The organism is Pseudomonas sp. NPDC008258, from assembly GCF_042956345.1.
In the GTDB taxonomy this organism is placed as follows: domain Bacteria; phylum Pseudomonadota; class Gammaproteobacteria; order Pseudomonadales; family Pseudomonadaceae; genus Aquipseudomonas.
In genome coordinates, this window is record NZ_JBIBGE010000018.1 from 1 (window position 1) to 55002 (window position 55002).

A 55002-nucleotide genomic window follows, 5' to 3' on the forward strand; every position below is an offset into this window, starting at 1 on the left:
TTTGTTGATGTGTTTGCTCGCACGAACATCATCCATCAAACCGGCGTTCTTGTTTCTGTCTTTCCCGGGATTCCGTGAAGAACCAAAAAAAAGCCGCTCCCGAAGGAGCGGCTATTGGTTTTGCCTGGTTGTGGATTACTTGCCGATGCAGAAGCTGGAGAAAATCCGCCCCAGCAGGTCGTCCGAGCTGAATGCTCCAGTGATTTCCCCAAGCGCATGTTGTGCCTGGCGCAAATCCTCTGCCAGCAACTCCCCTGCGCCCGCCAAGGTCAATTGAGCACGGCCGTGCTCCAGATGCTCGCTGGCCTGGCGCAAGGCATCCAGATGGCGCCTGCGGGCACTGAAACCACTCTCTGCAGTCTGTTCGTAACCCATGCAGGCCTTCAGATGGTCGCGCAGCAATTGCAGCCCTGTATCGTCGCCCTTGGCGCTGAGGGTAATGGTCACATGCCCGTCATCGCAGAGTTCCAACCCCACCCGCTCCCCACTCAGGTCGGCCTTGTTGCGAATCAGCGTAACCTTGGCCGGGTCAGGCCGCTGGTCGAGAAACTCCGGCCACAGCGCGAACGGGTCGCTGGCTTCGGGTGCAGTTGAGTCGACCACCAGCAACACACGGTCAGCCTCGCCAATGGCCTTCAGGGCGCGTTCCACGCCAATCTTTTCCACATGGTCGTCGGTGTCACGCAAACCAGCAGTATCGACCACATGCAGCGGCATCCCGTCGATGTGGATATGTTCGCGCAGGATGTCCCGGGTGGTGCCGGCGATATCGGTGACAATTGCCGCTTCCCGGCCGGCCAGCTGGTTCAGCAGGCTCGACTTGCCGGCATTCGGCCGGCCGGCGATGACCACAGTCATGCCGTCACGCAGCAAGGCACCCTGCCCGGCCTCACGCTGCACGGTGGATAACTCGCCGCGCACTGCATCGAGCATCGACAGCACGTGGCCATCGGCGAGGAAGTCGATCTCTTCCTCAGGAAAGTCGATAGCCGCCTCCACGTAGATGCGCAGGGCAATCAGTGCCTCGGTCAGGCTGTGTACACGTTTGGAGAACTCACCTTGCAGCGAGCGCAGGGCATTGCGCGCCGCCTGGCTGGAGCTGGCCTCGATCAGGTCGGCGATAGCTTCTGCCTGGGCGAGGTCGAGCTTGTCGTTGAGGAAGGCACGCTCACTGAATTCCCCCGGCCGTGCCAGGCGGCAGCCGATTTGTACACAACGCTGCAGCAGCATGTCCAGGACTACAGGGCCACCGTGGCCTTGCAGTTCAAGCACATCTTCACCGGTGAACGAGTTCGGCCCTGGGAAGAACAGCGCAATGCCCTCGTCCAGTACCAGCCCTTCGTCATCGCGAAACGGGCCATAGTGGGCATGGCGAGGGGTCAGGGTACGGCCGGTGATTAGCTGCCCGGCCTTGCCTGCCAGCGGGCCGGACAACCTGACAATACCCACACCACCACGGCCTTGGGCGGTAGCGATGGCGGCGATGGTTTCACGCACAGTGTTCATGCTCGAAAGCCTCTACGACAAAAACGACAGATAGCAAAAACGCCCCACTAGGGGGCGTTTTTTATTCACAGGCTAGCGTACTAGCCCGTCAAGCAGCAGCTTTTTTGGTGGCTGCTTCGATACGACGGGTGATGTACCACTGCTGCGAAATCGACAGGCAGTTGTTCACAACCCAGTACAGCACCAGACCAGCCGGGAACCACAGGAAGAAGAAGGTGAAGATGATTGGCATCATTTTCATCACCTTGGCCTGCATCGGATCCGGCGGCGTCGGGTTCAGGCGCTGCTGGATGAACATGGTGGCGCCCATGATGATCGGCAGGATGAAGAACGGATCCTTGATCGACAGGTCGGTAATCCACAGCATCCATGGGGCCTGGCGCATTTCCACGCTTTCCAGCAGTACCCAGTACAGGGCCAGGAATACCGGCATCTGCACCAGGATCGGCAGGCAGCCGCCCAGCGGGTTGATCTTCTCTTTCTTGTACAGCTCCATCATCGCCTGGGACATCTTCTGGCGATCGTCACCGAAGCGTTCCTTCAGCGCAGCGAGCTTGGGCGCTACGGCACGCATGCGCGCCATGGAGCGGTAGCTGGCAGCCGACAGCGGGAAGAACAGGCCTTTGATCAGCATGGTCAGCACGATGATCGACCAGCCCCAGTTACCCAGCAGGCTGTGGATATGTTGCAGCAGCCAGAAGATCGGCTGGGCGATGAACCACAGGAAGCCGTAGTCGACGGTCAGTTCCAGGCCTGGGGACAACTCTTTCAGCTTGGACTGGATCTTCGGGCCGGCGTACAGCATGGCGCTGGTTTCGACCTTGCCACCTGCAGGTACGCTGAGGGCCGGGCCGGTGTAGCCGATGATGTAGTTGCCCTGGCTGTCCTTGCGGGTCTGGACAACGTTGTTGTCCGATTTTGCCGGAATCCAGGCGGTCACGAAGTAGTGCTGCAGCCAGGCAACCCAGCCGCCAGATACATTTTCTTTCAAACTACCTTTGTCGATGTCCTTCATCGAGACCTTTTTGTAAGGCTCGGAAGCTGTCCACAGGGCTGCACCCAGGTAGGTTGCAGTGCCGGTGGCAGTGCTGGAGGACGGATCGCCACTGGCGTCACGCTTGAGCTGGGCAAACATGTTGCCGCTCCAGGCCTGGCCGCTCTGGTTGTCGATCAGGTAACTGACGTTCAGGTCGTACTCACCGCGCTTGAAGCTGAAGCGCTTGATGTAGTTGACGCCGTTGTCGCTGAACTTCAGATCAACCACCAGTTGTTCCTGGCCGTCGGCCAGTTGGTAGCTTTTCTGTTCGGCGGCATACAGCGGACGGCCGCTGGCGCGGGCATCCGGGCCGTTGGCACCGGTCAGGCCGCTTTGTGCCAGGTAAACACGCTCACCACCGTTGTCGAACAACTGGAACGGGATGTTCGGGTGGTCCTGACGGCGTGGGTACTTCGGCAGGTTCAACTGGACGATGTCACCACCAACTGGATCGATAGCCAGTTCCAGGACGTCGGTCTTGACCCGGATCAGGTCCTTGCTGAGTGCGACAGGTGCCAGCTCGGCAGGGCTCGATTCGGCGTTGGCGCTCGGTACATCGGCACTGGCGCCGTTGTTACCGGCCGGTACGCCATCGGGCAAGCCCGGAGCAACAGTGCTGGCAGCAGTATTCTGAGTCGGCAGGGCAGCCTGGCCGTAGTCATCGTTCCACTTCAGGACCATGACGTAGGACACGACTGCCAGCGCGGCGATCAGGATCGTGCGTTTAATATCCATGATTACTCGGCTATCGAAGAAGTTCGGGAGGAAGGAGCGGGTGGAACGGGGTCGAAACCGCCGTCATTCCACGGATGACAACGCCCCAGGCGACGAACGGCCAGCCACCCACCACGCCAGAGGCCATGGTTTTCAATGGCTTCATAAGCGTAACAGGAGCAACTGGGGAAAAAACGACAGTGACTGGCCATCAGAGGACTAATGGCGTAACGGTAAAACTGGATCGGAACGAGTGCCAGTTTACGCATCTTGGCTGTCTACCCCTGCGGAATTGGCGGTGACTGCTGGGGTTGGCCGGCTGCGAGCCAAGCGTTTCCAGAGCTTGCCAAAGTGTTGGTGCAATTCCGGGTTTTCTACTTCACCCAATCCCTTGCGCGCGACGATCACGATGTCCAGGCCAGCAAGCGATTGCTGGTTAAGACGAAAGGAATCGCGCATCAAGCGCTTGAGGCGGTTGCGTTGAACAGCGAGCTTGACGCTCTTCTTGCCGATCACCAGGCCAAGCCGTGGGTGATCGAGACCGTTCTCGCGAGCAAGGATCAGCAGGTTTTTCCCTGGAACCTTGCCGGTTGGGGAGTCGAAGACCGCTTTGAAATGTCGGGGTGTAAGCAGTCGCTTTTCCCGACTGAAGTCCTGACTCACCACCTGTGCCGAAAAATCAAATGGCCAGACGCTTACGGCCTTTGGCACGACGACGCGACAGAACAGCGCGGCCGTTCTTGGTAGCCATACGGGCACGGAAACCGTGGGTGCGGGCGCGCTTGATGGTGCTTGGTTGGAAAGTACGTTTCATGGCGTGTTACCTGGTTTGTCGACGACGGGCCGGGATGGCCCCCTTTTTAAGAGACCGGCGATTCTAGAGAAAGCAAGCCCATAGGTCAATTTCCAACCAGCCTTTCCATATAGAGCACGGGATGGACGGTGCAGGTTCGGTCATCGCCAAAGGGTGCTTGATCGGACACACGAGGAAGGGACAACATGAAAAAAAAGAAGAGACATATAAAAAGCTTTTCTGAAGAACTTATAAATCTTAAGTGGATAACCTTCTGTGGATAACCGCGTGCAGGCCATGAAACACGTGCTGTACAGAGTTTCATAACGTTGTTCTCAAGCGGTGCTGCGCTTGTTTTGATCGTGGTCGAAACCTGTGGATTAAAACACCACTTACCCACAGGTGAGTTATCAACAGGTCAGGACTCAGGGTTGTGCATAGCCCTCATGCCGGGTTATCCACAGAGCTTATTCACAGTCCGGTGAAGCCGTTTTGGTCGATAAATGGCTGTTTTGTCATGGAACCTAACGTGTCCACATGTGGATAACTGATCGCTCGACCGGTACAATGGCGGTTTGCTTTTGCCTCATCCGGCTTTCAAACTCAGGGGATATCCGTGTCAGTGGAACTTTGGCAGCAGTGCGTAGAGCTTCTGCGCGATGAACTGCCTGCCCAGCAATTCAACACCTGGATCCGTCCGCTACAGGTCGAAGCCGAAGGCGACGAGTTGCGCGTCTATGCGCCTAACCGTTTCGTTCTCGATTGGGTCAATGAAAAGTACCTGGGCCGTTTGCTCGAGCTGTTGGGTGAAAACGGCAGCGGTATCGCGCCTGCCCTTTCCTTGTTAATAGGCAGCCGCCGCAGCTCGGCCCCACGCGCTGCGCCCAACGCGCCGGTCAGTGCAGCTGTGGCAGCTTCGCTGGCGCAAAGCCAGGCGCCAAAAGCCGTGCCGGCAGTGGCGGCGGTCGAGCCGGTTACTGTTGCGGCCGTGGAGCCCGTGCTGGTCAATGAACTGGCCGAGCAGTCCTCGCGTGACAGCTTCGATGCCATGGCCGAGCCGGCAACGGCACCCGCCAGCAGCGCCCGGACCGAACAGCGCACCGTGCAGGTTGAAGGTGCGCTCAAGCACACCAGCTACCTGAACCGCACCTTCACCTTCGACACCTTCGTCGAAGGTAAGTCGAACCAGCTGGCGCGTGCAGCTGCCTGGCAGGTGGCTGATAACCCCAAGCATGGTTACAACCCACTGTTCCTCTACGGTGGCGTAGGCTTGGGTAAGACCCACCTCATGCATGCTGTGGGTAACCACCTGCTGAAGAAGAACCCGAACGCCAAGGTCGTGTACCTGCATTCGGAGCGTTTCGTCGCAGACATGGTCAAGGCCCTGCAGCTCAACGCCATCAACGAATTCAAGCGCTTCTACCGCTCGGTGGATGCGTTGCTGATCGACGACATCCAGTTCTTTGCCCGTAAAGAGCGCTCTCAGGAAGAGTTTTTCCACACCTTCAACGCCCTGCTTGAGGGCGGCCAGCAGGTAATCCTTACTTCTGACCGTTATCCCAAGGAGATCGAAGGCCTGGAAGAGCGCTTGAAGTCGCGCTTTGGTTGGGGGCTGACGGTGGCTGTCGAGCCACCAGAGCTGGAAACCCGCGTGGCCATCCTGATGAAGAAGGCTGACCAGGCCAAGGTCGAGCTTCCGCATGATGCGGCCTTCTTCATTGCTCAACGTATTCGTTCCAACGTACGTGAGCTGGAAGGTGCACTGAAACGGGTCATTGCGCACTCGCACTTCATGGGCCGCGATATCACTATCGAGCTTATCCGCGAGTCGCTTAAAGACTTGTTGGCGCTGCAAGACAAGCTGGTCAGTGTGGATAACATTCAGCGCACCGTCGCCGAGTACTACAAGATCAAGATCTCTGATCTGTTGTCCAAGCGTCGTTCGCGCTCTGTCGCACGCCCGCGCCAGGTGGCCATGGCCCTTTCCAAGGAGCTGACCAACCACAGTTTGCCGGAAATCGGCGACATGTTTGGTGGCCGCGACCACACGACCGTGCTGCATGCCTGCCGCAAGATCAACGAATTGAAGGAATCCGACGCGGACATCCGCGAGGACTACAAGAACCTGCTGCGGACGCTGACGACCTGATGGCCGTCTGCGCAGCTAATTGAAGGCAAGGGACTAGACCATGCATTTCACCATTCAACGCGAAGCCCTGTTGAAACCCCTGCAACTGGTCGCCGGTGTCGTAGAGCGCCGTCAGACCTTGCCGGTCCTGTCCAACGTACTGCTGGTCGTGCAAGGCCAGCAACTGTCGTTGACCGGTACCGACCTGGAAGTCGAACTGGTAGGCCGAGTACAACTGGAAGAGCCGGCCGAGCCCGGCGAAATCACTGTGCCGGCGCGCAAGCTGATGGACATTTGCAAAAGCCTGCCGAACGACGCCCTGATCGATATCAAGGTCGACGAGCAGAAACTGTTGGTAAAGGCCGGCCGCAGCCGCTTTACCCTGTCGACCCTGCCAGCCAACGACTTCCCGACTGTGGAAGAAGGCCCGGGGTCGCTGACCTGCAATCTTGAACAAAGCAAGCTGCGCCGCCTTATCGAGCGCACCAGCTTCGCCATGGCTCAGCAGGATGTGCGTTACTACCTCAACGGCATGCTGCTGGAGGTTTCCCGTAACACCCTGCGCGCAGTGTCCACTGATGGCCACCGTCTGGCGCTGTGCTCCATGACCGCGCCGATCGAGCAGGAAGATCGCCACCAGGTCATCGTGCCGCGCAAAGGTATCCTGGAGCTGGCGCGCCTGCTGACCGACCCGGAAGGCATGGTCAGCATTGTTCTGGGCCAGCACCACATTCGCGCCACTACCGGTGAATTCACCTTCACCTCCAAGCTGGTGGACGGCAAGTTCCCGGATTACGAGCGCGTATTGCCCAAGGGCGGCGACAAGCTGGTAGTCGGTGATCGACAAGCGCTGCGCGAAGCCTTCAGCCGTACTGCGATTCTTTCCAACGAAAAGTACCGCGGTATTCGCCTGCAATTGGCTGCCGGGCAACTGAAGATTCAGGCAAACAACCCTGAGCAGGAAGAAGCTGAAGAAGAAATCAGCGTGGATTACGAAGGTAGCTCGCTGGAAATCGGTTTCAACGTCAGCTACCTGCTGGACGTGCTGGGCGTGATGACTACCGAGCAAGTTCGTCTGATCTTGTCCGACTCCAACAGCAGTGCCCTGCTGCAGGAAGCTGGCAATGACGATTCTTCCTACGTCGTCATGCCGATGCGCCTGTAACCTGTAGCAGGCGAAATGTCCCTTCGACGTATCATGGTCACCGCGGTGCGCAACTTGCACCCGGTGACACTCTCACCCTCCCCCCGCATCAACATCCTTTACGGCGCCAACGGCAGTGGCAAGACCAGCGTGCTTGAAGCCGTGCATCTGCTTGGGCTGGCGCGCTCATTTCGCAGTACCCGCCTGAATCCGGTTATTCAGTACGAACAACCGGCGTGTACCGTGTTCGGCGAAGTGGAGTTGACCGAGGGAGGCACCAGTAAACTGGGTGTGTCTCGGGAGCGTCAGGGGGAGTTCACAATTCGCATTGATGGGCAGAACGCGCGCAGTGCTGCGCAATTGGCGGAGTTGCTACCGCTTCAGCTCATCAACCCAGACAGTTTCCGGCTGTTGGAAGGCGCCCCGAAAATACGCCGCCAGTTCCTGGATTGGGGGGTGTTCCACGTGGAACCTCGTTTTCTGCCAGCCTGGCAACGGCTGCAGAAGGCGCTGCGGCAGCGGAACTCATGGTTGCGTCATGGTACACTTGACCCAGCTTCGCAAGCCGCCTGGGACCGGGAGTTGTGCCTGGCCAGCGCGGAAATAGATGAATACCGTCGCAATTACATCAAGGCCTTGAAGCCCGTCTTCGAGCGAACCCTGAGCGAACTGGTCGAGCTGGACGGGTTGACCCTGAGCTACTACCGAGGCTGGGACAAGGACCGGGAACTGCAAGAAGTACTCGCCTCCTCTCTCCTTCGCGATCAGCAGATGGGCCATACCCAGGCCGGTCCGCAGCGTGCTGATCTGCGTCTTCGTCTGGCTGCCAACAACGCAGCCGACATCCTGTCGCGTGGTCAGCAAAAGCTGGTGGTGTGCGCATTGCGTATTGCCCAAGGCCACCTCGTTAGTCAGGCTCGCCGCGGTCACTGTATTTATCTCGTGGATGACTTGCCGTCCGAACTGGACGATAAGCATCGCCGCGCGCTGTGCCGCTTGCTTGAAGAATTACGCTGCCAGGTGTTCATCACCTGTGTAGACCACGAATTACTGAGGGAAGGCTGGCAGACGGAAACGCCAGTTGCTTTGTTCCACGTGGAACAAGGCCGTATCACCCAGACCCACGACCATCGGGAGTGAAGGCATGAGCGAAAATCAAACGTACGACTCCTCCAGCATCAAGGTGCTGAAAGGTTTGGATGCCGTACGCAAGCGTCCCGGCATGTACATTGGCGACACCGATGATGGTAGCGGCCTGCACCACATGGTCTTCGAGGTGGTCGACAACTCGATCGACGAAGCCCTCGCCGGTCACTGCGATGACATCACCGTCATCATCCACCCTGACGAATCCATCAGTGTGCGCGACAACGGTCGCGGCATTCCGGTTGACGTGCATAAAGAAGAAGGCGTTTCCGCAGCCGAGGTCATCATGACCGTACTGCACGCCGGCGGTAAGTTCGACGATAACTCCTACAAGGTATCCGGCGGCCTGCACGGCGTGGGTGTTTCCGTGGTGAACGCCCTGTCCGAGAAGTTGGTGCTGACCGTTCGCCGTAGCGGCAAGATCTGGGAACAGACCTACGTTCACGGCGTACCACAAGCGCCGATGGCAGTCGTGGGTGAGAGCGAAACCACCGGCACTCACATCCACTTCAAACCGTCGGCTGAGACCTTCAAGAATATCCACTTCAGCTGGGACATCCTGGCCAAGCGTATTCGCGAGTTGTCGTTCCTGAACTCGGGCGTTGGCATTCTGTTGAAGGATGAGCGCAGCGGTAAGGAAGAGTTCTTCAAGTACGAAGGCGGCCTGCGTGCGTTCGTCGAGTACCTGAACACCAATAAGACGCCGGTTAACTCCCAGGTGTTCCACTTCAACGTTCAGCGTGACGATGGCGTGGGTGTGGAAGTGGCTCTGCAGTGGAACGACAGCTTCAACGAAAACCTGCTGTGCTTCACCAACAACATTCCACAGCGCGACGGTGGTACGCACCTTGTTGGTTTCCGTTCTTCGCTGACCCGTAGCCTGAACAGCTATATCGAGCAGGAAGGCCTGGCCAAGAAGAACAAGGTGGCAACCACGGGTGACGACGCCCGTGAAGGCTTGACCGCGATCATCTCGGTGAAGGTGCCGGACCCCAAGTTCAGTTCGCAGACCAAAGACAAGCTGGTCTCCTCGGAGGTGAAAACCGCCGTGGAACAGGAAATGAACAAGTACTTCGCCGACTTCCTTCTGGAAAACCCGAGCGAAGCCAAGGCCGTCGTTGGCAAGATGATCGACGCAGCCCGTGCCCGCGAAGCGGCCCGTAAAGCCCGTGAGATGACTCGCCGCAAAGGTGCGCTGGATATCGCTGGCCTGCCGGGCAAACTGGCGGACTGCCAGGAAAAGGACCCTGCCCTTTCCGAACTGTACCTGGTGGAGGGTGACTCCGCTGGTGGCTCGGCCAAGCAAGGCCGTAACCGTCGTACCCAGGCGATCCTGCCGTTGAAGGGTAAAATCCTCAACGTCGAGAAAGCACGCTTCGACAAGATGATTTCCTCCCAGGAAGTGGGCACGCTGATCACCGCGCTGGGCTGTGGTATCGGCCGCGAAGAGTACAACATCGACAAGCTGCGTTATCACAACATCATCATCATGACCGATGCTGACGTCGACGGTTCGCACATCCGTACCCTGCTGCTGACTTTCTTCTTCCGTCAGTTGCCAGAACTGGTCGAGCGTGGCTACATCTACATTGCCCAGCCTCCACTGTACAAGGTGAAGAAAGGCAAGCAGGAGCAGTACATCAAGGACGATGAGGCCATGGAAGAGTACATGACCCAGTCGGCCCTGGAGGATGCCAGCCTGCACCTGGACGAGTCGGCGCCAGCGGTTTCCGGTGTGCAGCTGGAAAGCCTGGTGAACGAGTTCCGCAGCGTGATGAAAACCCTCAAGCGCCTCTCGCGCCTGTACCCGGAAGACATCACCGAGCACTTCATCTACCTGCCAGAGGTGACGCTGGAGCAGTTGGGTGACCACGCTGTGATGCAAGCCTGGCTGGCCCAGTTCCAGGCGCGCCTGAACAACAGCCAGAAGTCTGGCCTGGTTTACAACGCCAGCCTGCGTGAAGACAAAGAACGCAACGTATGGCTGCCGGAAGTGGAAGTCACCTCCCACGGCCTGGCCAGCTACGTCACCTTCAACCGCGACTTCTTCGGCAGCAATGACTATCGCACGGTGGTGAACATTGGTGCCAAGTTGTCGAGCCTGCTGGGTGAAGGTGCTTACGTGCAGCGCGGTGAGCGTCGCAAGGCAATCGTCGAGTTCAAGGAAGGCCTCGACTGGCTGATGAACGAGACCACCAAGCGTCATACCATCCAGCGATACAAAGGGCTGGGTGAGATGAACCCGGACCAGCTGTGGGAAACCACCATGGACCCAACCGTGCGCCGTATGCTCAAGGTCACCATTGAGGATGCGATCGCTGCTGACCAGATTTTCAACACCCTGATGGGTGATGCAGTCGAGCCGCGTCGTGAGTTCATTGAAAGCAACGCGCTGTCGGTTTCTAACCTGGACTTCTGATTTAAGTCGATGGGCGTATTAATTTTCGCAAATGGCCGAGTTACTGTCGCCTTATAGGAGAAACCCCGGCCTTGGTGCCGGGGTTTTTCTTTTCCATAGAGCAATGAGTACCGAACGCTGGGATCAATCAGGACGGTATCAACAAAGCCCTGTAGGCAGCCTGCAAAAACCTCGCTTGGGTGATCAGAGAGTGCATGCTTTGCGCCCAGGGCAGCGCGTCCGGTTGTTGATGCTTGACCTCGTGGATGTCCTGCACATGAAATGCGTCCACCACATCCTCCAAAGATAGATTCTGGTGGCCTTTAAGCCATCTTCACGGGCTTGATCAGGCTTTCTGCCGGAATGCCAAACAGATCGTGCAGCTTCCATATCATGGGCAGCGTCAAAGAGCGCTTACGGTTCAGCACTTCATAGACCCGGTTTGTCTTACCGATGGCAGGAGCCAGATCGGCAGCGGTGAGGCCGGACTGTTCCATGCGAAACTTGATGGCCTCGATTGGGTCTGGCAACTCCACTGGAAAATGCTTGCTCTCGTAAGCCTCGATCAAGGTGATCATGACCTCAAAAGCATCTCCCTCGGGCGTGCCAGGTTCTGGCTCATTCTCAAACAGCGGAGAGATCTCTTTGAGCGCAGCCCGGTAGTCATCATCGGTGCGGATTGGGCGGATGTTCATAAATGGTCACTCCATCTCCACAGTGTTTGCGTCGATTTTGTCGTAATCCTCGTGCGTGCCGACAAATTTTATGTAGACCGCTCCAAAGCGGTAGGCAACGGCTACCACCAGCCTGTAATCGTTGCCTTTGATATTGAAGACGACGCGCCTGCCCTTCAGGATGATTGCGTTACGGTATTGGCTCTTGATGACATCAGGGCTCACCCATTTAGCATTCCTGGTTTCGTCTACCCATGCGCGTAATGGTTGTTCAGCTTTTGGGTAGGTTTCCCAAAACGACTTCAACTGGCTGATGGCGATAATCTTCATGGCTTGCAGTGTAGTCCCAACGTGGGACTACATGCAAGATTTGGCGAAATCCCCTAGCAATGAGCCAACGTTCCACGTGGAACAGGCCTTCAGTAGCCGGTGAGAATGTTCACGATCACCCCACTGGCAATTGCCACCAGCACATAGTCGCCGTTCACGTACAACCAACGATGATCCCGCGGTGGCGCGTAAAGGTGGCGCGCTTTCCAGTCGGTCACCCAGTAGCGGTCACCACGGTAGTGCGGGTCCACAGCATGCCCACGCTGCCATTGTTGGTGGGGTACCGGCATGCCTTGTTGTGGGCGGAAGTTCGGGTCACGGTAAGCGGGACCGCGGCCGTTGTCATGCCTGCCTTGTTGTTGCGGTTGACCATGCGGCGGGTTGCCTTGGTGCGAAGGGCCACCATCATGCCGGTCGGGTGGGCCCGGCTGCGCGAAGCTGGCCAGTGGTGCGCTGAGCATGAGCGCGGCGCAGATCACGGTTAGGGTTTTCTTCATTTGGTGCGGTCCTCTGTACGGTTAACCAATCAGACCACTGTTTTGGCGGTTTAATGTCAGGACAGAGGTAAAGGTCCGGTAAAGGTGGGCCCTTGCTCAGTTCTAAAACTTGGCGCGGTCCCTGTGGGAGCGGGCGTGTCGAGGCGTCGAACCGCCGCGAAACAGGCGACACGGTGGATGGCACCGGCTTTGCCGGTGTTCGCGGGCATGCCCGCTCCCACAAAAGACTGCGCCAGTCGGCAGTACCTAGTTAAGGCCGAGCGCCTTCAAGCGGCGATACAGCGTGCGTTCGCTCATTCCTAAATGAAGCGCCAGCTCACTGCGCGAGCCCTTGAACTGTTCAAGGGCCTGCGCCAACTCCCCTAGGTCATTGCGCCGTCGGCCTGACTTCACCACTGACGCTGGCCCAATGTCTTCCGGCAAATGCTCCGGGCGAATCACCCCGTCATCAGCAAACAACCGCGCCCGCTCCAGAATATTGCGCAGCTCGCGGATGTTCCCCGGAAACGGATGCAACCCCAGCTGCCGCAAGGCATCGTCGCTCAAGCTTGGCGTCGATTTCCCGGCCATGCGTTGCAGCAGGCTCTGCGCCAGCAACGGCAAGTCTTCGACTCGCTCGCGCAGCGCCGGCAGACGAATCGGGAAACCGCTGATGCGGTAGTAGAGGTCTTCGCGGAAGCTACCTTCCGCAACCATCTGCCTGAGCGGTTTGTGCGTCGCCGATACCAGGCGAAAATCGGAATGCACCGTGCGCAGGCTGCCCACCGGGCGGAAGCTACCGGACTCGATAAGGCGTAACAGCTTCACCTGCATCCCCAGCGGTACTTCGCCAATTTCGTCGAGGAACAGGGTGCCGCCATGCGCGGCCTCAGCCAGGCCGATCTTGCGCTGGTTGGCGCCAGTGAACGCGCCCTTCTCGTAACCGAACAATTCACTCTCGAACAACGACTCGGTCAGGCCGGTGCAGTCGACTACCACCAGCGGACCATTGGCCCTGGGGCTACCCATGTGCACTGCCCGGGCGAACAGCTCCTTGCCCGTTCCCGATTCCCCCTGCAACAACACAGGAATCTGCGCTGGTGCCGCACGTTGCAGGCTGGCCAGTGCAACCTTGAACGCTGGCGCCCGGCCGACCAGCCCTTGTTCCTGAGGCTGTGCCGAAGCGAGGGTGATGGTGGTCAGGCGCTCTACATACGCCACCACCCTGCCCTGCTCATCCAGGATCGGGCGTAGCTCGACATCCACATGCTCGGGGCCGCGTGGGGTGTGATGAATGTGCAATACCCGCTCCGGCAATTTGCTGTCCCAGGCCTTGCGCATCGGGCAATGCTCACCGGTCTGGTCGCAGGGCACGGCGTAGTGATGCGAGACCTTGTGGCACTTCTCGCCCAACGGCGCTTGTTCGTGGTGACCGAACTGGCGGCGGTAGGCGGCGTTGGCGGCCAGGATGTTGTAGTCGGTGTCCAGTACGATGGTGGGCAAGGCATCGTGCTCAAGGTAGGACACCAGAGCCAGGATGAGGGGTTGGGCTTGAGGCATGACGGCACCGTTTGGATGACCGGCGCAGGGTAACAAGGACTGCCAAACACTGCCATTGGCTGACAGTCGACTGCCAACACCGCTGCCAACTCGCCAGGCAGGCACCAGAAAAGGCAGGCTTTGTTGGCCCGTCTACTGGAAAAAGCCTGGCATGCATCTTGATAAACCTCCATTCACTGCCTACGCCTCTACTAGGGCGTGGCGGAATAAATTGGAGAACGTGATGATCATCGGCAACAACCTTCACGTGGAAGCCTTCTTCGACAAGGCGACCTCGACCATCAGCTACCTGGTCATGGACGGCGAAACCCGCAAGTGTGCATTGATCGACAGCGTCCTCGACTATGACCCCAAGTCAGGGCGTACCTGTACCGCCTCGGCGGACCAGTTGATCGACCGGGTGAAGGCCTTGGGGGCTGACGTACAGTGGGTGCTGGAAACCCATGTACATGCCGACCACCTCTCCGCGGCGGCATACCTGAAAGAACAGCTGGGCGGCCATACCGCCATCGGCGCGCATATCACCCAGGTGCAGAAAGTGTTCGGGGCCTTGTTCAACGCCGAGCCCGGCTTTGCCCGCGATGGCAGCCAGTTCGACGTGTTGTTTGAAGATGAGGAAGGTTTCCATATTGGCAACCTGCATGCCCGTGCACTGCACACCCCAGGGCATACCCCAGCGTGCATGAGTTTCATGATCCAGGACGCCGGTGAGATCGCTGTGTTCGTCGGCGATACCCTGTTCATGCCCGACTACGGCACTGCCCGCTGCGACTTCCCGGGTGCCGATGCCCGCACCCTGTACCGTTCGATCCGTCGTCTGCTGGCGTTCCCCGACCAGACCCGGCTGTTCATGTGCCACGACTACCTGCCAGGTGGCCGCGACATGCAGTACGTCACTACCGTGGCAGAGCAGCGCGCCAGCAACATCCACATTCGCCAGGGCATCGACGAGGACAGTTTCGTCGCCATGCGTGAAGCCCGCGACAAGACCCTCGACATGCCCGTGCTGATCCTGCCTTCGGTACAGGTGAACATGCGCAGCGGCCAGCTTCCTGCGCCCGAAGAGAACGGCGTGAGCTATTTGAAGATCCCGCTGAACAAGCTGTAACCGCCCTGCCCCATAACCAGATTTCCAGGATTTACCGCCATGCCTGCCTTGTTGTCCCCTGCCAATACCGACCACCACAAGGTGGTCATCGTCGGTGCCGGTGCCGCCGGTATCGCCACTGCTTCCAGCCTGGTCAGCCGTGACCCGTCGCTGGACGTTGCCTTGATCGACCCCGCCGAAGTGCATTACTACCAACCCGGCTGGACCATGGTCGGCGCCGGTGTGTTCAACGCCCCGAGTACTGCCCGCACCATGGCCTCGACCATCCCGCGCGGTGTGCGCTGGGTCAAGGCGCGGGTGCAGGGGTTCGACCCGCTGGGCCAGTTGGTCGTGCTTGAAGACGGCTCCGCCATCAGCTATGAACAGCTGGTCGTCTGCCCCGGGCTCAAACTGGACTGGGCTGCCATCGATGGCCTCAGTGAGACCCTGGGCCGTAACGGTGTCACCTCCAACTATCGCTACGACCTGGCGCCCTACACCTGGGAGCTGGTGCAGAAACTCAAGCAAGGCCGCGCCGTGTTCAGCCAACCGCCCATGCCGATCAAATGTGCGGGTGCGCCGCAGAAGGCGCTGTACCTGTCGTGCGACCACTGGCTGCGTCACGGCCACCTGGGGGCGGTGAAAGCCAGCTTTTTCAATGCCGGTGCAGTTTTGTTCGGTGTGGCGGACTACGTGCCCGCGCTGATGAAGTACATTGAAAAATACGCCGTGGATCTCAACTTTTCCCACCGACTGGTAGCCGTGGATGGCCCTGGAAAGCGTGCCACCTTCGTGCACACCTTGGCTGATGGCAGCAGCGAATCACGCACTGAAGCCTTCGACATGCTGCATGTGGTACCGCCACAGGTGGCACCGGATTTCATTCGCGAAAGCCCATTGGCCGACAGCACCGGCTGGGTCGATGTCGACCCGCATACCCTGCGCCATCGCAAGTACACCAATATCCATGCCTTGGGTGACGTGGCCAATACCAGCAATGCCAAGACCGCTGCGGCTGCTCGCAAGCAGGCACCGGTAGTGGCAAACAACGTGCTGGTGGCGCTGGGCAGGCTGCCAACCCTGGCTCAGTACGATGGCTATGGCTCATGCCCGCTGACAGTCGAGCGCGGCAAGATTGTGCTGGCCGAATTCACCTATGGCGGCAAGCTGGCACCGAGCTTCCCCAATTGGTTGCTGGATGGTCGCAAGCCGACCCGTCTGGCCTGGTTGCTCAAGGCGCAGGCGCTGCCGCCGTTGTATTGGCAAGGCATGCTGAAGGGGCGCGAGTGGCTGGCCCGCCCGCAGCCGCTGGTAGCTGAGGGTAGGCAGTGATCGAACATCAATTGTTGGGCGCCGGACTGGGCGCGGTTATCGGTGCGGTGCTTGCGTTGACCGGTGCTGGCGGAGGCATTCTTGCAGTGCCGTTGCTGGTGTTCGGTTTGGGGCTGTCGATGGTCGAGGCTGCACCGGTCGGGCTGCTGGCGGTAGGCATGGCAGCGGCGGTTGGTGCAGTGCTGGGCTTGCGCCAGGGGCTGGTGCGTTATCGAGCGGCGCTGTTCATTGCGTTGATCGGCGTAGTAGCTGCGCCGTTTGGATTGATGCTGGCTCACCAGCTGCCGAATACGCCCTTGCAGTTGGTGTTCGCCGGTGTGCTGGTATATGCCTGCCTGCGCATTTGGCGCAAGGCGGCCAAGGAATTGCGCGGCGAAGCCAATGACGCCCATCGCTACATCGAACCCTGTGTACTCAACCCTTTGCAGGGCCGCTTGCGCTGGACCCTACCCTGCGCTCGCGCCCTGGCATTCACGGGTGCTTTGTCCGGGCTGCTATCCGGCCTGTTAGGGGTGGGTGGAGGGTTTGTCATCATCCCGGCCCTGAACCGCTATACAAACCTGCGCATGGCCAGCATCGTTTCCACCTCGTTGGCGGTGATCGCCCTGGTGTCGACCGGCAGCGTGGTCAGTGCCAGCCTGGCGGGTGTGATGCACTGGCAAGTCGGCACGCCGTTCGCCGTCGGCGCAGTGATCGGCCTGCTGCTGGCGCGGCCATTGGCTGTAAGGCTGGCCGGGCCGCGCTTGCAACAGCTGTTTGCGATGGCCGGTTGGGCGGCCGCGTTGCTACTGGCTGGCAAGGCGCTATTGAGCTAACAGCTCGTCCTGTTCCGCCGCGCAAAGCGCCAGCAGGTAGTCCCACACCACCCGCAGGCGTACCGATTTGTGCAGTTCGCGGCGGGTGCAGATCCAGTAGCTGCGCTGGATGGTTTCGCCAGGCAGCACGCGCACCAGCGCCGGGTCGTGGCGGGCCATGTAGTTGGGCAGTACGGCGATGCCAAGCCCGGCACGGGCAGCGGCCTGTTGAGCAATTACGCTGGTGCTGCGAAACACCACGCTCGGGGCCCGGCAGAAGCTGTTCAGAAACAGCAGTTCCTGGCTGAACAACAGGTCGTCGACGTAGCCGATCCAGCTGTGCCGGGCCAGGTCCTCGCGGTTGCGCAGGGGCGGTGCGCGGTCCAGGTAGCCCGGGCTGGCGTACAAGGCCAAGCGATAGTCGGTGAGTTTGCGGGTAATCAGCAGGTCGGCGTTGGGGCGCTCCAGGTGGATGCTGATTTCTGCTTCGCGGTTGAGGATGCTGACGAAGCGCGGTACGGCGACCAGCTCCACTTCAAGGCCGGGGTAGCGCTCGAACAATGCGTTCATGCGCGGGGTGAAGAACATGATGCCGATGCCTTCGGTCACCCCCAGGCGAATCTTGCCCAGCGGAGTGATTGCCTGGGTGATTTCTTCCTGCGCCAGCAGCGCCACGTTTTCCATCGCCTCGGCGTGTTTGAGCAGGGCCTGGCCCGAGGGGGTCAGCTCGTAGCCCTGGGCATGCTGCACGAACAGCGCGGTGCCCAGGCTTCGCTCGATGCTCTCGATATGCCGGGCCACGGTGCTGTGGGTGGTATTGAGGCGCTTGGCGGCGGTAAGCAGGCGGCCGCTGCGCTGCAACTCGAGGAAAAACCGCAGATCGTTCCAGTCGAACATGCTGATCCTTTGTGGCAGTTCGTTCCGGCCCATTCGCGGGCACGCCCGCTCCCACAGGTACAGCGAAACCCTGTGGGAGCGGGCGAGCCCGCGAAGAGGCCGGTACAGGCTTACCGCTGTGCTAAAACGCACAGCGGCTGCGTGAAATCTCGTGTTCCCTCCACGAAATTACTCACTAAGATGGATCGGGACAAGAATAATAATCAGGCCCGAGGTTGCACATGCCATCAGCCGATTCTGTCTTTGACTACGTGGTCGTAGGGGCCGGTCCTGCCGGTTGCCTGCTTGCCAATCGTTTGTCCGCCGACCCCTCCTGCCGCGTCTTGTTGCTGGAAGCGGGTGGCCGCGACAACTACCCCTGGATCCACATTCCCGTGGGTTATCTCTACTGCATCGGCAACCCGCGCACCGACTGGTGCTTCAAGACCGAGGCCCAGGCTGGCCTTGGCGGTCGCGCACTGGGCTACCCGCGCGGCAAGGTGCTCGGTGGCTGTTCCTCGATCAACGGCATGATCTACATGCGCGGCCAGGCAGCGGATTACGACCGTTGGGCCGAGCAAGGCAACGACGGCTGGGCATGGAAAGATGTACTGCCGCTGTTCAAGGCCAGCGAGAACCACTTTGCCGGCGCCAGCGACCACCACGGCAGCGAAGGCGAATGGCGGGTCGAGCGCCAGCGCTACAGCTGGCCGATCCTTGATGCGTTCCGTGATGCTGCCGAGCAAAGCGGCATCGGCAAGGTGGACGACTTCAACACCGGCGACAACCAAGGCTGTGGATACTTTCAGGTCAACCAGCGTAGTGGCGTGCGCTGGAATGCGTCCAAAGCCTTCCTGCGGCCGATCAAGCACCGCGCCAACCTCACCGTGCTGACCGGTGTTCAGGTAGATCAGGTACTGCTCAACAACACCCGGGCGCGGGCGGTGAAAGCATTTTGGCAAGGTGCCTGGCACGAGTTCGCGGCGCGCCGCGAGATCATCCTTTGCGCTGGCGCTGTCGGTTCACCCGGTATTCTGCAGCGCTCCGGCATCGGCCCGCGGCAACTGCTGGAAAGCCTGGGTATCGCCGTTCGCCACGACATGCCGGGCGTGGGTGGCAACCTTCAGGACCACCTGCAACTGCGCCTGATCTACCAGATTCGCAACACCCGCACCTTGAACCAGATGGCCAACAGCCTGTGGGGCAAGATGGGCATGGGCCTGCGTTACCTTTACGACCGCAGCGGCCCGCTGGCAATGGCGCCAAGCCAACTGGGTGCGTTCGTGCGTTCAAGCCCGGAGCACGCCACCGCCAACGTGCAGTACCACGTGCAGCCGCTGTCACTGGAGCGTTTTGGCGAGCCGCTGCATCAGTTCCCGGCGTTCACCGCCTCGGTGTGCAACTTGCGCCCAGCCAGCCGGGGGCGTATCGACATCCGCAGCACCGACATGAACAGCACGCCGCTGATCGACCCCAATTACCTCAGTGACCCACAGGACCTGCGCGTCGCTGCCGATTCCATTCGTCTCACCCGGCGTATCGTCCAGGCCCCGGCCCTCGCCGCATTCGCGCCCAAGGAATACCTGCCCGGGCCGGCCCTGCAAACAGAAGAACAATTGTTTGAAGCAGCCGGCCAGATCGGCACGACTATCTTCCACCCCGTCGGTACTTGCCGCATGGGCAACGGTGCCATGGACGTTGTGGATAACCAGCTGCGCGTACACGGCATCCCCGGCTTGCGCGTGGCCGATGCCTCGATCATGCCGCAGATCACCTCCGGCAATACCTGTTCACCCACCCTGATGATCGCCGAGAAGGCGGCGCAACTGATCCTCAAAGGAGCTGCTACCCAGACCTATTTGAACGAAGACGCAATACCGACCCCCTGACCTGGGTGCGTGCAACACCGGCGGCTCGCGGTCGAAAGCCGCCGACAGTGGAACAAAAAGAATAATCACTGTGGCCTGCGGGCCGAGGACAGCAACGATGTCGGATTACATCCAAGAGCAGGGTGCGGCAGCCAGCAGCTCCAGCAGCCGTGAAGAACGCAAGATCATTTTCGCGTCATCCCTCGGGACGGTTTTCGAGTGGTATGACTTTTTTCTCTATGGTGCATTGGCAGCAGTCATCAGCAAGCAGTTCTTTGCTGGGGTGAACGACACCACCGCCTTCATTTTCGCCCTCATGGCCTTTGCCGCGGGCTTCCTGGTGCGGCCGTTCGGTGCATTGGTGTTTGGCCGCCTGGGCGACATGATTGGCCGCAAGTACACCTTCCTGGTCACCATCGTGCTGATGGGCCTGTCCACCTTCGCCGTGGGGCTGTTGCCCACTTATGCCAGCATCGGTATTGCTGCACCGATCATTCTGGTGATCCTGCGTATGCTGCAGGGGCTGGCGCTGGGCGGTGAGTACGGCGGTGCCGCCACTTATGTGGCCGAACATGCGCCCCAGGGCAAACGGGGCTTCTACACCGGTTTCATTCAGTCCACCGCCACCCTTGGCCTGTTGCTGTCGCTGCTGGTGGTGCTGGGTAGCCGCTATATCAGTGGCGACCAGTTCGAAACATGGGGCTGGCGCTTGCCGTTCCTGCTGTCGATCGTACTGCTGGCCATTTCCACCTGGATCCGCATGAGCATGCACGAGTCGCCGGCGTTCGTGAAAATGAAGGCCCAAGGCAAGGTCAGCAAGTCGCCGATCCGTGAGTCGTTCACCTCCTGGCCGAACCTGAAAGTGGTGCTCACCGCCCTGTTCAGCATCAACGCCGGGCAAGCCGTGACCTTCTACACGGCGCAGTTCTACGTGTTGTTCTTCATGACCCAGATGTTGAAGATGGACCCGGCCCAGGCCAACACACTGCTGATTATCAGTGTGGTGATCGGTGCGCCGTTCTTCGTGTTCTTCGGCTGGCTGTCTGACCGTGTCGGCCGCAAGCCGATCCTGATGCTCGGCCTGTTGCTGGCCACTGTGCTGTACTTCCCGCTGTTCAAGGCGCTGAGCCATTACGCCAACCCGCAGATCGACGCTGCCAGCCGGCAGGCGCCGATCGTGGTCACCGCCGACCCGCAAGGCTGTACCTTCCAGTTCGACCCGGTGGGTAAGGCACGTTTCGACAGCCCGTGCGACAAGGTCAAGACGTTCCTTGTCAAGCAGGGCCTGCCGTACAGTTCGGTGAGCGTGGCTGGCAGTGATGTGGTGGTGAACATCGGTGACAAGGCCATCAATGGTTTCGACGAAACCGCCATGCGTACGGCAATCGAGAAGGCTGGCTACCCGGCAAAGGCTGACCCGGCGCAAGTCAACCAAGTGATGGTGGTGGCATTGATCGTGGCCATGATCCTGATCGCCACCATGACCTATGGCCCGTTGGCAGCGGTGATGGTCGAGCTGTTCCCGACCCGCATCCGCTACACCTCGATGTCCCTGCCCTACCATATTGGCAATGGCTGGTTTGGTGGCTTCCTGCCAACGGTATCGTTCGCGTTGGTGGTTTACACGGGGGATATCTTCTATGGGCTGTGGTACCCGGTGCTGGTCACCGGGATAAGCCTGGTGGTGGGGATCTTCTGCCTGAAAGAAACCAAGGATGTAGATCTCGACAAGGTCTGAGGCTGTTCACACGGCGCAAAAAAACCGGCTGTAAAAGCCGGTTTTTTTATGCCACAAAAAAACTTATGCACGTTTTTCAGAAAAATGTAACACGCTGAAATAAACAGCTAATTCAATTACTTAGCGATCACTTCAAGCATTCTATCGAAAAACTGCTCACAAGTTATCCACAGATGCTCAGGCCATTTGCTCCTGCGGTTTTTCTTCTGCTGGCGGCAGCGAACCCATGGCCCGCTGGGTCGCTTCGTTCCACGCCTGAGCGCGGTCGTTGAGCTCGGCGATGGCCCGTGGCCCGGTGCCGTTGGCGTACATCGGCTCGCCAATCACCACCTCGATGGTGCCGGCGCGTTTGCCCCAACCGGTCTTGGGCCAGAATTTGCCGGCATTGTGGGCAATCGGCAGCACCGGCAACCCGGCATTCACGGCCAGCGCAGTACCACCGCGGGAGAACTTGCCCACGGTGCCGAACGGCACGCGGGTGCCCTCCGGGAAGATCAGCACCCAGGTCTTCTGCTTGAGCAGTTCGTCACCCTTGCTCGCCACCTGGCGCAACGCTTCCTTGGGGTTGTCGCGGTTGATCGCGATCGGCCGCAGCATGGCCATGGCCCAACCGAAGAATGGCACGTAAAGCAGCTCGCGCTTGAGCACCTGGCTCAGCGGCGAAAAGTACTGGGAAAGGAAGAACGTCTCCCAGGTGCTCTGGTGGTTGGACAGGATCACGCAGGGCTCATTGGGCACGTTCTCGGCGCCAGTGACCTTGTAGTTGATTCCCAGGATGGTACGCACCAGGAACAGCGCGCAGCGGCACCAGTACACGTTGATGAATGTGTAGCGCTTGGGGAACGACAGGAATGGCGCGACGAAGAAGCTCAGCGAGCACCACAGCAGCGAACTGGTGCCCAGCAGCAGGTAAAAAAGAAAGATTCTGATCGCCTGCAGGATCGACATAGTGGCTTGTACCATTGCGGGGCATGCCCGCCTGAGAAAAGTGCGCCCAAAGGCGCACTGTTTAAATTAGTTCTCTGGCGATAGCAGCCAGATCGTCGAAAATCAGTGTAGTTTCAGGGACACCTTTTTCCAGGGTCCGCTCGCCCTTGCCGGTTTTTACCAACACGGGTTGTGCACCGACGGCCAGGGCGGCCTCCAGGTCACCTTTGCTGTCGCCGATAAACCAGACGCCCTCAAGGCCAACCTGGTAATGCTCGGCGATCGCCCGCAGCATGCCAGGCTTGGGCTTGCGGCAATCGCAGCCTTCATCCGGCCCATGCGGGCAATACACGATATGGCCCACTTCGCCGCCCTGCTCGGCCACCAGCGCGCGCAGGCGCGCGTGCATGGCCTCGAGGGTTGCCAGTGTGTAATAGCCTCGGGCAATGCCGGACTGGTTGGTGGCCACGGCCACGGTCCAGCCCGCTTTGCTCAACTGCGCGATGGCCTCGACCGAGCCAGGGATCGGTACCCATTCTTCCAGCGTCTTGATGTAGGCGTCGGAGTCATGGTTGATCACCCCGTCACGGTCGAGAATCAGCAGTTTCAAGGCTTACCCCAGCAGCGAAATGTCGGCCACGCCCAGGAACAGGCCGCGCAGGCGGCTGAGCAGGGCATAACGGTTGGCACGTACCTTGGCGTCTTCGGCGTTCACCATCACCGCCTCGAAGAAGGCATCGACCGGGTCACGCAAGGCGGCCAGGCGGGCCAGCGACTCGCTGTACTGGCGGGCAGCAGCCATCGGTTGCACGGCCTGGTCGGCCTGCTGGATGGCCGAGTACAGGGAGAACTCGTTGGCGTTATCGAAGTACTTTGGCTCGACCTGTTCGGCGATGGCGCCTTCGGCTTTGCTCAGCAGGTTCGACACACGCTTGTTCACCGCAGCCAGGGCTTCGGCTTCTGGCAGCTTGCGGAAGGCCTGCACGGCCTGTACGCGCTGGTCGAAGTCCAGGGCAGAACCTGGCTGCAGGGCACGTACCGACAGGTAGGTGGCCACGTCGATGCCTTCGTCTTCGTAACGTGCACGCAGGCGGTCGAAGATGAACTCCAGCACCTGCTCGGCCAGGCCAGCGGCCTTGACCTTGGCACCAAACTGCTTGACCGCGAACTCGACCGCACCGGTCAGGTTCAGGTCCAGCTGCTTCTCGATCAGGATGCGCAGCACGCCCAGGGCGGCACGGCGCAGGGCGTACGGGTCTTTGCTGCCGGTAGGCAGCATGCCGATGCCGAAGATGCCAACCAGGGTATCGAGCTTGTCAGCGATGGCCACGGCAGCACCGGTGAGGGTCTGCGGCAGCTCGGCGCCAGCACCGCGCGGCATGTACTGCTCGTTCAGGGCCAGGGCAACGTCTTGCGGCTCACCGTCGTTGAGCGCGTAGTAGTAACCGGCAACACCCTGCATTTCAGGGAATTCGCCGACCATCTCGGTGGCCAGGTCGCACTTGGACAGCAGGCCGGCACGGCCGGCGCGCTGGGCGTCGCCGCCGATCAGCGGGGCGATGAAGGCGGCCAGTTTGGAAACGCGCTCGGCCTTGTCGTACACAGTGCCCAGCTGAGCCTGGAACACCACGTTCTTCAGGCGCTCGTTGAAGGTTTCCAGCGGCTGCTTCTTGTCCTGCTTGAAGAAGAACTCGGCGTCGGTCAGGCGTGGGCGCACGACCTTCTCGTTGCCTTGCACGATCTGCTTCGGGTCGCGGCTTTCGACGTTGGCCACGGTGATGAAGCGCGGCAGCAGCTTGCCTTCGCTGTCCAGCAGGCAGAAGTACTTCTGGTTGTCCTGCATGGTGGTAATCAGGGCTTCTTGCGGCACGTCGAGGAAACGCTCCTCGAACGAGCACACCAGCGGCACCGGCCATTCGACCAGGGCAGTCACTTCGTCCAGCAGCGCCGGCGGCACGATGGCGGTGCCTTCCTGCTGCATGGCCAGCTCGGCGGTACGCTTGCTGATCAGCTCGCGGCGCTCGGCGAAGTCGGCCAGCACGTAGGCTTTGCGCAAGTCTTCGACATAGTTGGCCGGGGTGGTGATGGTGACGTTTTCCGGGTGGTGGAAGCGGTGGCCACGGGATTCACGGCCGGCCTTCTGCGACAGGATGGTGCAGTCGACCACCTGGTCGCCCAGCAGCATCACCAGCCATTGGGTCGGGCGCACGAACTCTTCACGGCTGGCCGCCCAGCGCATGCGCTTGGGGATCGGCAGGTCGTTGAGCGAATCCTCGACGATGGTTGGCAGCAGGCCAACGGTGGACTTGCCAGGGATGTGCTGGGTGAAGCGCAGCTTTGGGCCGCTCTGGTCGATTTCGGCCAGCTCCACGCCACACTTCTTGGCAAAGCCCAGGGCAGCCTGGGTTGGCTCGCCGTCTTTGAAAGCAGCCTGCAGGGGCGGGCCGTCGATGTTGATGCTGCGGTCAGGCTGCTGCACGTCCAGCTGGCGAATCAGCACGGCCAGGCGGCGCGGCGCGGCATACACCTGCTTGCCGGTGTAGTTCAGGCCAGCGGCTTGCAGGCCTTTCTCGATACCGGCCAGGAAGGCGTCGCCAAGGCTGGCGAGGGCTTTAGGTGGCAGCTCTTCGGTGCCCAGTTCTACCAGGAAATCTTGAGCACTCATTGTGCAGCCTCCAGCTTAGCCAACACTTCGTCACGCAGTTCAGGGGTGGCCATCGGGAAGCCCAGGCGTGCGCGGGCTTGCAGATAGCTTTGCGCCACGTCCCGGGCCAGGGTACGTACACGCAGGATGTAACGCTGGCGCTCGGTTACCGAGATGGCGCGGCGGGCGTCCAGCAGGTTGAAGGTGTGCGAGGCCTTCAGGACCATTTCGTAGGTCGGCAGCGGCAGCTCCAGCTTGATCAGGCGGTTGGCTTCGCTTTCGTAGAAGTCGAACAGTTCGAACAGCTTGTCGACATTGGCGTGTTCGAAGTTGTAGGTCGACTGCTCCACTTCGTTCTGGTGGAACACATCGCCGTAGGTGACTTTGCCGAACGGGCCGTCGGCCCACACCAGGTCGTACACCGAGTCGACGCCCTGGATATACATGGCCAGGCGCTCCAGGCCATAGGTGATTTCACCGGTGACCGGGTAGCACTCGATGCCGCCTACCTGCTGGAAGTAGGTGAACTGGGTCACTTCCATGCCGTTCAGCCAGATTTCCCAGCCCAGGCCCCAGGCGCCCAGGGTTGGCGATTCCCAGTTGTCTTCGACAAAGCGAATGTCGTGGACCAGCGGGTCCAGGCCAATGGCTTTCAGCGAGCCGAGGTACAGCTCCTGGAAGTTGGCCGGGTTTGGTTTGAGCACTACCTGGAACTGGTAGTAGTGCTGCAGGCGGTTGGGGTTTTCGCCATACCGCCCGTCGGCAGGGCGACGGCTAGGCTGCACATAGGCGGCGTTCCAGGTTTCTGGACCCACGGCGCGCAGGAATGTAGCGGTGTGGAAAGTGCCGGCGCCTACTTCCATATCGTAGGGCTGAAGCACCACACAACCTTGAGCTGCCCAGTAGTTTTGCAGGGCGAGGATCAGGTCTTGGAAGGTACGCACGGCAGGCGTAGGCTGGCTCACGAAATTCACCTGTATCTGGGGATGCGGATGTAAAGAGCGGGAGTATAACCTGATTCGCCTCGCCCTCTACTCATTGGAGCCTTATGCCACGCTGCTTTTGGTGTACCGACGATCCGTTGTACCAGGCCTACCATGACCAGGAATGGGGAACGCCACAGCGCGACCCGGCGTTGCTCTTCGAGATGCTTTTGCTCGAAGGGTTCCAGGCAGGGCTGTCGTGGATCACTGTTTTGCGCAAACGCGAGCGTTACCGCCAGGTCATGTACGGCTTCGACCCGGCGCAACTTGCCGTCATGAGTGACGAACGTATCGAAGAACTCATGCAAGATGCCGGCATCATCCGCAACCGTCTCAAGCTCAAGGCTGCAAGGCGCAATGCCCAGGCCTGGCTGGCTGTGGATAACCCTGCCGAATGGCTGTGGTCGTTCGTGGGTGGCGCGCCGAAGATCAACCACTTCACCGGCCGCAGCGACGTGCCGGCGGTTACCGATGAAGCCAAGGCCATGAGCAAGGCCTTGCAGAAAGCCGGCTTCACTTTTGTCGGCCCGACTATTTGCTATGCCTTCATGCAAGCTACCGGCATGGTCATGGACCACACCACCGATTGCGATCGCTACGCCGCCTTGTTGCGCTGAGGGGTTACAATGCGCGCCTTGCTGAAATAAGGAATTCGCCTGTGGAAAAGTTCAAGGGCGCCCTGATGGTCGGGGTGCTGCGCCTGTTTGCCAAGCTGCCCTGGGGCGCTGTGCAGCGCGTCGGTGCGGGTATTGGCTGGCTGATGTGGAAGATTCCCAACGGTTCGCGCAACGTGGTGCGGATCAACCTGGCCAAGTGCTTCCCCGAAATGGACCCGGCTGCCCGTGAGCAACTGGTGGGCCAGGCGTTGCGGGATATCGGCAAATCCTTTGTCGAAAGCGCCTGCGCCTGGATCTGGCCGCCGCAGCGCTCGCTGGAGCTGGTCAAGGAAGTGCACGGCCTGGAAGTGCTGGAGCAGGCCCTGGCCTCGGGCAAGGGTGTGGTGGGGATCACCAGCCACCTGGGCAACTGGGAAGTGCTGAACCACTTCTACTGCAACCAGTGCAAACCGATCATCTTCTACCGCCCGCCAAAGCTGAAGGCGGTGGATGACCTGCTGCGCGAGCAGCGTGTGCAGATGGGCAACCGCGTGGCGCCATCGACCAAGGAAGGCATTCTCAGCGTGATCAAGGAAGTGCGCCGGGGTGGCCAGGTGGGTATTCCTGCCGACCCGGAGCCGGCGGAATCGGCTGGCGTGTTCGTGCCATTTCTCGGTACCCAGGCGCTGACCAGCAAGTTCGTGCCGAACATGCTGGCCGGCGGCAAGGCGGTGGGGGTGTTCCTGCATGCCCTGCGGCTGCCGGATGGCTCGGGCTTCAAGGTGTTCCTGGAAGCTGCGCCAGAAGAGATGTACAGCACCGACGTGAACGTGTCGGCGGCGGCGATGAGCAAGGTGGTCGAGCGCTATGTGCGTGAGTACCCGAGCCAGTACATGTGGAGCATGAAGCGCTTCAAGAAGCGCCCGGCTGGCGAGCCGCGCTGGTATTGAGTTATCCACTGGAGCAGGCGGAATACATCTCTGCCTGCATTAGCAGTGACCCTGTGGGAGCGGGCGTGCCCGCGAACACCGGCAGAGCCGGTGCCATACACCGCGGTGCCTGCTTCGCGGGCAAGCCCGCTCCCACAGGGATTGCGATGTCCCACACGGGCCGCGTCAGCTTGACGTTTTGTTGAGCTTCTTCAGGAACACGGCCATCTCTTTCTCGGCCTGCTTGTCCCCATGGGCCTGCGCAGCAACGATCCCGTCCTCCCAGGCCTTGCGCGCCGCCGCCAGGTCACCGACCAACTGATACGCCTTGCCCAGCAGCTTCCAGGCCGCCGAATACTTCGGGTCCTGCTCAACACACCGAGCCAGGTGCACCGCCGCTTCAGTGCCATTGCCTTCATCCAGCCAGGCTTTACCCAGGCCAAACCGCAGCAGCGGGTTATCTACACCCTTAGCCAGCATCTTTTCCAGCGATTCGCGCATGCCCTCTTCTCCTAGAAGAAACTCAAGCCGACGTGGAACAGCTTTTCCACATCGCGAATTTGCTTTTTATCCACAACGAACAGGATCACATGATCACCCGACTCGATCATGGTGTCGTCGTGGGCGATCATCACCTCTTCGTCACGGATGATGGCGCCAATGGTGGTGCCCGGTGGCAGGGCGATGTCCTCGATAGCTTTGCCCACCACCTTGCTCGACTTCGAATCCCCGTGCGCCACCGCCTCGATGGCCTCGGCCGCACCACGGCGCAGCGAGTGCACACTGACAATGTCGCCCCGGCGCACGTGCGCCAGCAGGGTGCCGATGGTGGCCAGCTGGGGGCTGATGGCGATGTCGATATCACCGCCCTGCACCAGATCGACATAGGCCGGGTTGTTGATGATGGTCATCACCTTGCCCGCGCCCAGGCGCTTGGCCAGCAGTGACGACATGATGTTGGCTTCGTCGTCGTTGGTCAGGGCCAGGAAAATATCGGCATCGGCGATGTTCTCTTCGAGCATCAGGTCTTTGTCCGAAGCGCTGCCCTGCAATACCACGGTGCTTTCCAGGGTGTCGGAGAGGTGCCGGCAACGGGCCGGGCTCATTTCGATGATCTTTACCTGGTAGCGACTTTCGATGGCTTCGGCCAAGCGCTCGCCGATCTGCCCGCCTCCGGCAATGACGATGCGTTTATTGGTCTCGTCAATGCGGCGCAGTTCGCCCATCACGGCGCGTATGTCCTTCTTTGCGGCGATGAAGAACACTTCGTCGTCAGCTTCGATCACCGTGTCGCCACGCGGGGTGATCGGCCGGTCGCGGCGGAAGATCGCCGCCACACGGGTGTCGACGTTGGGCATGTGCGCACGTATCTGGCGCAGCTGCTGGCCGACCAGCGGGCCGCCGTAGTAAGCCTTCACTGCCACCAGCTGCACCTTGCCTTCGGCAAAGTCGATCACCTGCAGCGAGCCCGGGTGTTCGATCAGGCGCTTGATGTAATTGGTCACCACTTGCTCAGGGCTGATCAGCACATCCACCGGGATATGGTCGTTGTCGAACAGCTCTTCGCGGGTGAGGTAGGCTGACTCGCGCACCCGGGCGATCTTGGTCGGGGTGTGGAACAGCGAGTAGGCCACCTGGCAGGCGACCATGTTGGTTTCGTCGCTGTTGGTCACCGCCACCAGCATGTCGGCGTCGTCGGCGCCGGCCTGGCGCAGCACCGTCGGCAACGAGCCGCGGCCCTGCACGGTGCGGATGTCCAGGCGGTCGCCCAGGTCGCGCAGGCGGTCGCCGTCGGTGTCTACCACGGTGATGTCGTTGGCTTCGCTGGCCAGGTGCTCTGCCAGCGTGCCGCCTACCTGGCCTGCGCCGAGGATGATGATCTTCATCCGCTACTCCCTACTTTTCTTCTTATCCGCGTGAGGCGGCGATCTTGATCAGCTTGGCATAGTAGAAACCGTCGTGGCCGCCTTGCTGGGCCAGCAACTGGCGGCCGTGGGGCTGGCGCAGGCCGGCTTCGGTGGCCAGGTCCAGCTCACGGGCGCCCGGGGTGCGGGCCAGGAAGGCGTCGATCACTTCGGTGTTCTCGGTTGGCAGGCTGGAGCAGGTGGCGTACAGCAGCATGCCGCCCACTTCCAAGGTCGGCCACAAGGCATCCAGCAGCTCGCCTTGCAGCGCGGCCAGGGCCGGAATGTCGTCGGCCTGGCGGGTCAGCTTGATGTCCGGGTGGCGGCGGATCACGCCGGTGGCCGAGCACGGGGCATCTAGCAGGATGCGCTGGAACGGCTTGCCGTCCCACCAGCTGGCGGTATCGCGGGCATCGCAGGCGATCAGCTCGGCGTCCAGTTGCAGGCGGTCGAGGTTTTCCCGCACACGGGTCAGGCGCTTGGCTTCGAGGTCGATGGCCGTCATGTGGGCCAGGCCGGGTTCGGCCTCCAGCAGGTGGCAGGTTTTGCCGCCGGGGGCGCAGCAGGCGTCGAGCACGCGCTGGCCGGGGGCCAGTTCGAGCAGGTCGGCAGACAGCTGCGCGGCTTCGTCCTGCACGCTCACCCAGCCTTCGGCGAAGCCTGGCAGGCCGCGCACGTCGCAGGCCTCGGCCAGCACGATGCCGTCACGGCTGTATTGGCAAGCGCTGGCGCTAACCCCCGCCTCGGCCAGCAGTGCCAGGTAGGCATCGCGGCTGTGGTGGCGGCGGTTGACCCGCAAGATCATCGGCGGGTGGGCGTTGTTGGCGGCGCAGATGGCTTCCCACTGCTCCGGCCAGAAGGCCTTCAGCGATTTTTGCAGCCAGCGCGGGTGGGCGGTGCGCACCACCGGGTCGCGTTCCATGCCGGCCAGCAACGCTTCGCCTTCGCGCTGGGCGCGGCGCAGCACTGCATTGAGCAGGCCCTTGGCCCATGGCTTTTTCAGCTTGTCGGCGCAGCCGACGGTTTCGCCGATGGCAGCGTGGGCCGGAATACGGGTGTAGAACAGCTGGTACAGGCCGACCAGCAGCAGCGCCTGAACATCAGCATCGGCGGCCTTGAACGGCTTTTGCAGCAATTGCGCGGCCAGCAGGTCGAGGCGTGGCTGCCAGCGTGCAGTACCGAACGCCAGGTCCTGGGTCAGGCCACGGTCGCGCTCATCGACCTTGTCCAGTTGTGCCGGCAGCGAGCTGTTCAGCGAGGCCTTGCCGCTGAGTACAGCGGCAAGGGCACGGGCGGCGGCGAGGCGCGGGTTCATTGGCCCAGCACCTTGCCGGCGGCGAATTTCTCGCGGCGGCTGTTGAACAGGTCGCTGAAGTTCAGCGCCTTGCCGCCAGGCAGTTGCAGGCGGGTGAGGCTCAACGCCTGGTCACCGCAGGCGACGACCAAGCCGTCCTTGCTCGCCGACAGGATTTCGCCTGGGGCGCCTTTGCCTGTGGACAAGTTGGCGGCCAGCACCTTCACGCTCTCGCCATCGAGGGTGCTGTGGCACACCGGCCATGGGTTGAAGGCGCGGATCAGGCGCTCCAGCTCCACGGCCGGGCGGCTCCAGTCGATGCGTGCTTCGTCCTTGTTCAGCTTGTGTGCATAGGTGGCCAGGGCATCGTCCTGTACCTCGCCTTGCAGCGAACCGTCGGCCAGGCCGGCGATGGCCTGTACCACTGCCGGTGGGCCCATTTGCGCCAGGCGGTCGTGCAGGCTGCCGCCGGTGTCTTCGGCGCTGATCGGGGTAACCACCTTGAGCAGCATCGGGCCGGTGTCCAGGCCGGCTTCCATGCGCATCACGGTCACGCCGCTTTCGGCATCACCGGCTTCCACGGCGCGCTGGATCGGCGCCGCACCGCGCCAGCGTGGCAGCAGCGAGGCGTGGCTGTTGATGCAGCCCAGGCGCGGGATATCCAGCACCACCTGCGGCAGGATCAGGCCGTAGGCGACTACCACCATCAGGTCTGGCTTGAGCGCGGCCAGTTCGGCCTGAGCGTCGGCATTGCGCAGCGTCTGTGGCTGGAACACCGGGATGTCATGGGCCACGGCCAGCGCCTTGACGGCGCTCGGCATCAGCTTCTGGCCGCGACCGGCTGGGCGGTCGGGCTGGGTGTAGACGGCCACGATCTCGTACGGGCTGTCGAGCAGGGCCTTGAGGTGTTCGGCGGCAAACTCTGGAGTGCCTGCAAAGACGATGCGCATGGAGTTCTCGCTTCAAAAAAGAAAAAGGCTTGCCGGAGCAAGCCTTCTGGAAGGTGGGGATCAGGCTTGCTGGCGGTGCTGCTTTTCCAGCTTCTTCTTGATCCGGTCGCGCTTGAGCTGCGACAGGTAGTCAACGAACAGCTTGCCGTTGAGGTGGTCGAATTCGTGCTGCACGCATACCGCCAGCAGGCCTTCGCATTCCAGCTCGTACGGCTTGCCGTCGCGGTCCTGGGCCTTGACCCGTACCCGCAGCGGGCGGTCGACGTTCTCGTAGAAGCCGGGTACCGACAGACAGCCTTCCTGGTACTGGCCCATGTCGTGGGTCAGCTCTTCAACCGTTGGGTTGATGAAGACACGCGGCTCGCTGCGGTCTTCGCTGAGGTCCATGACCACAACCTGCTGGTGCACGTTGACCTGGGTCGCGGCCAGGCCGATGCCAGGCGCTTCGTACATGGTTTCAAACATGTCGTCGATGAGCTGACGCAGGGCGTCGTCGAACACCGTCACCGGCTTGGCGATGGTGCGCAGGCGCGGGTCCGGGAATTCGAGAATGTTCAAGATGGCCATAAGGTCAGGCAGTCACTGTGCGTTCGGTTGAAAACTGAGCACACATAATAAAGGGAAACGGGGATTTCAGCACCTGGCAAGGTCATCTAGGGTGTCTATGGGCGTAATAGCCCCCAGCCAATGGACAGCTTTTCAAAGTATTACCCACAAAGTTATCCACAGATTGTGCCACGTAAATGGCCCTGTTTTGATCAAGGATGATCGCCATGCCGATTCACCATTCGTCGCCTTGCCATCCGGCCGAGCTAGAGGCCCGGTTACGTCTTCACCGCCTCCCCGATACCGGGTTGAGACGCTTTCGCAACCTGATCGATGCCTTTGGCAGTGCCTCCTCGGCGCTGAGTGCGCCGGCTTCGGCCTGGCGAGCGCTGGGTATCAACCAGGCTGCCATCGATGCCCGGCGCAGTGCCGAGGTGCGCGATGGCGCCATGGCTGCAATGGCCTGGTTAGAGCGCCCCGGCCAGCATTTACTGATGTGGGACGACCCTGACTACCCTGCGCTGCTGGCGGAAATCGACGATGCCCCCCCGCTGCTTTTTGTTGCCGGTGAACCGGCGCTATTAAACCGTCCGCAGCTGGCAATTGTGGGTAGCAGGCGTGCCACACCACCGGCGCTGGATACGGCTGGCGCATTTTCCCGTTACCTCTCACAGGCAGGGTTCGTCATTACCAGCGGGTTGGCCGTGGGCATCGATGGCGCCGCTCATCGGGCGGCGATGCAGGCTGGAGGGGGCACGATCGGCGTCCTTGGCACGGGGTTGCAAAAACTTTATCCACAGCGCCATCGCGAACTGGCCAAGGCGATGATCGATAGCGGGAGCGCACTGGTTTCCGAGTACCCGCTGGATGCCGGCCCTCTGCCTGGCAACTTTCCACGACGCAATCGCATCATCAGCGGCTTGTCGTTGGGTGTGCTGGTGGTCGAGGCCAGCCTGGCCAGTGGTTCGCTGATCACTGCGCGGCTAGCGGCCGAGCAAGGTCGCGAGGTGTATGCCATACCGGGCTCCATTCACCATCCAGGGGCCAAGGGCTGTCACCAGCTGATTCGTGATGGCGCGCTACTGGTGGAAACCGTGGAACAGATAATGGAAACCTTGCAGGGCTGGCAGAACCTGCCGCCGGCAATTGTGGATCGATTCGAGCATCCCCTGCTCGCCCTGCTGCATGCTGCGCCACAAACCAGCGAAAGCCTGGCCCATTGCAGTGAGCTGTCGCTGGCCGAAGTGCTGGCGCAGCTGACCGAGCTTGAGCTGGAGGGCCGGGTCAGCAATGAAGCAGGGCGTTGGTTTGCCCGTGCGGGCTAAGTACACTGCACACAAGCAAGGTATATAGGCGGAGAGACAGTAATGGTGAGCAGTTTTCGTGTGCAACAAGCCGCACGTGAGGTACGGGCGGGCGCGGTGATCGCCTACCCGACGGAAGCGGTCTGGGGCCTGGGCTGCGACCCGTGGAACGAGGATGCGGTGTATCGCCTGCTGGCGCTGAAGTCGCGGCCTGTGGATAAAGGGCTGATCCTGATTGCCGACAACATTCGCCAGTTTGATTTTTTGTTCGAGGATTTCCCCGAAGACTGGATCGACCGCATGGGCAGCACCTGGCCGGGGCCGAACACCTGGCTGGTGCCACACCAGGACCTGTTGCCCGAATGGGTGACCGGGCAGCATGACACCGTGGCATTGCGGGTCAGTGATCACCCGGTGGTGCGTGAACTGTGTGCGCTGGTTGGGCCGTTGATTTCCACCTCGTGCAACCCCGGCGGGCGCCCGGCGGCGAAGACCCGGTTGCGGGTGGAACAGTACTTCCATGGGCAGCTGGATCTGGTGCTTGGCGGGGCGCTGGGCGGGCGGAAGAACCCGAGTGTGATTCGTAATTTGGCTACTGGCGAGGTTGTGCGGCCGGGCTGATATCTGTCCACAGGCCTTCCGCAGATTTTTTCTGACTTGTTTCGGCTGGCGAGTGATCGTGTGAGGGCTGGCGGGTCCTGCCTTGAAGCTTTCTTCGCCTATGAGATCGAGCGCCGCCCGCGCGGCGCATCGCGAGCAAGCTCGCTCCTACATTTGTTTTGGGCCAGTATCGCCTGTGCCAGCGCGCGCGCCCGCCTTGTTTGTTCCACGCGATACCGGGGTGAAAACCAAGGGGCCGCGCGCCTTTGCATCAGGAATAACTGGCCCGAAACAAATGTAGGAGCGAGCTTGCTCGCGATGCGCCGCGCGGGCGGCGCTCGATTTGCGCGACACCACAGAAACCAAGGCGAGCGCCTGGTTGCCGTTACGCGGTCTGCGTGCGCCAGATCGATTGAGGGTGTGGCCTGGGCCCGATTGCCCGAAAAAACAAAGGCCGCATAAGCGGCCCGAATGGTAAAGATGTACTCGCCCGGATAACTTGAACTCAGCCGACGCACCAGTACAACCTGAACCATAAACGCTACGCTTCCAAACCAGCAGGGTCAAGGCATTGCCCTTTCGCGTGCTGTGCATGGGCTCCTGTTGCCGCCTGCGTGATCAGGGTTTTCTGATTTTTACCAGAATGGCTGTCCAGCTTCCGGCTTGGGAAATATCCTACGAGCCGCGTCCCCTGCCATCACCTTCTCAGTGGGAACCACTGCCCTTAGGCTTAGACCGTCGCCGAATAATTTGGCGATCGGGTGTGGTAACCCGGATTTTGCTTGGGGCGACACAGCTATGGCAGCTGTGCGCGGGAGGCTTAATGCCTGCCGGGATCGCCTCCAGCCCGGTTTACCACCTCGCGTACAGCTGCCGCCCAAATCGCGTGGTAACGGCTTGATGGCAGCTCCAAGCTCTGGAGCAAATCATGAAAAAAATCGTTCCAAATCCGCCTCTGCCCTGCACCTCCACCCGCCCCTTCGGCCGCTGCGACGCCGGCCATGACCCGCTCTTCACCGTCAACCCGAACATTTCCGCCGAAGACGCTCTGGTCCACGTAGCCCTGTACCTGCGCAGCGCCTACGAAACCGGCTACAAAGCCTTGGACTACATGCGCGAAGAGGGCCGTGGCATGTTCTGGTCGAACCTGCATGCGATTGAAATGGCGGAGGGAGTGGTTGAGGCAATACTCGATGGCATCGAGTCGACTCCGCCACCGACGAACCGGCCCTTACAGGCATAGCGCAGCTATCAGAGCCGACGCTGTACCTGTGGGAGCGGGCGCGCCCGCGAACACCGGCAAAGCCGGTGCCATCCACCGCGGTGGCTGCTTCGCGGGCATGCCCGCTCCCACAGGGATTGCGCTGCACTCAAGATCGGTGCAGTAACTGTGGGAGCGGGTTCACCCGCGAACACCGGCAAAGCCGGTGCCATCCACCGCGGTGACTGCTTCGCGGGCATGCCCGCTCCCACAGGGAACGTGTGTGGCTCAGGGGATCAGTACAGTCGACCCCACGGTCCGCCGCGCCGACAACTCCGTCTGCGCCTTCGCCGCCTCACTCAACGGGTACCGTTGCTGGATATCCACAACCAGCTTGCCACTGGCAATCATCGCAAACAGGTCATCGGCCATGGCCTGGGTGTTCTCGGCATTGTTGGCATAGGTCGCCAAGGTCGGCCGGGTCACATACAGCGAGCCCTTCTGCGCCAGAATCCCCAGGTTCACCCCGCTCACCGCGCCCGAGGCATTGCCAAAGCTCACCATCAACCCACGCGGCTGCAAGCAATCCAGCGAGGTCAGCCAGGTGTCAGCGCCCACGCCGTCATACACCACCGGGCACTTCTTGCAGTCGGTCAGCTCCAGCACGCGCTTGGCCACGTCTTCATGGCTGTAGTCGATGGTCGCCCACGCGCCCAGCGCCTTGGCCCGCTCGGCCTTCTCGGCAGAACTCACGGTGCCGATCAGTTTGGCGCCCAAAGCCTTCGCCCACTGGCACGCCAGCGAACCCACGCCACCAGCAGCAGCGTGGAACAGGATCACGTCGCCCGGTTTGACTTCATAGGTCTGCTTCAGCAGGTATTGCACGGTCAAACCCTTGAGCATCACCGCTGCCGCCTGCTCGAAGCTGATGTTGTCCGGCAGCTTGACCAGGTTGGCCTCTGGCAGCGTATGCACCTCGCTGTAAGCCCCCAGCGGGCCGCCGGCATGGGCCACGCGGTCGCCCACCTTCAACCGGGTCACGCCTTCACCCACCGCCTCGACCACGCCCGCCGCTTCGGTACCCAGGCCAGAAGGCAGGGACGGCGGCGCGTACAGCCCGCTGCGAAAGTACGTGTCGATGAAGTTCAGGCCGATTGCATGGTTACGCACGCGCACCTGCTGCGGCCCCGGTGGAGCGGGTTCGAATTCCACAAACTGCAGCACTTCCGGGCCGCCATGCTGGCTGAACTGGATACGCTTGGCCATCTCGCACTCCTGTCGTCGGGATCGGGAAAAGGCCTTCTATCGGACGCCTTTGCTTGATCGCCGTCAACTGCGGCGCGTGCGCTGGCGGTGGTATGCTACGCGGCGAATTCTTCCCTGCCCGTTCCTGGTGACCCGATGACTAGCCGCACCGAGGCCGTGAAAGCCTACCTGCTCGACCTGCAAGACCGCATCTGCTCTGCCCTCGAAGCCGAAGACGGCGGCGCCCGCTTCGTCGAGGACGCCTGGGTGCGCGAAGCCGGTGGCGGGGGCCGCACGCGGGTGATCGGCGACGGCAAGGTGATCGAAAAAGGTGGGGTCAACTTCTCCCACGTATTCGGTGCAGGCCTGCCGCCATCGGCCAGTGCTCACCGCCCGGAACTGGCGGGCCGTGGCTTTGAGGCATTGGGCGTGTCGCTGGTGATCCACCCGCACAACCCGCATGTGCCCACCTCGCACGCCAACGTGCGCTTCTTCATCGCCGAAAAGGAAGGTGAAGAGGCCGTGTGGTGGTTCGGCGGCGGTTTCGACCTGACCCCGTACTACGGCAATGAGGAAGACTGCATTCACTGGCACCGCGTGGCCGAACAGGCCTGTGCGCCGTTCGGCGCCGACGTGTATCCGCGCTACAAGGCCTGGTGTGACCGCTACTTCCACCTCAAGCACCGTGGCGAGCCGCGCGGCATCGGTGGCCTGTTCTTCGATGACCTGAACGAGTGGGACTTCGACACCTGCTTCGCCTTCATCCGCGCCATCGGTGATGCCTACGTCAACGCCTACCTGCCGATCATCCAGCGCCGCAAGGGCACGCCCTACACCCCGCAGCAGCGCGAGTTCCAGGAGTACCGCCGTGGCCGCTACGTGGAGTTCAACCTGGTCTACGACCGTGGCACCCTGTTCGGCCTGCAATCCGGTGGCCGCACCGAGTCCATCCTCATGTCGCTGCCGCCGCAGGTACGTTGGGGCTACGACTGGAAGGCTGTGCCCGGCAGCGAAGAAGCGCGCCTGACCGAATATTTCCTGCAAGACCGCGACTGGCTCGGCCAGTAAGCCTGTGGACAACCAAGGAGCCGTCATGGACCAGTACGTCGTTTTCGGTAACCCCATCGGCCACAGCAAGTCGCCGCTGATCCACCGCCTGTTCGCCGAGCAAACCGGCCAGGACCTGGAATACGCCACCTTGCTGGCGCCGCTGGACGAGTTCAGCGACTGCGCGCGTGGCTTCTTCAAGCAAGGCAGCGGCGGGAACGTTACCGTACCGTTCAAGGAAGAGGCTTACCGTCTGTGCGACAGCCTGACCCCGCGTGCCCGGCGTGCGGGCGCGGTGAATACGCTGAGCAAGCTGGCCGACGGCACGTTGCAGGGCGACAACACCGACGGTGCCGGGCTGGTGCGCGACCTCACGGTGAATGCCGGGGTTGAACTGGCCGGCAAACGCATTCTTATCCTCGGGGCTGGTGGCGCCGTGCGTGGCGTATTGGAGCCGATTTTGGCGCACAAGCCGCAGTCGCTGGTGGTTGCCAACCGTACCGTGGAAAAGGCCGAGCAACTGGCGCGTGAGTTCGATGAGCTGGGGCCGGTGGTGGCCAGTGGGTTTGCCTGGTTGCAGGAACCGGTGGATGTGATCATCAATGCCACTTCGGCGAGTTTGGCCGGTGAGATGCCGCCGATTGCCGATAGCCTGGTCGAGGCTGGGCGCACGGTTTGCTACGACATGATGTATGGCAAGGCGCCTACGCCGTTTTGCCAGTGGGCCACGAACCTTGGCGCGGCCAAGGTGCTGGATGGGTTGGGGATGCTGGCTGAGCAGGCGGCTGAGGCGTTCTTTATCTGGCGTGGGGTACGGCCGGATACGGCGCCGGTGTTGGCTGAATTGCGCCGGCAACTCGCTCGGGGCTGAGATTGTCGGGGCCGCGTTGCGGCCCATCGCCGGCAAGCCAGCTCCCACAGGGATATCACAAGGCCTGAGGTCGGCGCTGTCCCTGTAGGAGCTGGCTTGCCTGCGATGGGCTGCGCAGCAGCCCCAGGATCCACAGCTCACTCCTCAAACCGGATCGGGCACAGCTCTACCCCTTCCAGCTTCTGCAATTCCTCTATCACCTGCGGCCTGGCCCGGTGCAAGGTCAAGCTCCCCCCCATCCTGCCCAGCCGCCGCGCCTCGCGGTGCAACATATCCACACCCGAGTAATCGATAAAATTCACCTGCCGCGCATCGATCACCACATGCGGCCCTTGGCAACGCTGCAAGCGCACTTGCAGGTAATGCGCGGCACCAAAGAAAATTGACCCGCCCACGCGCAACACATCCGCGTCGCCTTCGCGGCTTTGCTGTACCCGTGGCCGTGACGTGCGCTTCAAGTAGAAGAACAGCGACGCCAGCACCCCGGCATAGATCGCTGTCTGCAATTCCAGCAACAAGGTCGCCGCCGCTGTCAGCGCCATCACCAGAAACTCCGAGCGGCTGACCCGGAACAGCGCGCGAATCCCCCGATGGTCCACCAACCCCCAGCAGATCAGCAGAATACTGCCAGCCATGGCCGGTATGGGTAGGTGCGCGATCAGGCCGGCACCGGTAACGGCAAACAACGCCACCCACAGCGCCGAAAAAACGCCGGCCAGGGGCGAGCGGGCACCTGCCTCATAACTCAGGCCCGAGCGGGTGAAGGAACCGGCAGACAGGTAACCGGAGAAAAACGCCCCCGCAATGTTCGACAGGCCCTGTGCCCGTATTTCTTGATCCGGGTCGATCAGTTGTTCCGAGCGTGCTGACAAAGAGCGGGCAATCGACAGGCTGGTGACCAGCCCCAGCATGCCGACCGCCACGGCACTGGGTAGCAGGCGCAGCATGAGTTCCACGTCCAGCAAGGGCAGCGGGCTGATCGGGGGAAGCTGCCCGGTGAACGCGGTCACCCGCGGTACATGGCCAAAAAATCCCGGCAGCAGCCAGGCAGCCAGGCTGACCAGCATCAGGCTTATCAACAGGCTCGGCCAGCGGGGACGCCAAAGTTTAAGCGCCACCCCGATCACCACGGTGGCCAGGCCCAGTATCAGCGATGGCAGGTCGATGTCGCCGGCATGGCTGGCCAGGTCCTGCACGGTCTTTAGCGCAGTAGCCTGGCTGGGCAGGTCCATGCCCAGCAGGTTGGGCAGCTGGCCCAGGGCAATGACGATGGCAGCGCCCAGCGTGAAGCCGAGCACCACGGAATGGGAGACGAAGTTGACCAGCGCGCCGAACCGTAAAAGCCCCAGCAGTAGCTGGAAGATGCCGCCAAGGAAGGTCAGCAGCAGTACCAGGGTGATGTAATCGGCGCTGCCGGCCACGGCCAGCGGGCTGATGCTGGCGTAGAGCACGATGGAAATGGCAGCGGTCGGGCCGCAGATCAGGTGCCAGGACGAGCCCCACAGGCAGGCGATCAGCACCGGTACGATGGCGGCGTACAGGCCGTACTCGGCGGGCAGGCCGGCGATCAGGGCGTAGGCGATGGATTGTGGCAGGGCAAGGATGGCACCGCTCAGGCCGACCAGCAGGTCCTGGCGCAGGCTGCGGCCCGATTGGCGCGGTAGCCAGGTGAGGAAGGGCAGCAGTTGAGTGAGGCGATGCATGGGTTATCCACAATCCTGAAGGTTTCGCCAAACCCTGTGGGAGCGGGCATGCCCGCGAACACCGGCAAAGCCGGTGCCATCCACCGCGGTGGCCTCTTCGCGGGCATGCCCGCTCCCACAGGGGAGGTGTGTTGCTTACGAGATTACAGTTTGGCTTTGACGGCCTCCAGGGCATCGCCATCGGCTTTGGTGGTGACCCCGGCCAACCACCCTTCCAGCAACTCGGGGTGCGTCTTGACCCAAGCCCTCGCCGCATCGTCGAAGCTGATCTTCTTGTCCACAACCTGGGCCATGATGCTGTTTTCCATGTCCAGTGTGAACTTCAGGTTACCCAACAGCTTCGCCGCATTCGGGCAGGCTTGTGGATAACCCTTGCGTGTCAGCGTGTACACCTCGCCCCTGCTACCAAACCACTTTTCCCCACCGGTCAGGTAATGCATCTTCAGCTTCACGTTCATCGGGTGCGGTGTCCAGCCGAGGAAGGTGATGAACTGCTGCTTCTTCACCGCCCGGTCGACCTGCGCCAGCATGGCCTGCTCGCTGGACTCCACCAGCTTCCACTGGCCAAGGTTGAATTCATTCTTGTCGATGATTTCCTTCAGCGACAGGTTGGCCGGTGCGCCGGAGCCAATCCCGTACAGCTTCTTGTCGAACTGGTCGGCATGTTTTTGCAGGTCGGCAAAGTCCTTCACCCCGGCATTCCACACATAGTCGGGCACCGCCAGGGTGAACTCGGTTCCCTCCAGGTTGCGTGACAGCTGCTGCACATCGCCGTTGGCGATGAACTTGTCATGGAAACCTTGCTGGGCCGGCATCCAGTTGCCAAGGAAGGCGTCGACACGGCCGTCCTTCAAGCCGCCGTAGATGATCGGTACGGCAAGGCTGTCGATTTTCACCTGGTAACCCAGGCTTTCCAGTAACAGACGGGCCACGGCATTGGTGGAGGCGATATCGCTCCAGCCGGGGTCGGCCATTTTCACGGTACTGCATTGCGCGTCGCTGTCGGCGGCGTGGGCCGTGGTGGCGCCCAGGGTCAGGGCGAACACGGCGGCGGAGAACTTGTGCATGGCGGCCTCTCTTCTCAATCCATGGGGGCGGGCTGTGGATAACGTGCCTTGCGCTCGAGGTCGTCGAGATCGATGTGGTTGCGCATGTACTGTTGGCTGGCATCTACCAAGGGTTGGTGGTCCCAGCTTTTCAGCTTGCCGATGGCCAGCGCCTCGGCCACCAGGCGGCGGCGGCGCTGGCTGGCCAGCACCTGCTGGCGCAGGCTGGGGATATCCCAACGCTGCTGTGCTTCATCGACAAATGCCTGCAGCAGCGCCTGGTGGTCCGGGCTGCCGGTGAGGTTCTCCCGCTCGTGCGGGTCGCGGCTCAGGTCATAGAGTAGGCATGGGTCATCTTCGCTGTACATGAACTTGTACGGCCCTCGCCGGATCATCATCAGTGGGCCCACGGTGCCTTCGGCCATGTATTCGCCGATCACTTCGTCGTGGCCACCCTGCCCTTGCAAATGGCCGAGCAGCGAGCGGCCGTCCAGGTGCAGGTGGTTATCCACAGTGCCGCCGGCAAGTTCCACCAGGGTTGGCAGCAGGTCGCAGGTGGATACCGAGGCGCTGACCCGGCCGGCTGCAAAGCGCGTGGGCGCATGCACCAGCAGCGGTACCCGCGCCGACATCTCGAACCAGTGCATCTTGTACCAGAGGCCACGCTCGCCAAGCATGTCGCCGTGGTCGCCGGAGAACACGATCAGGGTGTCGTCGGCCAGGTTGCATTCCTCCAGGGTTTGCAGCAGTTGGCCGATGTTGTCGTCGATATAGCTGCAAGCGCCGAAATAGGCGCGGCGGGCGTCGCGGATCTTGTCCACAGGCAGCGGCTTGTTCCACAAGTCGTAGACCTTGAGCAGGCGCTGCGAGTGCGGGTCGAGGTCCGCCTGGCTGAGTTCGGCGCGGGGCATGGGGATATCCACACCCTCGTAGCGATCCCAGTAACGCTTGGGGATGGTGTACGGGTCGTGCGGGTGGGTCATCGACACGGTCAGGCAGAACGGCCGGCCGTCGTTCTCGCGCACATGGTCGTACAGGTACTGGCGCGCCTTGAACACCACCTCTTCATCGAAATCCAGCTGGTTGGTGCGCACGCATGGCCCGGCCTGCAACACCGAGGACATGTTGTGGTACCAGCTTGGGCGCACGTCCGGTTCATCCCAGTTCACCGCCCAGCCGTAGTCGGCCGGGTAGATGTCGCTGGTCAGTCGCTCTTCATAGCCGTGCAACTGGTCCGGGCCGCAGAAGTGCATCTTGCCCGACAACGCGGTGCGGTAGCCCAGGCGGCGCAGGTAGTGTGCATAAGTCGGTATATCGGCGGGGAAGTCGGCGGCGTTGTCGTAGGCACCGATGCGGCTTGGCAGCTGGCCGCTGACCAGGGTGAAGCGCGACGGCGCGCACAGGGGGCTGTTGCAGTAGGCCGAATCGAACACCACCGCTTGCTCGGCCAGGCGGCTGAGGTGCGGCATCTGGATGGGCGAAGGGGCGTAGATCGGCAGCAAGGGTGCGGCCATCTGGTCGGCCATGATGAACAGGATATTCGGGCGCGTCATGGTGGCTTCCATCGTTGAGGGTTATGCGAACCGCTTGCCTACCAAGATGCGACTGTGGATAACATGGGTAAAGCCCATGGCGGGCAATGACTGGGATTAGCTGAGCTTATGTTTGATCACCTCGCCGAGCTGTCGCTGGATACCTTGCGCGTGTTCGAAGCGGCAGCGCGCTTGCGTGGCTTTACCGCTGCGGCGCTGGAACTGGGCACCACGCAACCGGCGGTGAGCCAGCAGGTGAAACGCCTGGAGGCACAAGTAGGCACGCGCCTGTTCGACCGTATTTACCGGGGCATCGAGTTGACCGAGGCTGGCCAGGTGCTGTTCGAGCAGGTGCATCAGGGCCTGCAGGCCATGGATGATGGCATCGCCCAAGCCAGCGGGCGCGGCCAGCGCGAGGTGCTGCAGGTGGCCACCGACTTTGCTTTTGCCGCGTTCTGGCTGATGCCCAGGTTGCAGCGTTTTCACGAAGCTTATCCACAGGTGGATGTGAGCCTGGTAACCGGTGAGCGCAGCCAGGGCATGTTGCGGCCGGACATTGATGTGGCGGTGCTGTTTGGCGATGGGCGCTTTCACCAGGGCGAGAGCCGCTGGTTGTTCGATGAGGAAGTATTCCCGGTTTGCAGCCCGCGGCTGATTCATGGCAAGCCCACGTCAGCCGTGGCTTTGCAGCGTTTACCCTTGCTGCATTTGAAGGGCGAGCAGGCCAGCCGCTGGTTTGACTGGGCGGGGGTTTTTCGCGGGTTTGGCGTGGCCAGCCCGCCGCCCGCAGGGCAGTTACGCTTCGACAACTACACCTTGCTGATCCAGGCGGCGATTGCTGGCCAAGGCGTGGCTATCGGCTGGCGGCATCTTGTGGACAGCCTTGTGGAACAAGGGTTGCTATGCCGGCCATTAGAGGGGAGCCTGACATCGAGTCGGGGCTATTATCTGGTTTTGCCACCGCGCAAGCGGCGCGGGGCGTTGATCGAGCGGTTCGTCAGCTGGCTGGAGCAGGAGCGCAGCGGCTGATGGCGGTGCAATCGGGAGTTATCGTGCAAAGAATCAAGGGTTACCACGCCCACGTGTATTACGACGCAGCGACCATGGAGCAGGCCCGTGAACTGTGCGAGGAGGCGGCGCGGCTGTTCCCTGTGACCATGGGGCGCATGCACCAGAAACCGGTGGGGCCGCACCCGGACTGGAGCTGCCAGTTGGCGTTCGAGCCGGAATTTGTCGGGGTGGTGTTGCCTTGGCTGGCGCTGTACCGCAAGGGGTTGGTGGTGTTCATGCACCCGCTGACCGGGGATGAACTGGCGGACCACCGCGATCATGCGATCTGGATGGGGGCTGTGCGGCCTTTGGATCTGTCGATTTTTGGTGGGTAGGTATCTGTCGCCTTTGAGGGCCTCTTCGCGGGCGCGCCCGCTCCCACAAGGACTCCACAGCTTTCAGCATCTGTGTGGTCCCTGTGGGAGCGGGCGTGCCCGCGAATCAGGCGGTGCGGTTTAGCGACGAGCGCCACGCACGCCTTCAGCCAGTGCCGAGCACAGGCTCAATACATCGCTCACCGCCTGCTCGCCAGTTTTGGCCTGGGCAATCTTGTCGACCAGCGCCGAGCCCACTACCACACCATCCGCCAGGCGGGCGATGTTGGCAGCCTGTTCTGGCGTGCGAATGCCAAAACCAACGCTGATCGGCAGATCGGTATGCCGGCGCAGGCGGGCAATGGCCTCGGTCACGTGCTCGGTGGTTGCCGAGCCGGCACCGGTCACACCGGCCACCGACACGTAGTAGACGAACCCGGAGCTGCGCTCCAGTACGCGCGGCAGGCGCGCATCGTCGGTGGTCGGCGTGGTCAGGCGGATGAAGTCGATGCCTGCGGCCTGGGCCGGGGTGGCCAGTTCGGCATCATGCTCGGGCGGCAGGTCAACGATGATCAGGCCATCGACGCCCGCCGCTTTGGCTTCCGCCACGAACTTGTCCACACCAAAGCGGTGGATCGGGTTGTAGTAGCCCATCAGCACGATTGGCGTGGTGTGGTTATCCACACGGAATTCGCGAACCATCTGCAGGGTCTTGGCCAGGGTCTGACCCGCTTCCAGGGCGCGCAGGGTTGCCAGCTGGATGGCCACGCCGTCGGCCATCGGGTCGGTGAACGGCATGCCCAGTTCGATCACGTCGGCACCAGCGGCTGGCAGGCCCTTGAGGATCTGCAGCGAGGCGTCGTAGCCCGGGTCGCCTGCGGTAACGAAGGTGACCAGTGCCGAACGGCCTTCGGCCTTCAGTTCGGCGAAGCGTTGTTCAAGACGGCTCATGCCTGTTTCTCCTGGGCGGCCATGTGGTTCATGACGGTTTGCATGTCTTTGTCGCCGCGGCCCGACAGGCACACGACCATCAGGTGGTCCTTGGGCAGCTTCGGTGCGCGCTTGATCGCTTCGGCCAGGGCGTGGGAGCTTTCCAGGGCCGGGATGATGCCTTCCAGGCGGCAAGTGGCGTGGAACGCATCCAGCGCTTCGTCGTCGGTGATGCTGACGTATTCGACGCGCTTCACTTCGTGCAGGTAGGCGTGCTCCGGGCCGATGCCCGGGTAGTCCAGGCCTGCGGAAATCGAGTGGGCGTCGGTGATCTGGCCGTCTTCGTCCTGCAGCAGGTAGGTGCGGTTGCCGTGCAGCACGCCCGGTACGCCACCGTTCAGGCTGGCGGCATGCTTGTCGGTATGTACACCGTGGCCACCGGCTTCGACGCCGATGATCTGCACGCTTGGCTCTTCAAGGAACTCATGGAACAGGCCCATGGCGTTGGAGCCACCGCCCACGCAGGCAACCAGGCTGTCTGGCAGGCGGCCTTCCTTCTCGTGCAACTGGGCGCGGGTTTCCTTGCCGATGATCGACTGGAAGTCGCGGACCATGGCCGGGTACGGATGCGGACCGGCCACGGTACCGATCAGGTAGAAGGTGTCTTCGACATTGGTAACCCAGTCGCGCAGGGCTTCGTTCATGGCGTCTTTCAGGGTGCCGGTACCGGCAGTGACCGGCACGATCTCGGCGCCCAGCAGTTTCATGCGGAACACGTTGGCCTGCTGGCGCTCGATGTCGGTGGCGCCCATGTAGATCACGCAAGGCAGGCCGAAGCGTGCGGCAACGGTGGCGGTGGCCACGCCGTGCATGCCGGCGCCGGTTTCGGCGATCAGGCGCTTCTTGCCCATGCGCTTGGCCAGCAGCACCTGGCCGATGCAGTTGTTCACCTTGTGCGCGCCAGTGTGGTTGAGCTCTTCACGCTTGAAGAAGATTTTTGCGCCGCCACAGTGCTCGGTCAGGCGCTCGGCGAAGTACAGCGGGTTTGGGCGGCCGATGTAATCGCGCTGGAAGTAGGCGAGGTCTTCGAGGAATTTCGGGTCTGCCTTGGCCGCTTCGTATTCGCGGGCCAGGTCCAGCACCAGTGGCATCAGGGTTTCAGCCACGTAGCGGCCGCCGAACGAGCCGAACAGGCCGTTGGCGTCGGGGCCGGGGCGGTATTGGGACTGGGTCATGGGGCGCTCCAGGGCGTAATGAATGAGTGATGGGCTTTACTCTAACCACGCCAAGCCCGGCTGAAAACCGATAAGATTGCGTAAACTTGTCAGAAAAACTCACAGGTAACATGGCCCACGACCTCCCTCCCCTGAATGCCCTGCGCGCCTTCGAGGCCACCGCCAGGCTCAACAGCGTCAGCCAGGCGGCCGAAGCGCTGCATGTCACCCATGGTGCCGTCAGCCGGCAGATCAAGGTACTGGAGGAGCACTTGGGCGTAGCGCTGTTCGTCAAGGACGGGCGCGGCATCAAACTCACAGATGCCGGTGTACGCCTGCGTGATGCCAGTGGCGAGGCCTTCGACCGGCTGCGCAGCGTGTGTGCCGAACTCAGTCGCGATGTCAGCGAGGCGCCGTTCGTGCTGGGCTGCTCAGGCAGCCTGCTGGCACGCTGGTTCATTCCGAGGCTGGGGCGCCTGAAGGCGGATTTGCCGGAGTTGCGCCTGCATCTGTCAGCCGGTGAAGGTGACCTTGACCCGCGTCGCCCGGGCCTGGATGCATTGCTGGTGTACGCTGAGCCGCCCTGGCCTGCCGACATGCAGGTGCATGTGCTGGCCGAGGAGCGCATCGGCCCGGTGCTCAGCCCGCACTTTGCCGGCTTCGAACGCTTGCGTGGCGCACCTGCCAGCGCCCTGCTGCAGGAGGCTCTGCTGCATACCACGTCACGTCCGCAAGCATGGCCAACCTGGGGTGAGCAGCAGGGACTGGACCCGGCCGGGTTGCAGTACGGTCAGGCGTTCGAGCATTTGTATTATTTGCTGGAGGCTGCGGTTGCAGGCCTTGGTGTCGCCATCGCGCCGCAGCCGCTGGTGGCTGATGACTTGCGAGCCGGGCGCCTCAGCGCACCGTGGGGCTTTTCCCCTACCCGGGCAGCGTTGGCGTTGTGGGTGCCCCGGCGCGCCGCAGACGGGCGCGCCGAGCAGTTGGCGCAATGGCTACGCGCCGAGCTTGCGCGGCAGAGCGCTTAGTTGCGTTTGGTCAGTAAGTAGGCTGCCAGCAGCCCCAGCGCGCCAATGGCTACGCCTGCGGTGGTGTACGGGTGTTCCTGAGCGTAGTCGCGGGTAGCGATGCCAGTCTGGCGGGTGCGCTGTTTGACTTCCTCATAGGCATCGCTCAGCAGGCTGCGCGAATGGCGAAGAGCGCTCTCGGCGTTGCTGCGGATGGCCTTCACCGACTTCTGGGACTCTTCCGACGCATCATGCTTGAGGTGTTCCAGGCTTTTCAGAAGGCTCTCGATCTCCGCTTCCATGCTTTCCAGGGATGCTTTACGCAGCGAATTGCGGGGCATGTTGACTCTCCTTTGCAGTATGGGCTGTAAGAAGTGCGACCGTAGGCCTGCGCGAAAGTGCGATCGAACTTTGGTTACGGGTGACGGCTCGCAGGTAAACCAGGCCTGCGCTGCTAGGCTAAAAAATCACCGTCATCCAAGGAGAGCGCTCATGACCGACCATCACACCTACAAGAAGATCGAACTGGTGGGTTCTTCGCCCACCAGCATCGAAGAGGCGATCAACAATGCCCTGGCCGAGGCCGGCAAAAGCATCAAGCACCTGGAATGGTTCGAGGTGGTCGATACGCGTGGCCATATCCGCGACAACAAGGCGGCGCACTTCCAGGTCACGCTGAAGGTAGGCTTCCGTATCGCCAATAGCTGACACATTGCCGGGCTGGAATAGCCTGGCGTGATGGGTTATTACAAAGGGGGCGCCTTGGCGGGCGCCCTTTCTCATTTCATCTGCACAAGGAAAGCGATCGATGAACAAACTGATTCTGGCGCTGGGCCTGATGACCCTGGCCGGTGGTGCGCTGGCAGCAGGCAAGCCGTGCGAGGAACTGAAGGCAGAGATTGCGGCCAAGCTGGATGCCAAGGGCGTTACCGGCTACACGCTGGAGATCGTCAACAAGGGCGAGCCGGCCGGCAAGGTGATTGGTAGGTGTGAAGCGGGTGCCAAGGAGATTGTGTACCGCCGTGGCTGATGTGCTGGACCCTTCGCGGGCTTGCCCGCTCCCACAGGTTCGGCACCGGCCTCAGGCCGTGTGATATCCCTGTGGGAGCGGGCGAGCCCGCGAAGAAGCTCACTCGGTCTTCAAGGCCTGCGCCAGCAATTCATAGGACCGCACCCGGTCCGCATGCTCATACAGGTCACAGGTATAGATCAGCTCATCCGCCCCGGTCTGCTCCAGCAGCACCTCCACCTTGGCCCGTACCTTCTGCGGGCTGCCAATCATCGCCAGCCCCAGGAAGCTGCCCACAGCATCCCGCTCATGCGGGAGCCACAGCCCATCCATGCTTTCTACCGGCGGCTTCTGCATCAAACTCTGCCCCCGAATCAGCGCCAGGATGCGCTGGTACACCGAGGTGGCCAGGTATTCGGCCTTTTCGTCGGTTTCGGCCACCACCATGGGGATGCCCAGCATCACATAAGGCTTGTCCAGTGTGGTCGACGGCTTGAAGTGGTTGCGGTAAACACGGATCGCCTCGTGCATGTAGCGCGGCGCAAAGTGCGAAGCAAAGGCATACGGCATGCCGCGCATGCCCGCCAGCTGCGCGCTGAACAGGCTGGAGCCCAGCAACCACATGGGTACGTCGGTGTCGTGCCCCGGCACGGCGATCACTTTCTGATCATCAGTGCGTGGGCCGAGGTAGCGCGACAGTTCCTCGACATCGTCCGGGAAGTCGTCGGGGCCGCCTGCGCGGTCGCGGCGCAGGGCGTAAGCCGTCATCTGGTCGGAGCCCGGCGCGCGGCCCAGGCCCAGGTCGATGCGCCCCGGGTACAGGCTTGCCAGGGTGCCGAACTGCTCGGCGATCACCAGCGGCGCGTGGTTGGGCAGCATCACCCCACCAGAGCCGACGCGAATGGTCGAGGTGCCGCCGGCCAGATAACCGATCAGCACCGACGTCGCCGAGCTGGCGATACCATCCATGTTGTGGTGCTCGGCCACCCAGAAGCGGTTGTAGCCAAAACGCTCGACGTGCTGCGCCAGGTCCAGCGAGTTGCGCAGCGACTGCGCGGGGCCGGCATCGGCGCGCACGGGCACCAGGTCGAGGGTGGAAATCTTCAGGTCGCGCAGTAGCGTCATTGGAGCCTCCGCAAAGGTGGTTGGCCAGAGGCCTTTTCATCTCTGTATGGGCACATTCGAGGGATTCAATGCTTACTGTGCGATTGGTCTGAACTTGCGGTGAGTGGCTGCCCTCTGAACCGATAAGCCCGTAACCGAATGACCAGGAGGCATCATGAAAAAGACAGCATCGGCGATCTGGCAAGGTGGCCTGAAGGATGGCACCGGCCTGCTTTCTACCGAAAGCGGCGCGCTCAAGCAGAACCCTTACGGCTTCAATACCCGTTTTGAAGGCTCGCCGGGGACCAACCCGGAAGAGCTGATTGGTGCGGCGCATGCGGGCTGTTTCTCGATGGCACTGTCGATGATGCTGGGCGAAGCCGGGCTCACTGCCGACCGGATCGACACCGCCGCCGAAGTAACGCTCGACAAGCTGCCTGATGGTTTTGCCATTACTGCCGTGCATCTGGTGCTAAGGGCCAAGGTTCCCGGCGCAAGCGACGCGCAATTCCTGGAGATTGCCAACAAAGCCAAGGAAGGGTGCCCGGTGTCCAAGGTGTTGAACGCGAAAATCAGCCTGGATGCCGCGCTGGTGGGCTGAAGCGGCGCAACGGTGGCGCTTTGTTGTAGTCTAAACAGCGTCGGCAGCACGCTGCCTCTTCAGGAGCCGTTTCATGATTCGCGTAGCAATCGCTGTATTGGCTTCCCTGGTCGCCACGTCTGCCTTGGCGGCGGTCAAGCCGTGCGAGGAGCTCAAAGCCGAGATCGAGGCCAAGATCCAGGCCCAGGGTGTGGCGTCCTACACCCTGGAGATCGTGCCCAACAGTGAGGTCAAGGACCAGAACATGGTGGTCGGGACCTGTGATGGCGGGACGAAGAAGATCATCTACCAGAAGAACGACCGTTAGATTCACGATTTTGGGGCCGCTTTGCGGCCCAATCGCGACACAAGGCCGCTCCCACATAGGGGCTGCATACGCCGATCAATGTGGGAGCGGCCTTGTGTCGCGATTGGGCTGCGCAGCAGCCCCAGCTTACGGAATGCAGAACACGTCACTAGGCTCGTTCACCAACACATTGCGGCTGGCGTCATACAGCAACACTTGCGGCTCCATCACCGGCGCCCGCGCCTCCAGGCGATAACGCTCACCGGCCTTGAAGTCATCAAAGCGCACGGTCAGGTAGCAGGTACGGTCTCGTGGCTCGCTCATGATGCCGCCCGAGTAGATTTCATAATCGAAGCGCACCACCAGTTCGTGCTTGCCGGGTGTGACCTGGAAGTAACGGCCATCTTCCAGGCGTTTACCGTCGAGGCGGTCGGCCATGATCACCCGGCCGGGGGTCATGGTGTACAGGTCGACCCAGGCCTGCTTGGGGTCGACAGGCGGCAAGGGGCTGGCGCAAGCCCCCAGCGCACTGAGGGCGATCAGCATCATGGGCTGGCGCATGGCAAGACTCCCACTTGCGATTTACAAGGTACAAGCATAGCGCCGTTTGCGGGGTTCAGGTGCGTTGGCAGCCTGCGGGCATGCCCTGCCCGAGCAGTTTTTGCTGTTGGTCGTAGAGTTTGATCCAGGGGCGGAAGCCAATGCTGCCCGCTTGCAGTTGATAGCGCTGCCCGGGCATGAAGTCCTTGAAGGTCAGCTTGACCTGGCAATCGCGCCATAGCGGTTGGTCCACCGCGCCGATATTGCTGGGGGTAACCGGAAACTGATAGCGCACGGTCAGTTCATGGCTGCCGGGCTGCACTTCGAAATAACGGTTATCGACCCAGTCGCGCTCATCGACCTGCACAGCGTCCAGCGATGTGTTGTCGTAGGGTGTGAGGTCGATCCAGGCCTGGTTCGGGTCCGGGTCTGGCAAGGTCGAACAGGCAGATAGCAGCAACAGTGAGCCGGCGACCAACAATGCACGCATGGCGAAACTCCCCCTTGGCGAGATAGTCTTGGAGCGAATCGGCCTTGAGCGAGTCAGACAGTTCCGGATGCTTCGACTTTTTCTTATACAGCGCTCAGGCCCTGGGGCACTCGACCGCGTTTTCACCCGTTTTGTTCCCCTGCTGGCGGCGCTCCTGCTGAACGGTTGCAGCAGCGTTGGTTATTACGGGCAGCTGGCCGAGGGCCAATGGCAACTGCTGCGTGCACGGCAGCCGGTGGCGCAGGTGGTGGCCGACCCGGCCACGCCCGCGCAATTGCGCGCGCGGTTGGAACATGCCCAGCAGGCGCGTGCATTTGCCAGCCAGCAACTCAAGCTACCGGACAACCGCAGTTACCGGGTTTACGCCGAACTGGGCCGGCCTTATGTGGTGTGGAATGTATTCGCGACCCCTGAGTTGTCGTTGCAGCCGGTGACGCACTGCTTCCCGATCGCGGGGTGCGTGGCCTATCGCGGTTACTACCAGCAAGGCGCTGCACGCGGGGCGGCGGCGCTGATGCGGCAAGATGGGCTGGATGTGTATGTGAGTGGTGTTGAGGCTTATTCGACCCTGGGCTGGTTCGATGACCCGATCCTGTCGTCGATGGTTGGCTGGGGCGACGAGCGCCTGGCCACGCTGATTTTCCATGAGCTGGCTCACCAGCGCTTTTATGTGCAGGACGATACCGAGTTCAATGAGTCGTTTGCCTCCTTCGTTGAGCAGGAGGGCACGCGGCAATGGCGCGTGGTGCGTGGGCTTGCAGCGGTTGACGAGAACCAGGGGCAGCAGCGTGACCAGTTCATACGGCTGGTGCTGGCCAGCCGTGAGCGGTTGCAGGCGATTTATGCCGGGCCGCTGGATGATGCGCACAAGCGGCTGGCCAAGCAGGCGGAGTTTGAGCGTTTGAGGCTGGATTACCGGCAGATTCGCGACGGCCAGTGGGGCGGTGACAAGCGCTATGACGCCTGGGTGTATGGGCCTTTGAACAACGCCAAGTTGTTGCCGTTTGGGCTGTATGACCAGTGGGTGCCGGCATTTGCGGCGGTGTTTCGTGAGGTTGACGGAGACTGGGTGCGGTTTTATGAGCGGGTCGAGCAATTGGGAGGGCTACCGATCGCTGACAGGAAGGCGGCTTTGCAGAAGTTGATGCTTAGTCTGTGAGATTTTGGGGCCGCTTTGCGGCCCATCGCGACGCAAGGCCGCTCCCACAAAGGTCCTGCGTACACCGATCAATGTGGGAGATTCTATGGTTTTCAGCAAGCCGGTTTGACGCCTTTGGTGGTGTATTCGTCCTGATTCTTCATCAGGGCGAATGCCACCCTTGCTAGCTTCCTGGCGAGGATTACCAGCGCCTGGGTCGTTGCTTTTCCGTTGTTCAGGTGCCGTTTATAGTCCCCGTTCCACGCGGGCGACTTGCTGGCTGCCATCGCTGCGTTGTGTAACAAGCGACGGATCTCTGAGCAGCCTCGTTTTGTAAGGCAGCGCCGTCCGTTCTTCTGCCCGGAATCGCTGACACGTAGATCCATCCCCAAGAAGGCGATGTACGAATCACTGCTCTTGAACTCACCCCTCGTAAAAGCCATTACCAGCGCTGTGGCGGTGAGAAAACCAATGCCCTCTACTGCCTGGCAGCGAGCGACTTGCTCATGTAAGCCAGCCTCTCGCAGCACGTCTTTAATCTTCTTCTGAATCAACTGATCCAGTCGATCTATTGATTTCACAAAAGTATTGAACGCGGTTTTCAGGAGGCCTTCATTAGCCCAGCTCTGGGTCATTGCAGTGCGGGCACTCACCAAGGCAGCTCTGCGCCGCAGGAGGCTCTGAAGCTTGCCGTAGACGGCGGGCGGCGGGCTCCAGGGACGAAGATCCTCACCTTCGTTTTTCAGAAAGCGGGACAGCAACCGAGCGTCGGACGGATCGGTTTTCACCCGTCCGCCAACACTTTTCCGGTAGTTGCTCAGTTGAAAGCCATCGATGATATAAACCTCGAAGCCCTGACGATGAGCCAGCTCAACCAAGTCCAAGTGATAGACATTGGTCGCCTCAACAGCGATAGCTGTGTTGAGTGGCTGCTGCTTCAGCCATTTCTTAATTTCGAGTTTGGAGTTTTTCAGCCTGACGATCTCATCGCGCTCATCGTGATGGATAACCAGCTCAGCTTTTGCGACATCCGCACCCACAATCAACTTGCCCACCTGCATTGCCATAGGTGACTCCTCACGTTATGGTTTTTCAGCTTGAAGGGGTTTCACCAAGAGGCGCTGGCTTGCTTCTATCGTCGCTTGCAAACGATGCATTCTTTATCGGCGCTTTGGTGGAAGGGGTGGGGCGATGTCTCCCACGGTCTGTACTGCTGTGAACAGTCAGAATCGGCTTTTTCGTCCCACCACCCCTTCAAGTATCACCATACAAGCGGCCTTGCGTCGCGATGGGCTGCAAAGCAGCCCCCAGGGCCATCAAGCCTGGATGAATGCCTGATGCATCTCGGCCAGGGTCGCAAAGTGGAACGCCGGTTCTTCGGCCATCAACTCTTCCCGGCTACCAAACCCGTACCCCACCGCCACTGCCTGCAAGCCATTGCTGCGGGCCCCGATCAGGTCATGCTTGCGGTCACCGATCATCAGCGTCTGCGCCGGGTCCAGCCCTTCTTCATCCAGCAAATGGCGAATCAGCTCGACCTTGTTGGTGCGCGTGCCGTCCAGCTCGCTGCCGTAGATCACCTTGAAATGATGGTCGAAGGCAAAGTGCCGGGCGATTTCGCGGGCGAATTCCCAGGGCTTGGAGGTAGCGATGTACAGCGTGCGGCCCTGCCCGTTCAGGGCTTCGAGCAACTCCGGCACGCCTTGGAACACCAGGTTTTCGTAAAGGCCGGTGACGCGAAAGCGCTCCCGGTAGAAGTTGACCGCCTCCCAGGCCTTCGCTTCGTCGAAGCTGTAGAACTGCATGAAAGCCTGCAGCAGGGGTGGGCCGATGAAGTGCTCGAGGCGGGCCAGGTCCGGCTCGTCGATGCCCAGCTTGGCCAGGGCGTACTGGATCGAGCGGGTAATGCCCAGGCGCGGGTCGGTCAGGGTGCCGTCGAGGTCGAACAGGATGTTTTGCTGGTGCATGTACGGGGTCCACTTGAGTGCTTTGTGGCCTTCTTCGCGGGCTCGCCCGCTCCCACAGGTACAGCGCCGGCCTCAGGCCTTGTGCTATCCCTGTGGGAGCGGGCGTGCCCGCGAATGCGGTCATTCAGGTTGGTCGTAGCCTTCGGCCAGATGCTGGTCCTTGAGCTTCACGTAGTTGCCGGCGCTGTAGGAGAAGAACGCGCGCTCCTTGTCGTTCAGCAGCCGGGCCTGTTTCACCGGGCTGCCCATGTACAGGTAACCACTGACCAGGCGCTTGCCCGGTGGTACCAGGCTGCCGGCACCGATGATCACTTCGTCCTCGACGATGGCGCCATCCATGATGGTGCTGCCCATGCCGACCAGAATGCGGTTACCCAGCGTGCAGCCATGCAGCATCACTTTGTGGCCGATGGTCACCTCGTCACCGATG

56 protein-coding genes (1 of these 56 only partly in view) are annotated in these 55002 nt (G+C 61.4%); 24 read left to right on the forward strand and 32 right to left on the reverse strand.

All coding sequences use genetic code 11. The features are described 5' to 3' along the window. Positions 1-135: 135 nt before the first annotated feature. The 5 genes from mnmE to rpmH all read right to left on the reverse strand — a co-directional run bounded on the left by mnmE (position 136) and on the right by rpmH (position 4070). Positions 136-1506, reverse strand: coding sequence for a tRNA uridine-5-carboxymethylaminomethyl(34) synthesis GTPase MnmE (mnmE, locus tag ACFY9W_RS15835; RefSeq protein ID WP_391131837.1), 1371 nt, complete (start codon positions 1504-1506; stop codon positions 136-138). Positions 1507-1594: 88 nt separating this feature from the next. Then, positions 1595-3277, reverse strand: coding sequence for a membrane protein insertase YidC (yidC, locus tag ACFY9W_RS15840; RefSeq protein ID WP_391131839.1), 1683 nt, complete (start codon positions 3275-3277; stop codon positions 1595-1597). A gap of 2 nt (positions 3278-3279) precedes the next feature. Continuing rightward, on the reverse strand, positions 3280-3525 hold the full coding sequence (yidD, locus tag ACFY9W_RS15845; RefSeq protein ID WP_075046823.1) for a membrane protein insertion efficiency factor YidD: 246 nt from the start codon (positions 3523-3525) through the stop codon (positions 3280-3282). Continuing rightward, positions 3518-3922 carry a ribonuclease P protein component gene (gene rnpA / locus ACFY9W_RS15850; RefSeq protein WP_391132041.1) on the reverse strand — a complete coding sequence of 135 codons (405 nt, stop codon included), beginning with the start codon at positions 3920-3922 and terminating at the stop codon, positions 3518-3520. Before rnpA ends, yidD begins: the two co-directional genes overlap by 8 nt. A 13-nt stretch (positions 3923-3935) precedes the next feature. After that, complete coding sequence (gene rpmH, locus ACFY9W_RS15855) at positions 3936-4070, reverse strand: 50S ribosomal protein L34 (protein ID WP_003253163.1); 135 nt, start codon at positions 4068-4070, stop codon at positions 3936-3938. A 595-nt stretch (positions 4071-4665) separates the two neighbouring features. Here rpmH and dnaA point away from each other — a divergent pair. From dnaA to gyrB, 4 genes are read left to right on the forward strand one after another with little or no spacing between them, the layout of a single operon-like run. Beyond that, positions 4666-6198: a chromosomal replication initiator protein DnaA gene (gene dnaA, locus ACFY9W_RS15860; protein WP_391131841.1), complete on the forward strand. Its 1533-nt coding sequence runs from the start codon at positions 4666-4668 to the stop codon at positions 6196-6198. 40 nt (positions 6199-6238) lie between these two features. Continuing rightward, the gene (dnaN, locus tag ACFY9W_RS15865; protein WP_016497344.1) at positions 6239-7342 is read left to right on the forward strand and encodes a DNA polymerase III subunit beta; all 1104 of its coding nucleotides are present in this window, start codon (positions 6239-6241) and stop codon (positions 7340-7342) included. Between the two features lie 15 nt (positions 7343-7357). Next, a complete protein-coding gene (recF, locus tag ACFY9W_RS15870; RefSeq protein ID WP_391131844.1) occupies positions 7358-8461 on the forward strand; it encodes a DNA replication/repair protein RecF in 1104 nt (367 codons plus the stop codon). Positions 8462-8465: 4 nt separating this feature from the next. Beyond that, positions 8466-10886 carry a DNA topoisomerase (ATP-hydrolyzing) subunit B gene (gyrB, locus tag ACFY9W_RS15875; RefSeq protein WP_391131846.1) on the forward strand — a complete coding sequence of 807 codons (2421 nt, stop codon included), beginning with the start codon at positions 8466-8468 and terminating at the stop codon, positions 10884-10886. 302 nt (positions 10887-11188) lie between these two features. Here gyrB and ACFY9W_RS15880 read toward each other — a convergent pair whose 3' ends face one another. The 4 genes from ACFY9W_RS15880 to ACFY9W_RS15895 form a co-directional block, all read right to left on the reverse strand. Then, positions 11189-11560 carry a helix-turn-helix domain-containing protein gene (locus ACFY9W_RS15880; RefSeq protein WP_391131849.1) on the reverse strand — a complete coding sequence of 124 codons (372 nt, stop codon included), beginning with the start codon at positions 11558-11560 and terminating at the stop codon, positions 11189-11191. 6 nt (positions 11561-11566) lie between these two features. After that, a complete protein-coding gene (locus ACFY9W_RS15885; RefSeq protein WP_391131850.1) occupies positions 11567-11869 on the reverse strand; it encodes a type II toxin-antitoxin system HigB family toxin in 303 nt (100 codons plus the stop codon). An 89-nt stretch (positions 11870-11958) separates the two neighbouring features. Next, on the reverse strand, positions 11959-12366 hold the full coding sequence (locus ACFY9W_RS15890) for an RcnB family protein (RefSeq protein ID WP_391131852.1): 408 nt from the start codon (positions 12364-12366) through the stop codon (positions 11959-11961). A gap of 246 nt (positions 12367-12612) precedes the next feature. After that, positions 12613-13905, reverse strand: coding sequence for a sigma 54-interacting transcriptional regulator (locus tag ACFY9W_RS15895; RefSeq protein ID WP_391131854.1), 1293 nt, complete (start codon positions 13903-13905; stop codon positions 12613-12615). Positions 13906-14128: 223 nt separating this feature from the next. On the opposite strand from ACFY9W_RS15895, the gene ACFY9W_RS15900 reads away from it, so the two are divergent. From ACFY9W_RS15900 to ACFY9W_RS15910, 3 genes are read left to right on the forward strand one after another with little or no spacing between them, the layout of a single operon-like run. Further along, positions 14129-15013, forward strand: coding sequence for an MBL fold metallo-hydrolase (locus ACFY9W_RS15900; RefSeq protein ID WP_391131856.1), 885 nt, complete (start codon positions 14129-14131; stop codon positions 15011-15013). A 39-nt stretch (positions 15014-15052) separates the two neighbouring features. Beyond that, positions 15053-16324, forward strand: coding sequence for an FAD-dependent oxidoreductase (locus ACFY9W_RS15905; RefSeq protein WP_391131858.1), 1272 nt, complete (start codon positions 15053-15055; stop codon positions 16322-16324). Then, entirely contained in the window at positions 16321-17139 is an 819-nt protein-coding gene (locus ACFY9W_RS15910; protein ID WP_391131860.1) for a TSUP family transporter, read from the forward strand. The genes ACFY9W_RS15905 and ACFY9W_RS15910 overlap by 4 nt, the downstream gene beginning before the upstream one ends. On the opposite strand, the gene ACFY9W_RS15915 is transcribed toward ACFY9W_RS15910, so the two are convergent. Continuing rightward, the gene (locus tag ACFY9W_RS15915) at positions 17128-18015 is read right to left on the reverse strand and encodes a LysR substrate-binding domain-containing protein (RefSeq protein ID WP_391131862.1); all 888 of its coding nucleotides are present in this window, start codon (positions 18013-18015) and stop codon (positions 17128-17130) included. The two genes, ACFY9W_RS15910 and ACFY9W_RS15915, sit on opposite strands and share 12 nt — an antisense overlap. 221 nt (positions 18016-18236) lie before the next feature. Here ACFY9W_RS15915 and ACFY9W_RS15920 point away from each other — a divergent pair, with 221 nt between their 5' ends. Together ACFY9W_RS15920 and ACFY9W_RS15925 are read left to right on the forward strand one after the other, a co-directional pair. Next, positions 18237-19883 (forward strand): GMC family oxidoreductase N-terminal domain-containing protein, encoded by a 1647-nt coding sequence (locus tag ACFY9W_RS15920; RefSeq protein ID WP_391131865.1) that lies wholly within the window; start codon positions 18237-18239, stop codon positions 19881-19883. Positions 19884-19980: 97 nt separating this feature from the next. Beyond that, entirely contained in the window at positions 19981-21600 is a 1620-nt protein-coding gene (locus tag ACFY9W_RS15925) for an MFS transporter (protein WP_391131867.1), read from the forward strand. A gap of 177 nt (positions 21601-21777) precedes the next feature. Here ACFY9W_RS15925 and ACFY9W_RS15930 read toward each other — a convergent pair whose 3' ends face one another. Genes ACFY9W_RS15930 through glyQ form a run of 4 tightly spaced genes read right to left on the reverse strand, consistent with a single transcriptional unit; the run spans position 21778 to position 26136 of the window. Then, positions 21778-22563, reverse strand: a complete 786-nt coding sequence (locus ACFY9W_RS15930) for a 1-acyl-sn-glycerol-3-phosphate acyltransferase (RefSeq protein WP_391131869.1) — start codon at positions 22561-22563, stop codon at positions 21778-21780. A 46-nt stretch (positions 22564-22609) separates the two neighbouring features. Next, positions 22610-23137, reverse strand: coding sequence for a D-glycero-beta-D-manno-heptose 1,7-bisphosphate 7-phosphatase (gmhB, locus tag ACFY9W_RS15935; protein ID WP_391131871.1), 528 nt, complete (start codon positions 23135-23137; stop codon positions 22610-22612). 3 nt (positions 23138-23140) lie between these two features. Beyond that, complete coding sequence (glyS, locus tag ACFY9W_RS15940) at positions 23141-25192, reverse strand: glycine--tRNA ligase subunit beta (protein WP_391131873.1); 2052 nt, start codon at positions 25190-25192, stop codon at positions 23141-23143. Further along, positions 25189-26136: a glycine--tRNA ligase subunit alpha gene (gene glyQ, locus ACFY9W_RS15945; RefSeq protein WP_003253126.1), complete on the reverse strand. Its 948-nt coding sequence runs from the start codon at positions 26134-26136 to the stop codon at positions 25189-25191. Before glyQ ends, glyS begins: the two co-directional genes overlap by 4 nt. Before the next feature lie 83 nt (positions 26137-26219). On the opposite strand from glyQ, the gene ACFY9W_RS15950 reads away from it, so the two are divergent. Beyond that, positions 26220-26771, forward strand: a complete 552-nt coding sequence (locus ACFY9W_RS15950; protein WP_391131876.1) for a DNA-3-methyladenine glycosylase I — start codon at positions 26220-26222, stop codon at positions 26769-26771. Positions 26772-26812: 41 nt separating this feature from the next. Continuing rightward, the gene (locus ACFY9W_RS15955) at positions 26813-27700 is read left to right on the forward strand and encodes a lysophospholipid acyltransferase (protein ID WP_391131878.1); all 888 of its coding nucleotides are present in this window, start codon (positions 26813-26815) and stop codon (positions 27698-27700) included. Positions 27701-27865: 165 nt separating this feature from the next. On the opposite strand, the gene ACFY9W_RS15960 is transcribed toward ACFY9W_RS15955, so the two are convergent. From ACFY9W_RS15960 to def, 5 genes are read right to left on the reverse strand one after another with little or no spacing between them, the layout of a single operon-like run. Then, a complete protein-coding gene (locus tag ACFY9W_RS15960) occupies positions 27866-28180 on the reverse strand; it encodes a tetratricopeptide repeat protein (RefSeq protein ID WP_391131880.1) in 315 nt (104 codons plus the stop codon). Positions 28181-28191: 11 nt separating this feature from the next. Beyond that, complete coding sequence (gene trkA / locus ACFY9W_RS15965) at positions 28192-29565, reverse strand: Trk system potassium transporter TrkA (protein WP_391131882.1); 1374 nt, start codon at positions 29563-29565, stop codon at positions 28192-28194. A 22-nt stretch (positions 29566-29587) separates the two neighbouring features. Beyond that, positions 29588-30898: a 16S rRNA (cytosine(967)-C(5))-methyltransferase RsmB gene (gene rsmB / locus ACFY9W_RS15970; RefSeq protein WP_391131884.1), complete on the reverse strand. Its 1311-nt coding sequence runs from the start codon at positions 30896-30898 to the stop codon at positions 29588-29590. Beyond that, positions 30895-31827: a methionyl-tRNA formyltransferase gene (gene fmt, locus ACFY9W_RS15975; RefSeq protein WP_391131886.1), complete on the reverse strand. Its 933-nt coding sequence runs from the start codon at positions 31825-31827 to the stop codon at positions 30895-30897. The genes rsmB and fmt overlap by 4 nt, the downstream gene beginning before the upstream one ends. A gap of 60 nt (positions 31828-31887) precedes the next feature. Further along, a complete protein-coding gene (gene def / locus ACFY9W_RS15980; protein WP_003260000.1) occupies positions 31888-32394 on the reverse strand; it encodes a peptide deformylase in 507 nt (168 codons plus the stop codon). A 206-nt stretch (positions 32395-32600) separates the two neighbouring features. On the opposite strand from def, the gene dprA reads away from it, so the two are divergent. The 3 genes from dprA to ACFY9W_RS15995 all read left to right on the forward strand — a co-directional run bounded on the left by dprA (position 32601) and on the right by ACFY9W_RS15995 (position 35520). After that, positions 32601-33698, forward strand: a complete 1098-nt coding sequence (gene dprA / locus ACFY9W_RS15985; protein WP_391131889.1) for a DNA-processing protein DprA — start codon at positions 32601-32603, stop codon at positions 33696-33698. A 42-nt stretch (positions 33699-33740) separates the two neighbouring features. After that, positions 33741-34298 carry an L-threonylcarbamoyladenylate synthase gene (locus ACFY9W_RS15990; protein ID WP_016712799.1) on the forward strand — a complete coding sequence of 186 codons (558 nt, stop codon included), beginning with the start codon at positions 33741-33743 and terminating at the stop codon, positions 34296-34298. Positions 34299-35205: 907 nt separating this feature from the next. Further along, positions 35206-35520, forward strand: coding sequence for a hypothetical protein (locus ACFY9W_RS15995; RefSeq protein WP_391131891.1), 315 nt, complete (start codon positions 35206-35208; stop codon positions 35518-35520). A 246-nt stretch (positions 35521-35766) separates the two neighbouring features. On the opposite strand, the gene ACFY9W_RS16000 is transcribed toward ACFY9W_RS15995, so the two are convergent. Further along, on the reverse strand, positions 35767-36744 hold the full coding sequence (locus tag ACFY9W_RS16000) for an NADPH:quinone reductase (protein WP_391131893.1): 978 nt from the start codon (positions 36742-36744) through the stop codon (positions 35767-35769). A gap of 135 nt (positions 36745-36879) precedes the next feature. Between ACFY9W_RS16000 and hemF the strand changes: the two genes are divergently transcribed. Both hemF and aroE read left to right on the forward strand, forming a co-directional pair. Next, the gene (gene hemF / locus ACFY9W_RS16005; protein WP_391131895.1) at positions 36880-37791 is read left to right on the forward strand and encodes an oxygen-dependent coproporphyrinogen oxidase; all 912 of its coding nucleotides are present in this window, start codon (positions 36880-36882) and stop codon (positions 37789-37791) included. 25 nt (positions 37792-37816) lie between these two features. Further along, a complete protein-coding gene (gene aroE / locus ACFY9W_RS16010) occupies positions 37817-38641 on the forward strand; it encodes a shikimate dehydrogenase (protein WP_391131898.1) in 825 nt (274 codons plus the stop codon). 137 nt (positions 38642-38778) lie between these two features. On the opposite strand, the gene ACFY9W_RS16015 is transcribed toward aroE, so the two are convergent. The 3 genes from ACFY9W_RS16015 to betC form a co-directional block, all read right to left on the reverse strand. Continuing rightward, positions 38779-40344 (reverse strand): SulP family inorganic anion transporter, encoded by a 1566-nt coding sequence (locus ACFY9W_RS16015; protein WP_391131900.1) that lies wholly within the window; start codon positions 40342-40344, stop codon positions 38779-38781. A gap of 143 nt (positions 40345-40487) precedes the next feature. Continuing rightward, positions 40488-41411: a choline ABC transporter substrate-binding protein gene (gene choX / locus ACFY9W_RS16020; RefSeq protein ID WP_391131902.1), complete on the reverse strand. Its 924-nt coding sequence runs from the start codon at positions 41409-41411 to the stop codon at positions 40488-40490. A gap of 14 nt (positions 41412-41425) precedes the next feature. Then, positions 41426-42943, reverse strand: coding sequence for a choline-sulfatase (gene betC / locus ACFY9W_RS16025; RefSeq protein WP_391131904.1), 1518 nt, complete (start codon positions 42941-42943; stop codon positions 41426-41428). A gap of 108 nt (positions 42944-43051) precedes the next feature. Between betC and ACFY9W_RS16030 the strand changes: the two genes are divergently transcribed. Further along, a complete protein-coding gene (locus tag ACFY9W_RS16030; RefSeq protein WP_391131906.1) occupies positions 43052-43951 on the forward strand; it encodes a choline sulfate utilization transcriptional regulator in 900 nt (299 codons plus the stop codon). A gap of 23 nt (positions 43952-43974) precedes the next feature. After that, positions 43975-44307, forward strand: a complete 333-nt coding sequence (locus ACFY9W_RS16035; RefSeq protein WP_019098078.1) for a DOPA 4,5-dioxygenase family protein — start codon at positions 43975-43977, stop codon at positions 44305-44307. Positions 44308-44427: 120 nt separating this feature from the next. Here the strand turns inward: ACFY9W_RS16035 and trpA are convergent, their stop codons facing one another. Both trpA and trpB read right to left on the reverse strand, forming a co-directional pair. Continuing rightward, complete coding sequence (gene trpA, locus ACFY9W_RS16040; RefSeq protein WP_391131909.1) at positions 44428-45237, reverse strand: tryptophan synthase subunit alpha; 810 nt, start codon at positions 45235-45237, stop codon at positions 44428-44430. Continuing rightward, positions 45234-46451 carry a tryptophan synthase subunit beta gene (gene trpB, locus ACFY9W_RS16045; RefSeq protein WP_391131911.1) on the reverse strand — a complete coding sequence of 406 codons (1218 nt, stop codon included), beginning with the start codon at positions 46449-46451 and terminating at the stop codon, positions 45234-45236. The genes trpA and trpB overlap by 4 nt, the downstream gene beginning before the upstream one ends. A 110-nt stretch (positions 46452-46561) precedes the next feature. On the opposite strand from trpB, the gene ACFY9W_RS16050 reads away from it, so the two are divergent. Then, complete coding sequence (locus ACFY9W_RS16050) at positions 46562-47458, forward strand: LysR substrate-binding domain-containing protein (protein ID WP_391131912.1); 897 nt, start codon at positions 46562-46564, stop codon at positions 47456-47458. Here ACFY9W_RS16050 and ACFY9W_RS16055 read toward each other — a convergent pair. Next, positions 47455-47778, reverse strand: a complete 324-nt coding sequence (locus ACFY9W_RS16055; protein WP_391131914.1) for a DUF883 family protein — start codon at positions 47776-47778, stop codon at positions 47455-47457. The two genes, ACFY9W_RS16050 and ACFY9W_RS16055, sit on opposite strands and share 4 nt — an antisense overlap. A 151-nt stretch (positions 47779-47929) precedes the next feature. On the opposite strand from ACFY9W_RS16055, the gene ACFY9W_RS16060 reads away from it, so the two are divergent. Both ACFY9W_RS16060 and ACFY9W_RS16065 read left to right on the forward strand, forming a co-directional pair. Then, positions 47930-48145, forward strand: a complete 216-nt coding sequence (locus ACFY9W_RS16060; protein ID WP_003253076.1) for a dodecin — start codon at positions 47930-47932, stop codon at positions 48143-48145. Positions 48146-48245: 100 nt separating this feature from the next. Beyond that, positions 48246-48467, forward strand: a complete 222-nt coding sequence (locus tag ACFY9W_RS16065) for a DUF1161 domain-containing protein (protein ID WP_391131916.1) — start codon at positions 48246-48248, stop codon at positions 48465-48467. A 99-nt stretch (positions 48468-48566) separates the two neighbouring features. Here the strand turns inward: ACFY9W_RS16065 and ACFY9W_RS16070 are convergent, their stop codons facing one another. Then, on the reverse strand, positions 48567-49571 hold the full coding sequence (locus tag ACFY9W_RS16070) for an MsnO8 family LLM class oxidoreductase (protein ID WP_391131918.1): 1005 nt from the start codon (positions 49569-49571) through the stop codon (positions 48567-48569). A gap of 154 nt (positions 49572-49725) precedes the next feature. Here ACFY9W_RS16070 and ACFY9W_RS16075 point away from each other — a divergent pair, with 154 nt between their 5' ends. Both ACFY9W_RS16075 and ACFY9W_RS16080 read left to right on the forward strand, forming a co-directional pair. Then, entirely contained in the window at positions 49726-50151 is a 426-nt protein-coding gene (locus ACFY9W_RS16075; protein WP_391131920.1) for an OsmC family peroxiredoxin, read from the forward strand. Positions 50152-50224: 73 nt separating this feature from the next. Next, positions 50225-50458 carry a DUF1161 domain-containing protein gene (locus ACFY9W_RS16080; RefSeq protein WP_172231979.1) on the forward strand — a complete coding sequence of 78 codons (234 nt, stop codon included), beginning with the start codon at positions 50225-50227 and terminating at the stop codon, positions 50456-50458. Positions 50459-50584: 126 nt separating this feature from the next. On the opposite strand, the gene ACFY9W_RS16085 is transcribed toward ACFY9W_RS16080, so the two are convergent. Continuing rightward, positions 50585-50998, reverse strand: a complete 414-nt coding sequence (locus ACFY9W_RS16085; protein ID WP_391131923.1) for a hypothetical protein — start codon at positions 50996-50998, stop codon at positions 50585-50587. A gap of 55 nt (positions 50999-51053) precedes the next feature. Beyond that, complete coding sequence (locus ACFY9W_RS16090) at positions 51054-51467, reverse strand: hypothetical protein (RefSeq protein ID WP_391131925.1); 414 nt, start codon at positions 51465-51467, stop codon at positions 51054-51056. A gap of 85 nt (positions 51468-51552) precedes the next feature. On the opposite strand from ACFY9W_RS16090, the gene ACFY9W_RS16095 reads away from it, so the two are divergent. After that, on the forward strand, positions 51553-52626 hold the full coding sequence (locus tag ACFY9W_RS16095; RefSeq protein ID WP_391132043.1) for an aminopeptidase: 1074 nt from the start codon (positions 51553-51555) through the stop codon (positions 52624-52626). Between the two features lie 92 nt (positions 52627-52718). On the opposite strand, the gene ACFY9W_RS16100 is transcribed toward ACFY9W_RS16095, so the two are convergent. From ACFY9W_RS16100 to ACFY9W_RS16110, 3 genes are all read right to left on the reverse strand, one after another. Beyond that, positions 52719-53672 carry a transposase gene (locus ACFY9W_RS16100; RefSeq protein WP_391131927.1) on the reverse strand — a complete coding sequence of 318 codons (954 nt, stop codon included), beginning with the start codon at positions 53670-53672 and terminating at the stop codon, positions 52719-52721. Between the two features lie 249 nt (positions 53673-53921). Continuing rightward, entirely contained in the window at positions 53922-54572 is a 651-nt protein-coding gene (locus ACFY9W_RS16105; RefSeq protein WP_391131929.1) for an HAD hydrolase-like protein, read from the reverse strand. A 120-nt stretch (positions 54573-54692) separates the two neighbouring features. Further along, a protein-coding gene (locus ACFY9W_RS16110) for a gamma carbonic anhydrase family protein (protein ID WP_016497395.1) crosses the window boundary here: on the reverse strand, positions 54693-55002 show its 3' portion. Its footprint extends 239 nt past the window's final position; only the last 310 of its 549 coding nucleotides appear in the window; its start codon lies off the right edge, out of view — the gene reads right to left on this strand; the stop codon is at positions 54693-54695.

Bases quoted from the DNA above. Each gene is read 5' to 3' on its own strand.
- mnmE (WP_391131837.1), bottom strand. From the start codon at position 1,506: ATGAACACTGTGCGTGAAACCATCGCCGCCATCGCTACCGCCCAAGGC.
- yidC (WP_391131839.1), bottom strand. From the start codon at position 3,277: ATGGATATTAAACGCACGATCCTGATCGCCGCGCTGGCAGTCGTGTCC.
- yidD (WP_075046823.1), bottom strand. From the start codon at position 3,525: ATGCGTAAACTGGCACTCGTTCCGATCCAGTTTTACCGTTACGCCATT.
- rpmH (WP_003253163.1), bottom strand. From the start codon at position 4,070: ATGAAACGTACTTTCCAACCAAGCACCATCAAGCGCGCCCGCACCCAC.
- dnaN (WP_016497344.1), top strand. From the start codon at position 6,239: ATGCATTTCACCATTCAACGCGAAGCCCTGTTGAAACCCCTGCAACTG.
- recF (WP_391131844.1), top strand. From the start codon at position 7,358: ATGTCCCTTCGACGTATCATGGTCACCGCGGTGCGCAACTTGCACCCG.
- gyrB (WP_391131846.1), top strand. From the start codon at position 8,466: ATGAGCGAAAATCAAACGTACGACTCCTCCAGCATCAAGGTGCTGAAA.
- ACFY9W_RS15880 (WP_391131849.1), bottom strand. From the start codon at position 11,560: ATGAACATCCGCCCAATCCGCACCGATGATGACTACCGGGCTGCGCTC.
- ACFY9W_RS15885 (WP_391131850.1), bottom strand. From the start codon at position 11,869: ATGAAGATTATCGCCATCAGCCAGTTGAAGTCGTTTTGGGAAACCTAC.
- ACFY9W_RS15890 (WP_391131852.1), bottom strand. From the start codon at position 12,366: ATGAAGAAAACCCTAACCGTGATCTGCGCCGCGCTCATGCTCAGCGCA.
- ACFY9W_RS15895 (WP_391131854.1), bottom strand. From the start codon at position 13,905: ATGCCTCAAGCCCAACCCCTCATCCTGGCTCTGGTGTCCTACCTTGAG.
- ACFY9W_RS15900 (WP_391131856.1), top strand. From the start codon at position 14,129: ATGATCATCGGCAACAACCTTCACGTGGAAGCCTTCTTCGACAAGGCG.
- ACFY9W_RS15905 (WP_391131858.1), top strand. From the start codon at position 15,053: ATGCCTGCCTTGTTGTCCCCTGCCAATACCGACCACCACAAGGTGGTC.
- ACFY9W_RS15915 (WP_391131862.1), bottom strand. From the start codon at position 18,015: ATGTTCGACTGGAACGATCTGCGGTTTTTCCTCGAGTTGCAGCGCAGC.
- ACFY9W_RS15920 (WP_391131865.1), top strand. From the start codon at position 18,237: ATGCCATCAGCCGATTCTGTCTTTGACTACGTGGTCGTAGGGGCCGGT.
- ACFY9W_RS15925 (WP_391131867.1), top strand. From the start codon at position 19,981: ATGTCGGATTACATCCAAGAGCAGGGTGCGGCAGCCAGCAGCTCCAGC.
- ACFY9W_RS15930 (WP_391131869.1), bottom strand. From the start codon at position 22,563: ATGGTACAAGCCACTATGTCGATCCTGCAGGCGATCAGAATCTTTCTT.
- glyS (WP_391131873.1), bottom strand. From the start codon at position 25,192: ATGAGTGCTCAAGATTTCCTGGTAGAACTGGGCACCGAAGAGCTGCCA.
- ACFY9W_RS15950 (WP_391131876.1), top strand. From the start codon at position 26,220: ATGCCACGCTGCTTTTGGTGTACCGACGATCCGTTGTACCAGGCCTAC.
- ACFY9W_RS15960 (WP_391131880.1), bottom strand. From the start codon at position 28,180: ATGCGCGAATCGCTGGAAAAGATGCTGGCTAAGGGTGTAGATAACCCG.
- trkA (WP_391131882.1), bottom strand. From the start codon at position 29,565: ATGAAGATCATCATCCTCGGCGCAGGCCAGGTAGGCGGCACGCTGGCA.
- rsmB (WP_391131884.1), bottom strand. From the start codon at position 30,898: ATGAACCCGCGCCTCGCCGCCGCCCGTGCCCTTGCCGCTGTACTCAGC.
- fmt (WP_391131886.1), bottom strand. From the start codon at position 31,827: ATGCGCATCGTCTTTGCAGGCACTCCAGAGTTTGCCGCCGAACACCTC.
- def (WP_003260000.1), bottom strand. From the start codon at position 32,394: ATGGCCATCTTGAACATTCTCGAATTCCCGGACCCGCGCCTGCGCACC.
- dprA (WP_391131889.1), top strand. From the start codon at position 32,601: ATGCCGATTCACCATTCGTCGCCTTGCCATCCGGCCGAGCTAGAGGCC.
- ACFY9W_RS15990 (WP_016712799.1), top strand. From the start codon at position 33,741: ATGGTGAGCAGTTTTCGTGTGCAACAAGCCGCACGTGAGGTACGGGCG.
- ACFY9W_RS15995 (WP_391131891.1), top strand. From the start codon at position 35,206: ATGAAAAAAATCGTTCCAAATCCGCCTCTGCCCTGCACCTCCACCCGC.
- ACFY9W_RS16000 (WP_391131893.1), bottom strand. From the start codon at position 36,744: ATGGCCAAGCGTATCCAGTTCAGCCAGCATGGCGGCCCGGAAGTGCTG.
- hemF (WP_391131895.1), top strand. From the start codon at position 36,880: ATGACTAGCCGCACCGAGGCCGTGAAAGCCTACCTGCTCGACCTGCAA.
- aroE (WP_391131898.1), top strand. From the start codon at position 37,817: ATGGACCAGTACGTCGTTTTCGGTAACCCCATCGGCCACAGCAAGTCG.
- ACFY9W_RS16015 (WP_391131900.1), bottom strand. From the start codon at position 40,344: ATGCATCGCCTCACTCAACTGCTGCCCTTCCTCACCTGGCTACCGCGC.
- choX (WP_391131902.1), bottom strand. From the start codon at position 41,411: ATGCACAAGTTCTCCGCCGCCGTGTTCGCCCTGACCCTGGGCGCCACC.
- betC (WP_391131904.1), bottom strand. From the start codon at position 42,943: ATGACGCGCCCGAATATCCTGTTCATCATGGCCGACCAGATGGCCGCA.
- ACFY9W_RS16030 (WP_391131906.1), top strand. From the start codon at position 43,052: ATGTTTGATCACCTCGCCGAGCTGTCGCTGGATACCTTGCGCGTGTTC.
- trpA (WP_391131909.1), bottom strand. From the start codon at position 45,237: ATGAGCCGTCTTGAACAACGCTTCGCCGAACTGAAGGCCGAAGGCCGT.
- trpB (WP_391131911.1), bottom strand. From the start codon at position 46,451: ATGACCCAGTCCCAATACCGCCCCGGCCCCGACGCCAACGGCCTGTTC.
- ACFY9W_RS16050 (WP_391131912.1), top strand. From the start codon at position 46,562: ATGGCCCACGACCTCCCTCCCCTGAATGCCCTGCGCGCCTTCGAGGCC.
- ACFY9W_RS16055 (WP_391131914.1), bottom strand. From the start codon at position 47,778: ATGCCCCGCAATTCGCTGCGTAAAGCATCCCTGGAAAGCATGGAAGCG.
- ACFY9W_RS16060 (WP_003253076.1), top strand. From the start codon at position 47,930: ATGACCGACCATCACACCTACAAGAAGATCGAACTGGTGGGTTCTTCG.
- ACFY9W_RS16065 (WP_391131916.1), top strand. From the start codon at position 48,246: ATGAACAAACTGATTCTGGCGCTGGGCCTGATGACCCTGGCCGGTGGT.
- ACFY9W_RS16070 (WP_391131918.1), bottom strand. From the start codon at position 49,571: ATGACGCTACTGCGCGACCTGAAGATTTCCACCCTCGACCTGGTGCCC.
- ACFY9W_RS16075 (WP_391131920.1), top strand. From the start codon at position 49,726: ATGAAAAAGACAGCATCGGCGATCTGGCAAGGTGGCCTGAAGGATGGC.
- ACFY9W_RS16080 (WP_172231979.1), top strand. From the start codon at position 50,225: ATGATTCGCGTAGCAATCGCTGTATTGGCTTCCCTGGTCGCCACGTCT.
- ACFY9W_RS16085 (WP_391131923.1), bottom strand. From the start codon at position 50,998: ATGCGCCAGCCCATGATGCTGATCGCCCTCAGTGCGCTGGGGGCTTGC.
- ACFY9W_RS16090 (WP_391131925.1), bottom strand. From the start codon at position 51,467: ATGCGTGCATTGTTGGTCGCCGGCTCACTGTTGCTGCTATCTGCCTGT.
- ACFY9W_RS16100 (WP_391131927.1), bottom strand. From the start codon at position 53,672: ATGGCAATGCAGGTGGGCAAGTTGATTGTGGGTGCGGATGTCGCAAAA.
- ACFY9W_RS16105 (WP_391131929.1), bottom strand. From the start codon at position 54,572: ATGCACCAGCAAAACATCCTGTTCGACCTCGACGGCACCCTGACCGAC.